Annotated in this window: 46 protein-coding genes, 1 tRNA gene and 1 riboswitch (2 of these 48 cut by a window edge); of the genes, 17 read left to right on the forward strand and 30 right to left on the reverse strand. The window is 43.5% G+C overall.

What is annotated here, in order from left to right:
• Nucleotides 1-332: the 5' portion of an amidase domain-containing protein gene (locus CDO33_RS16275; protein WP_103079697.1), read on the reverse strand. 190 nt of this gene lie to the left of the window's left edge; only the first 332 of its 522 coding nucleotides appear in the window; the start codon lies at nt 330-332; its stop codon lies beyond the left edge, outside the window.
• Between the two features lie 662 nt (nt 333-994).
• Here CDO33_RS16275 and CDO33_RS16280 point away from each other — a divergent pair.
• The 7 genes from CDO33_RS16280 to pnpS all read left to right on the forward strand — a co-directional run bounded on the left by CDO33_RS16280 (nt 995) and on the right by pnpS (nt 8,251).
• Nucleotides 995-1,909, forward strand: a complete 915-nt coding sequence (locus CDO33_RS16280) for a phosphate ABC transporter substrate-binding protein PstS family protein (RefSeq protein ID WP_103079698.1) — start codon at nt 995-997, stop codon at nt 1,907-1,909.
• A gap of 106 nt (nt 1,910-2,015) precedes the next feature.
• Entirely contained in the window at nt 2,016-2,885 is an 870-nt protein-coding gene (gene pstC, locus CDO33_RS16285) for a phosphate ABC transporter permease subunit PstC (RefSeq protein WP_103079699.1), read from the forward strand.
• A gap of 120 nt (nt 2,886-3,005) precedes the next feature.
• The gene (gene pstA, locus CDO33_RS16290) at nt 3,006-3,845 is read left to right on the forward strand and encodes a phosphate ABC transporter permease PstA (RefSeq protein WP_103079700.1); all 840 of its coding nucleotides are present in this window, start codon (nt 3,006-3,008) and stop codon (nt 3,843-3,845) included.
• Between the two features lie 160 nt (nt 3,846-4,005).
• A complete protein-coding gene (pstB, locus tag CDO33_RS16295; RefSeq protein ID WP_333552943.1) occupies nt 4,006-4,767 on the forward strand; it encodes a phosphate ABC transporter ATP-binding protein PstB in 762 nt (253 codons plus the stop codon).
• Nucleotides 4,768-4,846: 79 nt separating this feature from the next.
• The gene (gene phoU, locus CDO33_RS16300; protein WP_103079864.1) at nt 4,847-5,500 is read left to right on the forward strand and encodes a phosphate signaling complex protein PhoU; all 654 of its coding nucleotides are present in this window, start codon (nt 4,847-4,849) and stop codon (nt 5,498-5,500) included.
• A 218-nt stretch (nt 5,501-5,718) separates the two neighbouring features.
• Nucleotides 5,719-6,426: a winged helix-turn-helix domain-containing protein gene (locus CDO33_RS16305; RefSeq protein WP_103079702.1), complete on the forward strand. Its 708-nt coding sequence runs from the start codon at nt 5,719-5,721 to the stop codon at nt 6,424-6,426.
• A gap of 37 nt (nt 6,427-6,463) precedes the next feature.
• Nucleotides 6,464-8,251 carry a two-component system histidine kinase PnpS gene (pnpS, locus tag CDO33_RS16310; RefSeq protein ID WP_103079703.1) on the forward strand — a complete coding sequence of 596 codons (1,788 nt, stop codon included), beginning with the start codon at nt 6,464-6,466 and terminating at the stop codon, nt 8,249-8,251.
• Nucleotides 8,252-8,549: 298 nt separating this feature from the next.
• Here pnpS and CDO33_RS16315 read toward each other — a convergent pair whose 3' ends face one another.
• On the reverse strand, nt 8,550-10,877 hold the full coding sequence (locus tag CDO33_RS16315; protein ID WP_103079704.1) for an ATP-dependent Clp protease ATP-binding subunit: 2,328 nt from the start codon (nt 10,875-10,877) through the stop codon (nt 8,550-8,552).
• Between the two features lie 277 nt (nt 10,878-11,154).
• Nucleotides 11,155-13,989: an excinuclease ABC subunit UvrA gene (gene uvrA / locus CDO33_RS16320; protein WP_103079705.1), complete on the reverse strand. Its 2,835-nt coding sequence runs from the start codon at nt 13,987-13,989 to the stop codon at nt 11,155-11,157.
• 283 nt (nt 13,990-14,272) lie between these two features.
• Between uvrA and CDO33_RS16325 the strand changes: the two genes are divergently transcribed.
• Both CDO33_RS16325 and CDO33_RS16330 read left to right on the forward strand, forming a co-directional pair.
• On the forward strand, nt 14,273-15,988 hold the full coding sequence (locus tag CDO33_RS16325; protein ID WP_103079706.1) for an AMP-dependent synthetase/ligase: 1,716 nt from the start codon (nt 14,273-14,275) through the stop codon (nt 15,986-15,988).
• A gap of 384 nt (nt 15,989-16,372) precedes the next feature.
• Nucleotides 16,373-16,567 carry a zinc-ribbon domain-containing protein gene (locus tag CDO33_RS16330; RefSeq protein ID WP_103079707.1) on the forward strand — a complete coding sequence of 65 codons (195 nt, stop codon included), beginning with the start codon at nt 16,373-16,375 and terminating at the stop codon, nt 16,565-16,567.
• 89 nt (nt 16,568-16,656) lie between these two features.
• Here CDO33_RS16330 and CDO33_RS16335 read toward each other — a convergent pair whose 3' ends face one another.
• The 5 genes from CDO33_RS16335 to CDO33_RS16350 form a co-directional block, all read right to left on the reverse strand.
• Nucleotides 16,657-17,952, reverse strand: coding sequence for a homocysteine synthase (locus tag CDO33_RS16335; RefSeq protein WP_103079708.1), 1,296 nt, complete (start codon nt 17,950-17,952; stop codon nt 16,657-16,659).
• The gene (locus CDO33_RS20965) at nt 17,924-18,082 is read right to left on the reverse strand and encodes a hypothetical protein (protein ID WP_161496725.1); all 159 of its coding nucleotides are present in this window, start codon (nt 18,080-18,082) and stop codon (nt 17,924-17,926) included. Before CDO33_RS20965 ends, CDO33_RS16335 begins: the two co-directional genes overlap by 29 nt.
• Nucleotides 18,083-18,529, reverse strand: coding sequence for an RrF2 family transcriptional regulator (locus tag CDO33_RS16340; RefSeq protein ID WP_103079709.1), 447 nt, complete (start codon nt 18,527-18,529; stop codon nt 18,083-18,085).
• A gap of 128 nt (nt 18,530-18,657) precedes the next feature.
• Entirely contained in the window at nt 18,658-19,386 is a 729-nt protein-coding gene (locus CDO33_RS16345; RefSeq protein ID WP_103079710.1) for a pseudouridine synthase, read from the reverse strand.
• A 67-nt stretch (nt 19,387-19,453) separates the two neighbouring features.
• Entirely contained in the window at nt 19,454-20,866 is a 1,413-nt protein-coding gene (locus tag CDO33_RS16350; protein WP_103079711.1) for an RsmF rRNA methyltransferase first C-terminal domain-containing protein, read from the reverse strand.
• Between the two features lie 408 nt (nt 20,867-21,274).
• Between CDO33_RS16350 and CDO33_RS16355 the strand changes: the two genes are divergently transcribed.
• Nucleotides 21,275-21,350, forward strand: a tRNA-Glu gene (locus CDO33_RS16355).
• A 20-nt stretch (nt 21,351-21,370) separates the two neighbouring features.
• Here CDO33_RS16355 and CDO33_RS16360 read toward each other — a convergent pair.
• From CDO33_RS16360 to CDO33_RS16370, 3 genes are all read right to left on the reverse strand, one after another.
• Nucleotides 21,371-22,054 carry a GntR family transcriptional regulator gene (locus tag CDO33_RS16360; protein WP_103079712.1) on the reverse strand — a complete coding sequence of 228 codons (684 nt, stop codon included), beginning with the start codon at nt 22,052-22,054 and terminating at the stop codon, nt 21,371-21,373.
• A gap of 195 nt (nt 22,055-22,249) precedes the next feature.
• The gene (locus CDO33_RS16365; protein WP_103079713.1) at nt 22,250-24,181 is read right to left on the reverse strand and encodes an aconitate hydratase; all 1,932 of its coding nucleotides are present in this window, start codon (nt 24,179-24,181) and stop codon (nt 22,250-22,252) included.
• Nucleotides 24,182-24,462: 281 nt separating this feature from the next.
• On the reverse strand, nt 24,463-25,842 hold the full coding sequence (locus tag CDO33_RS16370) for a 2-isopropylmalate synthase (protein ID WP_103079714.1): 1,380 nt from the start codon (nt 25,840-25,842) through the stop codon (nt 24,463-24,465).
• Between the two features lie 258 nt (nt 25,843-26,100).
• Here CDO33_RS16370 and CDO33_RS16375 point away from each other — a divergent pair, with 258 nt between their 5' ends.
• The gene (locus CDO33_RS16375; protein WP_242973781.1) at nt 26,101-27,357 is read left to right on the forward strand and encodes a methyl-accepting chemotaxis protein; all 1,257 of its coding nucleotides are present in this window, start codon (nt 26,101-26,103) and stop codon (nt 27,355-27,357) included.
• Between the two features lie 266 nt (nt 27,358-27,623).
• Here the strand turns inward: CDO33_RS16375 and CDO33_RS16380 are convergent, their stop codons facing one another.
• Nucleotides 27,624-28,358 carry an MBL fold metallo-hydrolase gene (locus CDO33_RS16380; protein WP_103079715.1) on the reverse strand — a complete coding sequence of 245 codons (735 nt, stop codon included), beginning with the start codon at nt 28,356-28,358 and terminating at the stop codon, nt 27,624-27,626.
• 216 nt (nt 28,359-28,574) lie between these two features.
• Nucleotides 28,575-29,111: an ECF transporter S component gene (locus CDO33_RS16385; protein ID WP_103079716.1), complete on the reverse strand. Its 537-nt coding sequence runs from the start codon at nt 29,109-29,111 to the stop codon at nt 28,575-28,577.
• Nucleotides 29,112-29,341: 230 nt separating this feature from the next.
• Nucleotides 29,342-29,467: riboswitch (FMN riboswitch) on the forward strand.
• Nucleotides 29,468-29,544: 77 nt separating this feature from the next.
• On the opposite strand from CDO33_RS16385, the gene CDO33_RS16390 reads away from it, so the two are divergent.
• On the forward strand, nt 29,545-30,138 hold the full coding sequence (locus tag CDO33_RS16390; protein ID WP_103079717.1) for an ECF transporter S component: 594 nt from the start codon (nt 29,545-29,547) through the stop codon (nt 30,136-30,138).
• A gap of 798 nt (nt 30,139-30,936) precedes the next feature.
• Nucleotides 30,937-31,929: an L-glyceraldehyde 3-phosphate reductase gene (gene mgrA, locus CDO33_RS16395; protein WP_103079718.1), complete on the forward strand. Its 993-nt coding sequence runs from the start codon at nt 30,937-30,939 to the stop codon at nt 31,927-31,929.
• A gap of 169 nt (nt 31,930-32,098) precedes the next feature.
• Here the strand turns inward: mgrA and CDO33_RS16400 are convergent, their stop codons facing one another.
• Genes CDO33_RS16400 through CDO33_RS16410 form a run of 3 tightly spaced genes read right to left on the reverse strand, consistent with a single transcriptional unit; the run spans nt 32,099 to nt 35,227 of the window.
• Complete coding sequence (locus tag CDO33_RS16400; protein ID WP_103079719.1) at nt 32,099-33,454, reverse strand: aspartate kinase; 1,356 nt, start codon at nt 33,452-33,454, stop codon at nt 32,099-32,101.
• Between the two features lie 56 nt (nt 33,455-33,510).
• A complete protein-coding gene (locus CDO33_RS16405; protein WP_479690734.1) occupies nt 33,511-34,839 on the reverse strand; it encodes a homoserine dehydrogenase in 1,329 nt (442 codons plus the stop codon).
• The gene (locus CDO33_RS16410; protein WP_103079721.1) at nt 34,784-35,227 is read right to left on the reverse strand and encodes an ACT domain-containing protein; all 444 of its coding nucleotides are present in this window, start codon (nt 35,225-35,227) and stop codon (nt 34,784-34,786) included. The genes CDO33_RS16405 and CDO33_RS16410 overlap by 56 nt, the downstream gene beginning before the upstream one ends.
• Nucleotides 35,228-35,614: 387 nt before the next feature.
• Here CDO33_RS16410 and CDO33_RS16415 point away from each other — a divergent pair, with 387 nt between their 5' ends.
• The gene (locus tag CDO33_RS16415) at nt 35,615-35,830 is read left to right on the forward strand and encodes a heavy-metal-associated domain-containing protein (protein WP_103079722.1); all 216 of its coding nucleotides are present in this window, start codon (nt 35,615-35,617) and stop codon (nt 35,828-35,830) included.
• 103 nt (nt 35,831-35,933) lie between these two features.
• Here CDO33_RS16415 and thrC read toward each other — a convergent pair whose 3' ends face one another.
• From thrC to uxaC, 9 genes are all read right to left on the reverse strand, one after another.
• On the reverse strand, nt 35,934-37,433 hold the full coding sequence (gene thrC / locus CDO33_RS16420) for a threonine synthase (protein ID WP_103079723.1): 1,500 nt from the start codon (nt 37,431-37,433) through the stop codon (nt 35,934-35,936).
• Nucleotides 37,434-37,795: 362 nt separating this feature from the next.
• Nucleotides 37,796-38,881, reverse strand: coding sequence for a patatin-like phospholipase family protein (locus tag CDO33_RS16425; RefSeq protein WP_103102805.1), 1,086 nt, complete (start codon nt 38,879-38,881; stop codon nt 37,796-37,798).
• A gap of 128 nt (nt 38,882-39,009) precedes the next feature.
• Nucleotides 39,010-40,155 carry a tetratricopeptide repeat protein gene (locus CDO33_RS16430; protein ID WP_103079725.1) on the reverse strand — a complete coding sequence of 382 codons (1,146 nt, stop codon included), beginning with the start codon at nt 40,153-40,155 and terminating at the stop codon, nt 39,010-39,012.
• 36 nt (nt 40,156-40,191) lie between these two features.
• Nucleotides 40,192-41,475, reverse strand: a complete 1,284-nt coding sequence (locus CDO33_RS16435; RefSeq protein ID WP_103079726.1) for a bifunctional folylpolyglutamate synthase/dihydrofolate synthase — start codon at nt 41,473-41,475, stop codon at nt 40,192-40,194.
• A gap of 567 nt (nt 41,476-42,042) precedes the next feature.
• The gene (gene secA / locus CDO33_RS16440) at nt 42,043-44,775 is read right to left on the reverse strand and encodes a preprotein translocase subunit SecA (protein WP_103079727.1); all 2,733 of its coding nucleotides are present in this window, start codon (nt 44,773-44,775) and stop codon (nt 42,043-42,045) included.
• A complete protein-coding gene (locus CDO33_RS16445) occupies nt 44,776-45,351 on the reverse strand; it encodes a DUF5317 domain-containing protein (RefSeq protein ID WP_103079728.1) in 576 nt (191 codons plus the stop codon). It abuts the gene before it with no gap.
• 57 nt (nt 45,352-45,408) lie between these two features.
• Nucleotides 45,409-45,882: a hypothetical protein gene (locus tag CDO33_RS16450; RefSeq protein ID WP_161496726.1), complete on the reverse strand. Its 474-nt coding sequence runs from the start codon at nt 45,880-45,882 to the stop codon at nt 45,409-45,411.
• Nucleotides 45,842-46,159 (reverse strand): YerC/YecD family TrpR-related protein, encoded by a 318-nt coding sequence (locus tag CDO33_RS16455; RefSeq protein ID WP_103079730.1) that lies wholly within the window; start codon nt 46,157-46,159, stop codon nt 45,842-45,844. Before CDO33_RS16455 ends, CDO33_RS16450 begins: the two co-directional genes overlap by 41 nt.
• Before the next feature lie 1,021 nt (nt 46,160-47,180).
• A complete protein-coding gene (gene uxaC, locus CDO33_RS16460) occupies nt 47,181-48,587 on the reverse strand; it encodes a glucuronate isomerase (protein ID WP_103079731.1) in 1,407 nt (468 codons plus the stop codon).
• A 635-nt stretch (nt 48,588-49,222) separates the two neighbouring features.
• On the opposite strand from uxaC, the gene CDO33_RS16465 reads away from it, so the two are divergent.
• Nucleotides 49,223-49,720, forward strand: coding sequence for a superoxide dismutase family protein (locus CDO33_RS16465; RefSeq protein WP_103079732.1), 498 nt, complete (start codon nt 49,223-49,225; stop codon nt 49,718-49,720).
• Between the two features lie 403 nt (nt 49,721-50,123).
• Here the strand turns inward: CDO33_RS16465 and CDO33_RS16470 are convergent, their stop codons facing one another.
• Complete coding sequence (locus CDO33_RS16470) at nt 50,124-52,262, reverse strand: ADP-ribosylglycohydrolase family protein (RefSeq protein WP_103079733.1); 2,139 nt, start codon at nt 52,260-52,262, stop codon at nt 50,124-50,126.
• A gap of 310 nt (nt 52,263-52,572) precedes the next feature.
• Between CDO33_RS16470 and CDO33_RS16480 the strand changes: the two genes are divergently transcribed.
• On the forward strand, nt 52,573-53,307 hold the full coding sequence (locus tag CDO33_RS16480) for a GntR family transcriptional regulator (protein ID WP_103079735.1): 735 nt from the start codon (nt 52,573-52,575) through the stop codon (nt 53,305-53,307).
• A 51-nt stretch (nt 53,308-53,358) separates the two neighbouring features.
• Here CDO33_RS16480 and CDO33_RS16485 read toward each other — a convergent pair whose 3' ends face one another.
• Complete coding sequence (locus CDO33_RS16485; protein ID WP_151898665.1) at nt 53,359-53,604, reverse strand: hypothetical protein; 246 nt, start codon at nt 53,602-53,604, stop codon at nt 53,359-53,361.
• Between the two features lie 34 nt (nt 53,605-53,638).
• On the opposite strand from CDO33_RS16485, the gene CDO33_RS16490 reads away from it, so the two are divergent.
• The gene (locus CDO33_RS16490) at nt 53,639-54,676 is read left to right on the forward strand and encodes an SIS domain-containing protein (protein ID WP_103079737.1); all 1,038 of its coding nucleotides are present in this window, start codon (nt 53,639-53,641) and stop codon (nt 54,674-54,676) included.
• 137 nt (nt 54,677-54,813) lie between these two features.
• On the opposite strand, the gene CDO33_RS16495 is transcribed toward CDO33_RS16490, so the two are convergent.
• The 3 genes from CDO33_RS16495 to CDO33_RS16505 all read right to left on the reverse strand — a co-directional run.
• Entirely contained in the window at nt 54,814-56,319 is a 1,506-nt protein-coding gene (locus CDO33_RS16495; protein WP_103079738.1) for an ABC transporter substrate-binding protein, read from the reverse strand.
• A 72-nt stretch (nt 56,320-56,391) separates the two neighbouring features.
• Nucleotides 56,392-57,318 carry a carbohydrate ABC transporter permease gene (locus tag CDO33_RS16500; protein WP_242973426.1) on the reverse strand — a complete coding sequence of 309 codons (927 nt, stop codon included), beginning with the start codon at nt 57,316-57,318 and terminating at the stop codon, nt 56,392-56,394.
• 20 nt (nt 57,319-57,338) lie between these two features.
• A protein-coding gene (locus CDO33_RS16505) for an ABC transporter permease (protein WP_242973450.1) crosses the window boundary here: on the reverse strand, nt 57,339-57,671 show its end. The gene runs 567 nt beyond the window's last position; the window shows 333 of its 900 coding nt (coding positions 568-900); its start codon lies beyond the right edge, outside the window — the gene reads right to left on this strand; the stop codon is at nt 57,339-57,341.

Below are 57,671 nucleotides of genomic sequence, written 5' to 3' on the forward strand. Positions count from 1 at the left end.
ATATCGCCGGGCTTTACATCCTTTGCATCCACTACCTCTGCAAAAGGTCCAACGCCTTCGTTGCTGACAAGGAATGTGTACAGGTAGTTCACTCCTGTCCAGGAAGCAGTTCTATTATAGCCGTTTATATAATACCATCCATATACCGGAGTGAAATTCATTACACCGCTACCTGCGTATATTGTCTGGGACGCAAAATTTGTACAATCACCTCCCATGTTTTCAAAATCCAGATATCTTGGATTTCTTTTATACGCCCACTTATGAGCATATCTGACCGCCGCTTCCCTGTCGTACTCATGCACCCGAAGCCTTCCGGCAATGTAATTCATTCCAAATACCCCATAAAACTTTCTGTATATATTATATTCCTTATGATGCTTGAATGTTACACATGGGATAAAATTTCTGATCTTTTTAACTGCACAATCGCTTCTTACTTATACCACTAGTGGTGCTATTACAAAGAAATACAAAAATTATTTGTTTGAATTCAGCTAATTGAAATTGATTATAGTTGTTCCGAAAAGGTTCAAAGCATATAACAATCCATACATCCATTATTAGCTGAATTCATTCCTAAATTAACCTGTTGTGCTAGCTAATTTGAGATAGCGTTGTGGAGAGTTAATAGAGATAGTTAGCGAAGTGGAGGATAAGGCAAATCACCTGAACGAAGTGAATTGCTTGGCCTTTTATCAAGCTTGTAATTCGCTAATTTTAAATTAGCGAATTATATCGATAACTACCTTGATTTACTAAATATATATTGGTGTTATCGATTCTAGCTCTTTAACTCGGAACTTCGCTATCGAGAATGCTAGCACAACAGGTTAAATTATATAGCTCATCTCAAATAAAACTTAACCTCAACTTAACATTCGCTTAATTTATTTATAATACTGCAAGAGTAATATTCAAAATGTAGATTGGTTCTATTTTTGCACAACAAAATTCAATAACTTGAAATGAACACTAAAGGGGGAAATTCTTCATGAAAAAACTGCAAAAATCTTTTATTTTGATGTTTACTCTGATTATCGCAGCATCATTGATATTTGCTGCATGTAACTCTCAGAACAGCAAAGATAATGGCTCCGGTACTACCGCTTCAGATAATATTGGCACAGATTCTGCCACGTCGACCGGCACCGGCGCAAACACCGGGACTAAATCATCCCTCAAAGGCAATATCCTGATAGCTGGTTCCACCTCCGTCGAACCTATAGCCAGGGAGCTGGCAGAAGCATTTATGGACAAGAATCCCGATGTGCAGATTGATATTCAAGGAGGAGGTTCCACAGCCGGAGTACAGGCGGCTATTGAGAAAACTGCCGACATAGGTAACTCATCCCGAAATCTCAAAGAGGAAGAAAAATCCGCAGATCTCACCCAAACCACTATAGCCCTTGACGGCGTGGCTGTTGTAATTAATCCTGCCAACACCGTAACCGACTTGAAAAAAGAAGATATAGTTAAGATATATAAGAAAGAGATAACCAATTGGAAAGAGTTGGGCGGTACGGACAAAGAAATCGTAGTTATAAGCCGGGAAGCCGGTTCCGGAACGAAAGACTGTTTCGATTCCGCATTAGGCCTCAAGGAAGAAGAAGTTAAAGCTGATATTATTGCTAACGGAACCGGGGTAGTGCAGGCAAATGTATCCAGCAATGAAGCTGCAATAGGCTATATGTCCCTCGGCTCCGTAGATGAAACTGTAAAAAAGGTGACTGTCGACGGCGTTGAAGCCAATGCCGAAAATGTCAAAAACGGCACCTATTCCATCAGCAGGCCTTTCCTGATGCTTACCAACGGCCAAATGAAGGATGTCGTTAAAGCTTTCATAGATTTTATCCTCAGCGATGAAGGCCAGGACATCGTTTCAAAAGAGTTTATACCGGTGAAATAGAGCAAAACCAAATAAAAGCTTATAAAAAGCTTTAACAGCAAAATGACTATTTACAATGCAAAGCAGCTTATGAAAGCAATCTAACGCTATCGGGAGGCATTTTTTGATGAAAGGATTTAAAGCAGCTTTTGAAAGAATAATAGAAATAATTTTCCTTATCTGCGCCTGCGCATCCATATTGTCCGTTGCAGTTATAACTGTCTACATGTTTGTAAAAGGATCTCCGGCGATATTTGAAATCGGTTTGGTGCAGTTCCTCACCGGAACCGAATGGCTGCCCAATTCCGGTAAATTCGGCATCTTACCCATGCTGGTCGCTTCCATATATGGAACCTTTGGCGCTGTAGTAATCGGAGTTGTGGTGGGCTTGTTTACCGCCATATTCCTCGCCGAAATCGGGCCTTCCTGGCTGGTAAGGCTCTTCAGACCAGCGATAGAACTGCTCGCCGGTATTCCCTCTGTGGTTTATGGCTTCTTTGGCCTGGTCGCAGTAATTCCCATGATCAGAAATAATATCGGAGGTGTTGGAAACAGCCTTATGGCTGTAATCTTCATCCTGTCGATAATGATACTCCCCACCATCATAAGTGTTTCCGAGACGTCCATAAGGGCAGTCCCGGAATCTTACAAGGAAGGCTCCCTGGCTTTGGGCGCCACAAAGATTCAAACTATATTCAGGGTGACTCTGCCTGCTGCCCGCTCCGGCATTATGGCAGCAATTGTCCTTGGAATCGGGCGAGCCTTGGGTGAAACAATGGCTGTCATCCTGGTGGCAGGAAACTCGGTTGCCTTGCCCGGGTCCCTCCTCGACTCAGTCCGCACCCTTACGGCAAACATTGCCCTCGAAATGAGCTATGCTTCCGGACTCCATCGTGAGGCGCTGTTTGCCACCGGTGTTGTATTGTTCGTTTTTATAATGGTCCTTAACATAGTCCTGAATCTGATAACTCATAAGAGAGTGAGTTTTAAGAAATAAAGGCCGAAGAAGTGGGGTTTGGAGATGATGATATTTAACTCAACTCATCGTGCTGGCCTTTTCGATAGCACAGCAAATAAACTTAAACCCTCTTACAACTAATATGTGAGGTGAGCATCGATGAAAAAAATAAGAATCACGGATAAAATACTTTCATCCCTTATATGGGTTTTCTCATTTTTAACTGTGGCTATACTGGCATGGATTATCATATACATCCTTTGCAAAGGAATAGGACATGTAAGTTGGAATTTCATCAGCACGATTTACAGACCGGGAAAAGGCCTGACCGGCATACTGCCGATGATAATCAGCACCCTGTATCTTATAGTGCTGACTATCGCCATTTCCGCCCCCGTCGGCATATTTTCAGCCATCTACCTGGTGGAATATGCAAAAGAAGGACCGGTGCTAAGGATTATCAGATTTACAACCGAAACATTGGCGGGAATTCCTTCAATTATTTATGGCCTTTTCGGCTTCATATTTTTTGTTACGTCGCTGCATCTAAGGTATTCTTTGATTTCCGGAGCTCTTACCCTCAGCATTATGGTCCTCCCCACCATAATCAGGACTACGGAAGAATCGCTAAAAGCTGTGCCGGAGTCATACAAGGAAGGCAGCCTGGCCTTAGGAGCAACAAAGCTTACTACAATCATCAGGGTAATCCTCCCTTGTGCGATTCCCGGCATTCTGTCGGCTGTTATTCTCAGCATCGGACGTATCGTAGGAGAAAGCGCCGCTGTCATTTTTACCGCAGGAATGTCTACCAATATCCCTGGAAGCATAATGGACTCGGGAAGGACCCTCACCGTCCATCTGTATCAGCTGGCCAATGAAGGCATATCCTTCCAACAGGCCTATGCCACGGCTGCAGTGCTTATAATCATAGTAGCTTTGATAAATATCTCCGCTGGAAAAATTGCATCCCTGGTGAAAAGAATGACCATCGGAGGCTGACTTATAAGCCGATGCCTGCCTACCAATCCAGGCCTGCAAACTATAACTGTAATACTCTTTTTCAAATATTGTGCTTTTTAAGTGAAGGGAATTTTTGATGTAAATTTCATGTTTTAGATAAATGCTAAAAGAACATATTACAAATAGAAAGGTGATACTTGTGAGCAATAATGCGGCAAAAATCAGTGCCAGAAATCTCAACCTGTTCTATGGGAGCTTTCAGGCTTTGAAAAATATAAATATAGATATCAAGGGTAAAAATGTAACCGCCCTCATCGGGCCGTCAGGTTGTGGAAAATCTACCTTTTTGAAGACGCTGAACAGGATGAACGATCTGGTAAAGGACGTCAGAATCAGTGGTGAAGTGCGTCTGGACGGTTTGAACATATATGAGAATTATGATATAGTTGAGTTGCGAAAGCAGGTGGGAATGGTATTTCAAAAGCCCAATCCCTTTCCCATGTCCGTTTATGATAATATCGCATATGGCCCCAGGGTGCATGGCATAAAATCCAGAGCAAGGCTTGATGAAATTGTCGAAAAGAGTTTACGAGCCGCCGCCCTCTGGGATGAGGTAAAGGACAGGCTTAAGAAAAGCGCTTTAGGTCTGTCGGGAGGCCAGCAGCAGAGGCTGTGTATAGCGAGGGTTCTCGCTGTGGAACCGGAAGTTGTTTTGATGGATGAGCCGACATCTGCCCTGGACCCGATATCCACTTTGAGAATTGAGGATCTTATTTCTGAACTTAAAGAAAAATACACCATTGTCATAGTTACCCATAACATGCAGCAAGCAGGCCGAATATCCGACAATACCGCTTTTTTCCTGCACGGTGAAATTGTTGAATATGACTCCACAGAAAAGATTTTCAATATACCATCGGACAAGCGCACCGAGGACTATATTACAGGAAGATTTGGCTAATTTTAGTGTGATTATATGGTTTTTTCATGTTTACAAATTCAAAATGAGTGGTTTATTTTACAGGAGAGGTGTTATTATGGTGACAAGGCATCATTTTGATAAGGAGCTGGAAGAGCTTCATCATGAGTTGATTAGAATGGGCAGCATGGTGGAAGAATCCATAGAAAATGCGATTTACGCCCTTAAAAAGCAGGATATAGAGCTGGCTAAAAAAGTTCTGGACAATGACGACGCTATTGATGCCCAGGAGAAGAAAATTGAAAGGATATGCCTGATGCTTATTGCACGGCAGCAGCCTCTGGCCAAGGATCTGAGAGTCATCAGCACTGCGTTGAAAATCATCACGGACATGGAGAGGATAGCGGACCATTCCTCCGATATATGCGAGATAACCCTGAGGATGGCCAATGAAAGGTATGTCATGCCGCTTATAGACATACCTCTGATGGCGGAAAAAGCTAAGCAAATGGTAAACAAGGCCATAGACGCCTATGTCAAGCGGGATGTTGAGCTGGCCAAAGAAGTATGCGCCAGTGATGACGCCGTAGACGAGCTGTTCTCCAAAATAACCTTTGAGGTTACAAGCATCATGAGGAATAATTCTGAGGCGGTGGAACAGTGCGTAGATTTCATATTGATAGCCAAATACCTTGAAAGGATGGCCGATCACGCCACCAACATCGGCGAATGGGTTATTTTCAGTGTCACAGGCGAGCATATGCATCTGAATTAGCATGACTATAATACTTAAATAACTCATTGTGCTGGCATTTTAGACAGCGGAGTTCCGGGTCAAAGAGCTAGAATCGATAACAAACAATAAATTATATAGTAGAAATAGGAATCACAAGACTGATATCTGAAACCGGCTTTACTCGCCTTTCATAGAATTGGTCAATGAATTTCGGCTATGCTAAAGCCGCCAGCCTTTTAATAGAAGGAGATTGCAATATGTCAAAGGAAATGATATATGCGGTGGAAGATGAAAAGCACATACAGCAGCTAATTAAATATAATCTGGAAACAAGCGGATACAAGGTCTTGGTGTTTGATAATGGCGAGAGCCTCCTTAAGGAATGCCAGAACTCTGTTCCCGACCTGTTTCTGCTGGATATAATGCTTCCGGGGATAGACGGATTTCAAATTTGCCGCATGCTCCGCGAAAATCCCCGCACCAAAAGCATCCCAATTATAATGCTCACAGCAAAGGGGGATGAGTTTGATAAAGTCCTGGGCCTTGAGCTGGGAGCTGATGATTATATAACAAAGCCATTCAGCACGAGAGAACTGGTTGCCAGGATCAAAGCCATGTTCAGAAGACTGAACGTGCCTGCTCCTGAAAGCCAGGAAGTCATAACCCAGGGGGATATTACCCTGGATTGCACGAGGCGTGAGGTATATAAATCCGGTGAGCTTATTGAGTTGCCCTACAAGGAGTTCGAGCTGCTTAAAATGCTGATGCAGAATAAGGGAAAGGTTTTGTCCCGGGAACTGCTTCTCGAAAAAATATGGGGCTATGATTATTATGGAGAGACCCGGACCGTCGATGTCCATGTAAGGCACCTAAGGCAAAAAATCGAAGATGACGGCAACAACCCCGTATACATCGAAACTGTGCGAGGAATAGGCTACCGGTTTAATGATAAAAATCCACAGTGATTTTAATATCGGGAAGGGGATGAAATTGCATCGGACTATGAGGAAAAAGTTCTTTTCATATTATGTTATACTGGTGGTCTCAGCAATGGCCGTCACAGGTTTTTTTGTGACGCGTCTGGCACAATCCCTTTATAAAAGGAATGTCGAGGAAAAGCTGGCAAGCGTGGCAAAAGTGATCCAGAATGAAATATCGGAAGATATAAAAGAAGGCGTTGAAATCGACTATAATGCCATTGCCGCCAAGTATTCCGAAATACTGGAAGGATCTCCCCAGGATAATGCGACTCCAAACATGTCGGACCTCAGGGTGACAATAATTGACTTGAACGGAAAGGTCCTGGGTGAGTCGGAAACCGACTTCAGATCCATGGAAAACCATCTGAGCCGCAGTGAAGTGCAGCAAGCTCTCAAAGGCTCCATAGGCAAAGATATCCGGCATAGCCGGACCCTTGATACCGACTTTACTTATGTGGCTGTTAAAGCATCAGAGGTGATAATAAGGCTTTCCCTTCCCCTCACTGAGCTTAGGGATATCCGGTGGATTATATTGCGTCACATCACTCTGGGAATACTGGTAAGCCTTTTATTTACGGTCTTTCTTGCGCTTAAGTTCTCCGCATCGGTCACCCGGCCGGTAAATGAGCTGATAAACGCATCCAGGGAGATAGCTTCCGGCAATTATTCCAAACGTGTCAAATCCAGCGCTGATTATGAATTCAGTCAATTGGCAGATACCTTTAATGAGATGGCGTATCAGCTGGAACGTACCGTAGCTGATCTGACCGATAAAAACATCAAGGTTGAAACCATCATCAACAGCATGATGGATGGTATTATAGCTGTGGACGATAATTATAACATAGTGCTGATAAACGATATGGCCAAGGAAATGTTCGGCATGGATAGAAAAGACGATGTAATAGGAATCAATATTATAGAGGCAGTGCGCAACAACCAGCTGAACTCCTTTATAAGCAAATCGGTGGAAGAGGGAACATCTTCCATAAAAGAAATTCTCATCGCCGGTGCAGGTAAGGATGGTAAAACCTACAGGATACACACGAATCCCGTAAAGCCTGTGGACAATACCAAAAAGAAATCCGGTGCGATAGTCCTCATACAGGACATAACCAATATTAAGAAGCTGGAGCAGATAAGGACCGATTTCGTATCCAACGTCACCCATGAGCTTAAGACTCCTCTCACTTCCATCCGGGGTTTTATAGAAACATTGAGATCCGGTGCCATGAACGACCCCGAGGTGGCAGAAAGCTTTCTGGAAATCATCGACATAGAATCAGAGAGGTTATATAACCTCATAAATGATATACTGCAGCTTTCAGAGATAGAGACCCGGCAAAAGGACTCCAATATACTGCCCCACAGCCTGAATTCCAGCATAACTGAGGTGATATCCATTCTCCAGGGTCCGGCAGAAAAGAAGAATGTAAGGCTGATAGATGAGACCAGCGAAGAATTAACCATATCCGCCAACAAGGACAGGATAAAACAAATGCTGATAAATCTGATAGATAACGGAATAAAATATAATGTGGAAGGCGGCAGCGTATTTGTCAAGGCCTACAGGCATGGAGGAAATATAGTAATATCTGTGAAAGATACAGGCATAGGCATAGCCCAAGAGCATCTTCCAAGGATTTTCGAACGGTTTTACAGGGTTGACAAAGGAAGATCGCGGGAAGCAGGAGGTACCGGTCTTGGGCTTTCCATAGTAAAGCATATAGCGAGCCTGTATAACGGCGATGTGAGGGTTTCCAGCCAGCCAGGCATCGGCACGGAATTTACGGTCAGGCTCCCTCTCTAATCATGAATAATCATGTATTAAAATCTCTTGACTGGAGGCTATCCATTGCCCATTCTTCCACTAATCATGAGTAACCATGCATTTAAAACAATCATTTATGTGAATCCAAGGCTCATGACAGCAATAGAGGGTGATTGAGCATAGCTTAGAGCATGCCTTCCGTATTCCGGACACATGCATAATACGGAAGCTCCTTGGTCGCCATCTGCGGCAGAAAGAGCAGGCTAAAGCTATATGCAAAAATGGGCTAATGAAAGCATACGCATCATTAACCCATTTATATCTGTCCGGAAAGATTTTATGCTACTAAAAACTTCATCTCACCATTTTCATAATCCACAGTCACACTGCATCCCTCGAAGATTTCCTTTTTCAGATATTTCTCTGCCAGGACATCCTCAATATACCTCTGAATAGTGCGCCTTAGCGGTCTTGCTCCGTATTTCGGATCATAGCCCTTATCCAGTATGAAATCTTTAACCGCTTCCGTCAGCTCAAGCTTCATGCCCTTTGAGGCCATCTCATCTTTTACCTCTTTCAGCATAATTTCAATAATCTGCTTAAGTTCTTCCCTATTAAGCTCGGTAAACACTATTATTTCGTCTATCCTGTTTAAAAATTCGGGCTTGAAATATTCCTTCAGAGCTTCGGAGACCTTGTCTTTCAACGCCCTGTAGCCGTCATTTCCAAAGCCGATTCCATTGGATTTCATGGTGGTACCGGCATTGGAGGTCATTATTATCACCGTGTTTTCAAAGTTCACCGTTCTTCCATGGCTGTCGGTAAGCCTTCCGTCTTCCAGTATCTGCAGAAGCATGTTAAATACATCGGGATGGGCCTTTTCTATCTCATCCATCAATATTACGGAATACGGCTTTCTTCTTATCTTTTCAGTGAGCTGGCCGCCATCGTCATACCCGACATAGCCCGGAGGTGATCCGATCAGTTTTGATACCGTGTGCTTTTCCATATATTCGGACATATCAAGCCTTATGAGCGCATCCTCGCTCTCAAAAAGCTCGGCGGCAAGAGCTCTTACCAGCTCCGTCTTACCCACTCCTGTGGGTCCTATGAAAATGAAGGAGGAAGGCTTCTTTCTCTTTCTGAAGCCTGACCTGTTGCGCCTGATTGCTCTTGCTACGCTTTCAACAGCTTCATTCTGTCCTATAACCCTTCTATGGAGCCTTTCTTCAAGGTTAATCAGCTTTTCAGCCTCAATCTCTGTAAGCCTCTGAACCGGTATCTTGGTCCATGATTCTATAACACTGGCCACATCATCTACTGTAAGCTCCACATCCTTGTCCCTATCCTCTATATCCTTTATCTTCTGCAGCAGCTTGCATTCCCTGACCTTCAAATCCGCTGCCTTCTGATAATCCTCTATGGAATCTGCAGAAATGGCATTCTCCTTTTCTTCCTGGACTTTCTTCAGCTCTTCCTTCAGTGCTTCCAGCTCCACCAATCCTACATTTTTCAGGTTAGCTCTGGAGCCGGCTTCATCTATTACATCAATTGCCTTGTCCGGAAGGAACCTGTCGGTTATATACCTTTCTGAAAATACAACAGCGGCTTCTATTACTTTATCGGATATTTTTACCCTGTGATAGTTTTCGTAATAATCTTTTATGCCCTTCAATATCTCTATGGTATCCTCCACAGAAGGCTCATCCACCAATACCGGCTGGAACCTCCTCTCAAGGGCTGAATCCTTTTCTATATGCTTCCTGTACTCGTTAAGGGTCGTAGCTCCTATGACCTGGATTTCTCCCTTTGATAAGGCCGGCTTGAGTATATTTGCAGCATTCATAGCCCCTTCGGCTTCCCCTGCGCCCATAATATTGTGCAGCTCATCTATTACAAGGATTATGTTGCCCAAGGATTTTGCTTCTTCAATAATCCCCTTCATGCGGCTCTCAAATTGTCCCCTGAACTGGGTACCGGCCACTACCGCGGTGAGATCCAGCAGATACACTTCAGCATTATACAGCTTTGCCGGTACCTGCTTGTTGGCGATTCTTACGGCAAGTCCTTCAGCTATGGCAGTTTTTCCCACTCCTGGCTCACCTATGAGAACAGGGTTGTTCTTGGTCCTCCTGTTCAGTATCTGTATAACCCTGTCAATTTCCCTGTTGCGGCCTATAACTCTGTCAATCTTGTCTTCTCTGGCTTTGTCCGTAAGGTTTGTCCCGTACATATCCAGATACTTCTTTTTTCTGGTACTTTTCTTATCCTGCTGTGTTTTTGTCCGGGTATTATTTTTTCCTTCTTTATCATCTGCCATATTTTTATGCTGTTCATCCTGGGCGTCAGCTCCGTTGTTACCTTTAAAAAATGCTTTATTTATGAAATTAAAAAACGGGTTGCCGGGATTCGGCTGCGCCGGATTAGGAGCAAAAGCCTCAAGGTTGTCCGTATCCATATTTTCAAAAATACCATTTACCTGCCTGTTCAAGTTATCAATGTCTTCATCAGTCATGCCTGACTGCTCAATTAGCTGGTTGATAGGTTGTATGCCTTGTTTCTTAGCGCAGGACAGGCATAGTCCTTCCTGTTCCTGGCGGCCGTTTATAATCTTTGTCACAAATACTACTGCGAGATTCTCTTTACAAATTGAACACATCATCATTATCATCATCTCCTGTCTAATGATGCATACCAACATCCTTAAAATATATTTACCCATCCAGCACATTATTCATAGTATCAAATTTCAAATAACACACGAATATAATAGCATACAAATATATTCGTATATTACCTTAGTATAGCACACATGACTGTTTACGTCTAATCCCAGGCAATATTGATATGAATCGCATACGAAAATTTATGCAAATTAACTATGCCATGATAACGCTACCGGTCCCATAGTTGCGAATCCTGTAATTATTTCTTAAGATCCGTCAAATGTCCTTCTTCAGCACTTTTTTAAGGAACTGGCCTGTATAGGATTCCACAACCTCCGCAATTTTCTCCGGAGTTCCCTCTGCAACGATAAAACCGCCCCGGTCTCCCCCTTCCGGACCTAAATCGATGATATAATCCGCCGTCTTGATTACATCAAGATTATGCTCTATTACCACCACTGAATTTCCTGAGTCCACCAGCTTCTGCAAAATATCTATAAGCCTGTGTACGTCAGCAATATGAAGTCCTGTGGTAGGCTCATCCAATATATACATGGTTCTGCCGGTGCTCTTTCTGGACAGCTCGGTGGCAAGCTTAATCCTCTGCGCTTCTCCTCCCGACAGTGTGGTAGACGGCTGACCCACTTTTATATAGCCTAATCCCACATCATATAATGTCTGAAGCTTTCTCTGTATCCTCGGTATGTTTTTGAAAAATTCAAGGGCATCCTCCACGGTCATATCCAGGATGTCCGCAATGCTTTTTCCCTTATATTTGACCTCCAGGGTTTCCCTGTTATACCGTTTCCCTTTGCACACCTCACAAGGCACAAAGATATCGGGGAGAAAATGCATTTCGATTTTTATTATCCCATCGCCGTTGCATGCCTCACAGCGGCCTCCTTTTATATTAAAGCTGAAACGGCCTGCTTTATACCCTTTCATCTTGGCTTCCGTAGTTTCAGCAAAAACTTCCCTTATTAAGTCAAACACACCGGTATAGGTTGCGGGATTTGACCTGGGAGTCCTTCCTATAGGCGATTGATCTATATTGATAACCTTATCCAGGTATTCAACTCCCTTTATGCCATCATGCTCCCCGGGCCTTGTCCTCGCTCTGTTCAGCTCTGCTGCAAGGTGTTTGTATAGTATCTCATTTATCAGCGAGCTTTTGCCCGATCCGGACACCCCGGTGACACAGGTGAATACCCCCAGGGGTATCCTGGCGTTTATGTTTTTCAGATTGTTTTCTCTGGCCCCGGTAATCTCAAGCCATTTGCCGTTTGGGCTGCGGCGCTTTTCAGGCACCTCAATCTTTCTCTTTCCGCTTAAATACTGACCGGTAAGGGACTCATCGCACTTTTTTATTTCTTCCACAGTACCCTGGGCTACCACCTTGCCTCCGTGCACACCGGCTCCCGGTCCTATATCAATTATATGGTCGGCCGCATACATTGTGTCTTCATCATGTTCAACTACTATGAGAGTATTCCCAAGATCCCTCAACCTTTTAAGCGTAGCAAGAAGCTTGTCGTTATCCCTTTGATGCAAACCTATGCTGGGTTCATCAAGAATATACAAAACTCCCATCAGACCGGACCCAATCTGGGTTGCAAGCCTTATTCTCTGAGCCTCTCCTCCGGACAAGGTTCCGGCAGACCTGGACAATGTCAGGTAATCCAGGCCAACGTCCACTAAAAATCCCAGCCTTGCGTTTATTTCCTTTAATATTTGCCGGGAGATCATTTGCTGCCTTTCAGTCAGTTCCAGCTTACTGAAAAATTCCTTCAGATTGGCTACCGGCATAGATGAAATCTCAGCTATATTCTTGCCTCCCACGGTGACGGCAAGGCTTTCCTTTTTCAGCCTTGCCCCCTTGCATTCGGGACAGGGGCTGGAAGTCATAAATTCCTCATAATATTGCTTCATCCCTTCCGACTGGGTTTCATGGTAACGCCTTTCCATCACATTGATTACTCCATCAAAAGCAGCCATATATGTACCACTTCCATAATCGCGCACATATTCCATCTGAATCTTCTCGCCCTTTGTGCCGTAAAGTATTATGTCGACAATATGGTCCGGCAGCTTCTCTATGGGAGTGCTCAGCTTAAATTTATAGTGCTTGGCCAGCCCATTAAAAATCATCCTCGCATACGCGTCTTCGCTTTCTACATTCCATCCGGATGCGACTATTGCCCCCTCCAGCAAGGATTTGGAACGGTCAGGGATCACCAGATCCGGATCGATCTTGAGAAATGTTCCCAGACCGCTGCAAACCGGACATGCTCCATAGGGGTTGTTAAAAGAAAACATTCTGGGCGCAAGCTCTTCTATGCTCACTCCGCATTCACTGCATGCGAAATTCTGGCTAAACAGGAGCTCTTCCTTGCCTATCACATCTATTACAACCAATCCTCCGCTCAGCTGGAGCACCGTTTCTATGGAATCCGCCAGCCGCCTTTGGATATCCGGCCTCACCACAAGCCTGTCCACCACAATTTCAATCGTGTGCTTCTTATTTTTATCCAGACGTATTTCATCATTTATATCCATTACCTGGCCATCAATCCTCAACCGGACATATCCGGCCTTTTTTGTATCCTCAATCAGCTTGTGATACTCACCTTTTCTTCCCCTGACCACAGGAGCCAGAACCTGTATCTTTGTCCCCTCTTCCAGGGATAATACCTGATCCACCATCTGATCCACGGTCTGCTGGGTTATTTCCCTGCCGCAGTTGGGGCAGTGGGGTATACCGATTCGCGCATAAAGAAGCCTCAAATAGTCATATATTTCCGTAACCGTACCCACTGTGGAGCGTGGGTTTCTGCTGGTAGTTTTCTGATCAATGGATATTGCCGGAGACAAGCCGTCTATATAGTCCAGATCCGGCTTTTCCATCTGGCCTAAGAACTGCCTGGCATAAGAAGATAGGGATTCCACATATCTCCTCTGCCCTTCCGCATAGATTGTGTCAAAGGCGAGGGAGGACTTTCCCGAACCGCTAAGCCCTGTTATGACAACAAATTTATTCCTCGGAATCTCTATATCAATATTTTTAAGATTGTGCTCTCTTGCACCTTTTATAAGTATACTGCTCTTTAACATAAATAACACCTGCCTGCTATGATATTTGACACTGCCCGCGCCAAAGTGCAGGGATCATAAAACCTGCCGCTTTAAGTTATGGACATCTTACCGTTCCTATTATTGACAAATTATCCTTTGATTAGGAAGCTTGTCCTGCAATAAATACTCTAATTATTATAACAGATTAGTATAAAAAAACAAACACTAGTTCGCATCTGAAAAATAATTTTTATAATTTCTTTAAACTATTTATACATTCGTATATAATGAAAATAATAATAACTGGACGAGGTGCATTTGAATGAAAAATACGCCACTTTATGAGGTTAGACCCATAAACAACCTCAAAGAGATGCTAAATTCGAGTGTGGAGCTTTATGGAAACAAGCCTGCTTTTCTGGCAAAGCCTAAGGAAGGAGGCGAATATAAGCCCATACTGTTCAAGGAGTACAAAGCCGATGTGGACGCTTTCGGAACCGCACTGATAAGCCTTGGACTCAAGGGTAAAAGAATAGCCTTAATAGGGGAAAACCGATATGAATGGAGCATATCGTATCTCGCCGTTTTGAACGGTACCGGCATCATCGTGCCGTTGGACAAGGAACTCCCGAAAAATGAAATAGCGAACCTGCTCACTCGTTCGAAGGCAAATGCAATAATTTTCACAGGAAGCAAGAGGGACGATATAAAAGACATTGCCCGGGAACTTAACACTGTAGATTTTTATATTGACATGGATGCCGTCGAAGATGATGAAACTGTGATGTCTTTCGGAAAGCTTCTGAAAAAAGGCCATGAGCTCGTTAAAAACGGCGACAGGAGCTTCATTGATGCTGAAATAGACAACGAAGCAATGAACATATTGCTGTTTACTTCCGGAACCACCGATACGTCAAAAGCGGTGATGCTTTCCCATAAAAACATATGCGCAAATCTCATGGCCATGTGCCAGATGGTTTATATAGACGATAAGGACATATTCCTTTCAGTGCTGCCCATTCACCATACCTATGAGTGTACCTGCGGTTTTCTGTGCCAGCTGTACAGAGGCTGTACCGTCGCCTATTGCGAAGGTTTGAGGCATATACCCAAAAATCTTGCGGAATCAAAGGCTACGATGATGTTGGGTGTGCCCCTGATTTTCGAAGCCATGTACAAGCGCATATGGGATCAGGCATCCAAATCCGGTTTGGACAAGAAGCTCAGAACAGGAATAAAGATAAGCAATCTGCTTAGAAAATTCGGAATCGATATTACAAAAAAACTGTTCGCACAAGTGCACAACAGCCTGGGAGGTCATGTACGGCTTTTCATAAGCGGTGCCGCAGGAATAGATCCTCTGGTTTCCAAAGGTTTCAGAGATCTCGGCATACCCCTCATTCAAGGTTATGGGCTCACCGAATGCGCTCCTATTGTCGCGCTTAACCGTGACATATACTATAAGGATGATGCGGCAGGACTCCCTCTCCCCGGAGTGGAAGTCAAGATAGACCATCCCGATGCCGACGGTGTGGGGGAAATCATAGCAAAGGGCCCAAATGTAATGCTGGGGTATTATGAGGACGAAAAGGCCACTTCAAAAGCTCTGAAAAACGGCTGGTTCCATACAGGAGACTTGGGTTATATAGACAGTGACGGTTTCGTTCATATCACAGGAAGGGAAAAGGATGTCATAGTTACTAAAAACGGTAAAAACATCTACCCGGAAGAGATCGAAACCCTCCTCAACAGGTCTGATTATATAAAAGAATCGCTGGTTTACGGCAAGATGGAAGAAGGCAGCGATGAAGTAACAGTAGCAGCCGAGATCATACCCGATATGGAAAAAATACAGGCTGAGTTCAATATAAGCTCCATTGAGGATAAAAGAGTACGGGAAATAATACAAAACGAAGTCAAAGCTGTAAACAAAAAGCTGGTAACTTATAAATATGTGAAGGAGTTCCAGCTGCGGGAAAAGGAATTTGCCAAAACTACGACCAAGAAAATCAAGAGATATCTGGAAAGGAAGCAATAAGCCCTAAAAATACATGACGGCCTGGCGGGTAATATTATAGTAGGTACTTGTGCCTTCTTTGCGGAATTTATGATATCAAAAGAGGTTGCAAATAACCGTAACATGCCGTTTATAGCAGAATGATACTTCTATGCTTCATGCTTGAAATGAACAGGTGTCCTCCACCTGCAAAGGTGGAGGATTTAATTTTACCCGGCTGTGCATCAAAAAATTTATACTATAATCTGGGTTAATTTTATACATCAGTATTGTGAAAAATCTTTATTTATGGTATAATTATCCTAGTTAAAAATAAGATTTAATTAGTTTAGACCCTTGCCTCCTTATATTATGGAGAAAGTGTCCGAAACCAGTTAAATCCATAATTTCAAGGAGGTAATTAGTATGGCTGACAAAACTCTAGTATGCAAAGACTGCGGAAACCAGTTCATATTCTCTGAAGGAGAACAGGCTTTCTACAAAGAAAAAGGATTCGAAAATGAGCCTCAGAGATGTCCTGAGTGCAGAAGAGCTAGAAAAGCTCAGAGAAGGAACAACAATTTCTCAGGTGGAAGCAGGCCTTCCGATGGCAGATGGTAACAAAAATTTAAGGAGAGTTGAAAAACTCTCCTTTTATAATGCTTTTATATAATGTTTCTATTACAGTTTTCTCACTGCCGGACGAGGCATTACTCTTCCACTGCTTTTTTCAGCGCCTGATCCAGGTCATAGATCAAATCGTCCGGATCTTCAATGCCTATAGAAAGCCTTATCATGTCCGGAGTCACCCCTGCCGCTTTTAAATCCTCCTCAGACAACTGCTGATGAGTCGTGCTGGCAGGATGGATTACAAGGGACTTGGCATCGGCTACATTGGCCAGGAGAGAGAAAATCTCCAGACTGTCGATAAACTTCTTGCCTGCTTTCAGGCCTCCTTTTATTCCAAAAGTGAATATTGAACCAACACCCTTCGGGAAATATTTACGAGCCAGCTCATTATATTTGTTTCCTTCCAGGGAGGGATAATTCACCCAGCTTACCAGAGGATGTTTTGAAAGGAAATCCACTATTTTTTTAGTGTTGGAAACATGCTTTTCCACCCTCAGGGACAGAGTCTCAAGGCCCTGCAAAAACAAGAAGGCATTAAACGGGCTCATTGCTGCGCCAGTGTCCCTCAAAAGCTGAACTCTCGCTTTGGTTATATAAGCTGCGGCACCTACATCCTGAGCATACCTTATGCCGTGATAGCTCGGATCAGGTTCTGTCAGTCCGGGGAACTTGCCGCTTCCTATCCAGTCAAATTTGCCGGAATCCACAATCACACCGCCAATGGATGTGCCATGCCCTCCTATGAACTTTGTTGCCGAATGAACGACTATGTCCGCACCGAACTCTATAGGCCTTATGAGGTAAGGAGTTCCGAAAGTATTGTCCACTATCAGCGGAATCTTGTTTTCATGGGCAATGGCAGCAACCGCCTCTATGTCCACAAGATTGATGCCCGGATTGCCTATCGTTTCAAAATACAGGGCTTTTGTCCTTTCGGTTATTGCCTTGCGGAAATTCTCCGGATCATCCGGGTCGACGAAAATTGTCTTGATGCCAAACTTCGGCAGTGTATTGGCAAACAGATTATATGTACCTCCATAGAGGGTGCTGGCTGAAACAATCTCATCCCCCTGTTCGGCGATGTTCATTATGGCATATGTGATGGCAGCGGAACCGGATGCCGTAGCAAGGGCTGCTATACCACCCTCAAGGGCAGCTATTCGCTTTTCAAAAACATCCGTGGTAGGATTCATAATGCGGGTATAAATATTCCCCGATTCCTTAAGGCTAAACAAGTTTGCAGCATGGTCCGAATCATTGAATACATAGGAAGTAGTCTGGTAAATAGGCACTGCCCTTGATCCAGTGGTAGGATCAGCTACCTGTCCTGCGTGAACCTGTAGTGTGTCAAACTTTAATTTCCGTTCTTCCGTCATAAAGTAAAACCTCCTTTGGATTGTTATTTTTGATTTTTCTTGATATTATCACATGGTTATTTGTCCATGACTGCTGCTTTCCGGTTGCTACTCCGGCAGTTCCCTGCTTGCTGGCTGCCGGGTGTTTCAATCAAATATAGTACATGTATCCCTGATCTGAGTTTCTTTTTTTATATTCATCCACAAGATCCTGGAGGGTGATGGAAAATACAACTTCGTTTATGCATGAATTGATTTTATCCCATACCTGAGATGCAATGACAGTCTCCACAAGGCTATTTCCTTTTTGGAATTCATCACCGGTTTCTACCACCTCAAGGTTTCCTTCCATAACCTCAAGGACATCTCCAACCCGGATTTTAGATGGTTCTTGAGCCAGAATGTACCCACCCTGGGCGCCTTTAATACTCTTTACCAGGCCTGTTTTCCTCAGCACGGAGAAAACCTGCTCAAGATAATTTTCCGATATCTGCTGCCTTTCAGCAATGCTCTTGATAGAAACAGCATCAGCCGATGAATGCACGGCAAGATCAACCATAGCTCTCAGCCCATATCTGCCTTTGGTAGACAGCTTCATTTTGCCACACCACCATTTCCTAGTAATCCTATATGAATATTTATATTATAATACTCCCTATCAAATTCATTGTCAATAGAAACCTGCATAATTTAAACTGTTGTTTGCATGTTAAGTCGAAGAATTTATTATGTGCCGAAGCTTTTCAGGAGGTTGACCTCATCCTCTGTAAGTTCCCTGCATTCACCGGGCTGGAGGCTTTTATCGAGTTCTAGGCTTCCCATGGCTATGCGCCTTAGGTATTTCACCTTCTTGCCGACGGCCTCAAACATCCTCTTTACCTGGTGAAATTTGCCCTCATATATTACAAGCTCTATCTCAGACCGGTCTCCTGACACAATGATATCCAGATGAGCCGGCAAGGTTTTGTAGCCGTCATCAAGAACCACTCCCTCTTTGAATATGGCAGCATCTTGGTCGGTAACGGTTCCGGCCACCAGCACATAATACCTTTTCGGGACATGCTTTTTAGGAGACAGCAGTTCATGGGCCAGCTGCCCGTCATTTGTCATTATGAGCAGCCCTTCGGTATCTATATCGAGTCTTCCCACCGGAAACAAATCAAAGCACTTATATTCATCCGGCAGTATATCCACCACCGTCCTGAGCCTGTTGTCATATGTGGCCGATATCACTCCCTCAGGCTTGTTCATCATGAGATATATGTACTTTCTATAGCAAAGCACTTCGTCCCCTATCTCTATGACGTCATTGACAGGGTCGACATGCATGCCGCTGTCCTTTGCGGTAATTCCGTTTACCTTAATGACACCGCTCTTTACCAGCTGCTTAACCTCCTTGCGGGTACCATAACCAAAGTTGGACAGAATTTTATCCAATCGTTCCGTTTCCCTCAAAATGCCACCTTCTTTCTTCTGCCTTCGTAAAAAATTAGAATTACCTGTCGTACATTTTCAGCAGCCGTCATGCCATTTTCCTCCACCCCTTGGGATAGAGGTTCTTTAGCATATCTCCCGTCTGCTTTGCCCATCCCAGAGAATAGCCGTCCACACAAACAGCCCTGCATCCTTTTTTCCCTTCGGCGATCAGAGTCTCACCTTTGAGATATCGTATGACATCAGCCGATTCAGAGCTCAAATCAAATACGTTCTTAAAGTCAGCCTTATTTAGTGCAATGGCCATGGAATGCGACGGTTCAAACCTTCCTCCGGAAAATTCCCCTAAGTACCAGCCGAATTTCGCCACCTTTATTCCCGAAAGGTCCGGATATTCCACAGGCAGGCAATAGATATTATTTCCCTTTACAGCAAAATGCCCGTTTATGTCAACTTGCAGATTGTCCCTGCAAAAAGCTTTCAATGCTTCAATATGACCTTCCATGCCCTTGCCGGAGATTTTTGAAATATTCGCTCTTCCCTCTGCATACCTGCTGCTGGTGTCATTTTGACCACCATCTTTTTCTTCCCTCGCAGCCTTTTTCATTCTGGCAACAAAATGCCCTTCTCCTTTCAGCTTATGAGGCCACAAACGCGCTGTCTTTGCCAGTTCTTTGCTGTTGTCCGCCCATTCGGGCCTTCCGTCTTGTATTCCTGCGACTTTAGGGATGTCCAGCAGCTCATAATTGCCATACTGTTCCAGGAACATGCTGATCATCCTCTCGTTCTCTTCGGGAGAAAACGTGCATGTGGAGTATACAACCACTCCTCCCGGTTTGAGAAGTTTATCGACATTCTTTAGTATGTCCCACTGCATGCCGGCACATTTTTCGCATTTGAAGCTTTCCCAGCTGCGCGCCGCATCTTCGTCCTTTCTGAACATACCTTCGCCGGAACAGGGGGCATCCACCAGCACTTTGTCAAAGTATCCCTCAAAATTCCGTGCCAGCTTGTCCGGCGACTCATTCGTCACTATCGCATTTCTCACTCCGCATAATTCTATATTCTTAACCAATGCCTTTACACGATCCGAGTTTATATCATTTGCCACCAGAAGGCCTTGCCCTTGCATTCCCGCAGCTATCTGCACCGTTTTTCCGCCCGGAGCCGCACACAGGTCAAGAATCCTTTCTCCCGGCTTTGCATCTATAACAGCTCCCGGCAGCATGGCACTAGGCTCTTGAATATAATATAAGCCGGCATAATAATAAGGGTGCCTTCCCGGGCTTTCTCCTTCAGCATAATAAAAACCATCCTTTGTCCAAGGTATGGGTTCCAACTGGAAGGGTGATATTTTAAGGAACTCCTCCACGCTGATCTTGAGAGTATTCACTCTTAACCCATAATATCTGGGCATTTCATAAGATCTCATGAATTCTTCAAATTCTTCCTTGCCCAGCAAACTTTCCATTTTATTCAAAAATTCCAATGGCAGCTTCATATATATCTCCTGCATATAATAATTTTTTCTATAATTAAATTAATAAATAATTTATATAGACCATAAGCATTAAAATATAGTCCATAAGCAGCAAATTAAAACGTACTGCCGGAGAAAGACTTGCGGTACAGGCGCCAGACGCTCGGTCTGTCCGCACAGCAAATACAGTCGCATTGCCAGTAGAATACCGGGACAGCTCCAAACATGGAATACCGGAACATCTCCATACATACCCGCCGGTCTCCTACACCCCCGCAGCAGGTCTTTATTGCTCATATCATATATATAGTTTATATTTAATCCAGGGCCTATTATAGCACATAATGGAAGCCCAATATATAACAGAATTTTTTTAATTTTATATGTTGTATTTTGAGTAAATCCATGTTATAATAATCCTTGCGATAAGGCCCATTGGTCAAGCGGCCTAAGACACCGCCCTCTCACGGCGGTAACAGGGGTTCGAATCCCCTATGGGTCACCATAATAAAAAAGAAGAAGATATCAGTTATCTTCTTCTTTTTTTACATTATTCAGGAGATTAAGGCTTGCATTATACACATGCTCGGTCGTCAATTTTTCCGCCCTTTCCGCATCCCCAGCCGCAATTGCATTATAAATGTTCCTGTGCTCCTCGAGGGCTTTCAATGCTCTCCCCGGGGTTTCGAAGGATGCATTTCTGGCTCTCTGAACATAATGGTGAAAAGTGCTGAGGGTATGCATCAGAGGTTTGCTTTTGCTGGCTTTAAATATGATGTCGTGAAATTTGAAATCATATTTACCCAGATGAGCCACATCATTTTTCATCGTATAAAACTCTTCAAATTCAAGAGCTTCCCTTAATTCCTTCAGTTCCTCGGGCGTAATCTTTTCAGCAGCCCACCGGGCAGCCAGCCCTTCTATCATCATCCTTATAGTGTAAATATCCTTGATGTCCTGGGGAGAAATGCCTTTTACAATAGCTCCCTTGTTGGGTATCGTCTGCACGAGATCTTCCAGCTCCAGCTGTCTTATAGCTTCCCGTATTGGAGTCCTGCTTACCCCAAGCTCTTCCGACAAACGGGTCTCAATGAGGCTGTCACCGGGTTGGTATTTGCCGTTTAAGATATCATTCTGTATATGGTCGAAAACTCTTTTTCTAAGAGAAACTGAATATCCGGCATCCTCATCATTAAGATTTTTAGACACTACTGTCCTCCTCTCTCAAAAAAATAGCAGTCGAGAGCCCAAGTCCTGCTACATTGCAGAAAATCAGCAAAAAAGCATTGCTTTTTTTCTCTCGACCGCTTCATAATAACCTCCGAATTAAAATCTATTATATTATTTGTTGCTTTTATACTAAAATCCTGCCGCATAAGCGACCCTTTACAAAGAAATTTTCCTTTACTGATTGCTCTGACGGCGGGTGTAATTGATAAGGCCGCCGGCCAGTATCATTTCTGCCTGCCTCTCCGATAATGCAACTTTAACCTTTATATCCTTATTCTTTGTGATATTGCGCAGCAAAAGCTCTCCGCCGTTTTTTATCCGGTTCCTTGCATCCTCTATCACCAGCTCGTCTCCGCAATCAATGCTGTCGTAATCAGCCTCATCCACAAAAGTCATCGGCAAAATTCCGGAATTTATAAGGTTTGCCATGTGGATTCTCGCAAAGGATTTTGCAATCACTCCTTTTACCCCCAGCTGCAAGGGAGCAAGAGCCGCATGTTCACGGCTTGAACCCTGTCCATAGTTGGAACCGCCCACAATAAATCCTCCACCGTTTTCCTTGGCTCTCTTCGGAAAATCAGGATCACATGGAGTCAGGCAGAATTCCGCCAGATAAGGTATATTTGAACGGAAGGGTAGAAGCTTTGCATTGGAAGGCATGATATGATCGGTAGTTATGTTATCTCCCACCTTTATCAATGCTTTCCCGCACACCTTTTCCGGCAGCTCGCTATTCAACGGGAAGGGCTTGATATTCGGTCCCCTCACCACTTCAACCTTTTCTCCATCCTCTGCAGGAGGCACAATCATATTGTCATTCACGAGGAATTCCTCAGGCATTGATACTACAGGTGCCTCTCCCAGCTCCCTCGGATCTGTGAGTACTCCGGTTATCGCGCTGGCAGCAGCAACCTCAGGGCTTACCAGGTAAACCTTGGCAGAAGCCGTACCACTGCGGCCTTCAAAGTTTCTATTGAAGGTTCTGAGGGAAACCGCATTGGAAGCCGGAGCCTGCCCCATGCCTATGCATGGCCCGCATGCCGACTCAAGGATTCTCGCTCCTGCTGCCACCATATCCGCCAATGCACCGTTTTGAGCCAGCATTGTCAGCACCTGTTTTGAACCGGGAGCGATTACCAGGCTCACATCAGGATGAACTGTCTTTCCTTTCAGCATCATTGCCACCTTCATCATGTCTACGTAGGATGAGTTGGTGCAGCTGCCTATAGCCACCTGATCAACCTTGATTTTTCCCACCTCGCTGATTTTTACAACATTGTCGGGACTGTGGGGCAAAGCTACCAAAGGTTCCAATTTATCAAGATCTATTACTATCTCCTCGTCATATACTGCGTCATCATCCGGTTTTAATTCCACCCAGTCTGACTCTCTTCCCTGAGCCTTCAGGAAAGCTCTGGTAACTTCATCGCTGGGGAATATGGAGGTGGTTGCTCCGAGCTCGGCACCCATATTTGTTATGGTCGCCCTTTCAGGAACTGTAAGGGTTTTCACACCCTCTCCCGCATATTCGATGATCTTGCCGACACCACCCTTTACAGTGAGCAGCCTTAGCACTTCCAGGATTATGTCCTTTGCTGCAATCCAAGGATTAAGCCTGCCCTTCAGGATTACTCTGCATACCTTCGGCATAGTCAAATAATATGGTCCTCCGCCCATTGCCACAGCAACATCCAGTCCACCTGCGCCGATGGCCAGCATTCCCAGACCGCCTCCGGTCGGTGTATGGCTGTCGGAGCCCAGCAATGTCATCCCTGGCACACCGAATCTTTCCAAATGCACCTGGTGGCAAATTCCATTGCCCGGACGGGAAAAATAAATGCCGTGCTTTGCTGCGACAGTCTGTATATATTTGTGGTCATCGGCATTCTCAAAACCCGCCTGAAGCGTATTATGGTCTATATATGCCACCGACTTTTTGGTCTTTACCCTGGGTATTCCCATGGCCTCAAACTGCAGATATGCCATGGTGCCGGTCGAGTCCTGGGTCAAAGTCTGATCTATTTTTATTGAGATTTCCTTTCCGGCTATCATCTCGCCGCTTACAAGATGAGCCTTTATTATCTTCTGTGCTAAATTAAGTCCCAACGTACATTCCCCCCGTTTTTTATATCCTGTCCGAATATCTTTAGGCCTTACTTAAACCTATTCGGATCAAAACCAATAAAATAATACCACAATAACAATTATTATGAAATGTCCTTAAGAAACAATAAATCAAGGTAATATTGCAGACTCTCCGGCATTTCACAGCAGTGGCTTTCCATATAGGCGGTGTAGGAAGAATATCCTTCCTACACAAACAAATCAACCGCTGCTTTGGATTTAACAGCCTGAATACCGGTATCCCCGCCTTTTTGTCTGCAGAATCAGAGGGCCAGGTCGAAAATGTCCGGCGCCAGCATTTTTACCGCTTCCATCATCTCATCGTCGCTTATTGATGTCGTTCTTCCCGACTGGTACTGCTGATCCACCCAATCCTTTATCTTTGCGATTCTTTCATCTTTTTTATCAAGCTTCTTGCTTCCTTCCAGTCCAAAATTATTATTAACCCACAAGGCTATGCCTGCAAGGCCTGAAGTTTGAGTTATTGCCACTCCTATTGGCCTTTTCAGAAGCTTCGATGTGTTGAAAATATTGTAAATTTCCTCGTCCTTCAATATTCCATCTGCATGAATACCTGCCTGGGTTACGTTAAAATGCTTGCCTACAAAAGGAGTCCTAGGTGGTATTGCATATCCCAGTTCCTTTTCATAATATTCTGCAATCTCTGTAATCACCGTAGTATCCATGCCGTCAGTTGTACCCCTTAACTGGGCGTATTCAATGACCATCGCCTCAAGAGGAGTGTTACCCGTCCTTTCACCTATTCCCAGCAAGGAGCAGTTAACACTGGATGCGCCGTACATCCATGCTGTGGAAGAATTAGCAACGGCTTTGTAAAAATCATTGTGGCCATGCCATTCTATCAACTCGCTGGGGAAGCCGGCGTAATGCCTCAATCCGTATATAATACCCGGAACACTTCTGGGCAAAGCCGCTCCAGGGAAGAACACTCCATAACCCAAGGTATCGCATGCCCTTATTTTTATCGGCACTCCGCTTTCCTCCATGAGCTTCCTGAGCTCTATGGCAAAAGGCACGACAAATCCATAAAAATCCGCTCTGGTAATATCTTCAAAATGACAGCGGGGTTTTATTCCCACATCAATTGCTTCCTTTATAATGCTCATATAGTGATCAAGGGCCTGCTTCCTTGTCATGTGCAGCTTTTTGAAAATGTGGTAGTCGGAACAGCTCACAAGGAAACCGCTTTCTTTCATGCCCATTTCCTTTGCCAGCAGAAAATCTTTCTTTGTCGCTCTGATCCAGCTGGTAACCTCCGGAAATTCATAGCCTCTCTCCATACACTTATATACGGCTTCCTTATCTTTGTCGCTGTAGAGGAAAAATTCGCTCTGACGGATTTTGCCCTTTGGTCCTCCCAGCCTATGAAGAAAATCAAACAATGTCACGATCTGTTCCACCGTATACGGTGCTCTGGACTGCTGCCCATCACGAAAGGTAGTATCCGTTATCCATATTTCATCCGGTGGTGCCATGGGAACCCGTCTATGATTAAACGCGCACTTAGGTATTTCGTCATAGTTGTATATATCCCTGTACAGGTTTGGTTCCGATACGTCCTGCAGGGAATATTTATACTGGTTTTGCTCCAGCGTATTGGTTCTCTTGTTAAATTCAAGCATTTCAAACCCTCCTATTAGACTTATTTATATGTATCTTATATATAATATGCACGTATAACTGTATAATTGTATACAATTATACAGTTATACAAAATTGATGTCAATTTATTTTCTCGAGTCGCACAAGCCTTTTTCATGAATTTGAAACATGTGGAAATATAAGAAGGATTTTAGGAAAATATGACGAAATATATTAGAAAAGACGAAATATATTAAAAGAATTAAATTTTATTATCATCAAAGTTAGGAGGATATGCTATGCAGGAGAAAGATGCAAAGAAATTTAATGCATTTAATGCGGCAATGTTGTTTTCAGTCGTGACCGGTGCCCTATGGGGTATACTTACAGGTGTTATTACTGGGGAATGGCTGCCCTTGCTGTTTTTCATTCTGTCGGGAGTTATTACCACCATTATTGCGAAAATAGTGATAGAATCATCAATAAAAAAGGTTTCAAACCGGCTTGCCAATGAGATGGTACATATCAGAAACGGTGACTTTACATATCTGATAGATTCAAGAAGCTTCGGAGCTTTAGGAAATGTATCCATACAAGTGCATAGCATTATAAGCAACATTAAAAAGCTGATAGAAAGTTTCTTCTCCCTTTCCCTCTCTATTGTCAGGGCATCAAAGCAGGTAAAGTCAACATCCGATGAAGCTGCGTCAGCTATGGTAGAGATTTCCCGAACAATCGACGAGATTGCCAAAGGCGCCTCAGAGCAGGCTCAGGAAGCACAGCAGGGCGTTCAGTTGATGGAGAAGCTTTCAGAGCAGATCGACCTTGTATCCAGGATTTATTCCCAGGTAACGGATGAGACGAAAAAAATAAGCGAACTTAATAACGTAGGTTTGGAATCAGTTAATATACTGCATCAGAAATCTGACGAAAACTATAGTACCTCTGAAAAGATTTTCTCCGTTGTCGAAAAATTAACCACCACTACAAAGAATATAAGCCTTTTTGTTGAAACCATTGAAGATATAGCAGAGCAAACCAATCTTCTTGCGCTGAATGCCGCAATAGAAGCTGCAAGAGCCGGTGAAGCCGGCAAAGGTTTTGCGGTTGTTGCCGAAGAAGTAAGGGCTTTAGCCGACCAGAGCCGGAAAGCGGCCGAGGAGATCACCGGCATGATGGAAAGCATACAGGAAGAATCCCAACAGGCAATTAAGTCCATGGAGGACATGAGAAAATCCAGCAAAGAGCAAAATGAAGCAGTTGCTAAAACAAACAGCGCTTTTGGTGATATCGCCAATGCTATCACGTTGATCATTGAAAAAATAGACGGAGTAAACAGCGCTATAGAAAAAATGCAGGAGGATAAGGATCATGTTATTGCCGCCATTGAGAACATATCCTCCGTTTCCGAAGAAACTGCCGCTTCCAGCCAGCAGGTCGCTGCCACTACCGAACAGCAGCTATCAGCTTTCGAAGCTATGAAATCTGCTTCCGAAGAGCTCGACAACCTTGTCAAGGAGCTGGATAAGAATCTCAAAGCCTACAAGGTGAAGTAATCACCGTATACCAAGAAGATGGACCCCCCAGCCAGTAAGGCCGTCCGACTGAATAATTATAGAAATACTGCAGTAAACTGTATAAATAAGATAAAAAGCATCAAAGCGCATATAGTGTTTAGGAGAAAAGCATATAAAGAGTACAAAAGCTCGTAAGCATATAAAGCAAATGCATACCAGTGTACAAATGCATATGCGTAAATGCATGAAAATGATAAAACGTAAAGTGCACAAAAGCCGGATTAAATCAAATCCGGCTTTTTATTTTAAACATCATATTCCGCAAGCAATTTGGCGATCTCAGCTTTAGGGTACTCTTCCGCGGCTTCCGCCAAGAGTTCATTTGTGTCATAATCAGGCCAAAAATGGGTGAGAAGAAGCCTTTTAGCTCCTGATTTCATAGCAACAATACCACATTCCCGGGCTGTAAGGTGAGGCACATTTTCATCCTTCTTGTCCCGGGAAAGCAGTCCTGCATCAAGCATGAGGAGGTCGGCATTTTCCGCAAACCTCACAATATTCTCGGTCCATGACGTATCTCCGGAAAAGACAAATCGTTTTCCTTTGGACTCTATTGATACCGCAAAGCACTTCACAGGGTGCTTCATTTCCGCGAAGGATAGCCTCATACCACCTATGTTCAACACGGTATTGCTGTCTATCGAAGCAAGATCAAATACGTTCTTTATGTTGAGGCGTTCGTATTCATCCATCGGCTGATCCGGAGCATATACTTTTATGGGCTTTGACATCAACCCCCTCTTCATCTTGATGTCCACAGCATATCTCAGCACCATCATATCCGACATGTGGTCGCTGTGGAGATGCGTCAGTATTATGGCATCCAGATCCTCAAACCTTGTGTATTTCTGCAAGTTGCTCAAAACTCCATTTCCGCAGTCAATCAAAAGCTTATGCTCGCCTTCGGTAATCAAATACCCGGAGCAGGCTCCTCCTGCTGCAGGAAAAGGTCCGTTGTTTCCCAGTATCGTGAGTTTCATAGGCTTTTACCTCTCTTATATTTTAATTTATAAGCCGGGATACCTTCATCCCTATGAGTAAAATTACCGGCTTTGGTCTTAGCTGTTTGCCATCTCTCGCACTGCACCGTCAAATTGAAGATGGCATTGGCAAGTCCATCCATACAAATTGCCGGCACACCGGTTGACATGTATTATTTTACCCAAAAAAAGCCATTGAAACAACGTATCTTTTTATTAATTCAATACTTTTCTTACTCCTACCCTGTCCAGCAGCGATACTAAAACATATGCAGCCACAGCACTTACTCCTCCCTGCACCAAGTTGGGCACCAGCTCCGCTATTGCCGCCGTATATCCGAAAGTTTTGTCCACAAAAGGAAGCAATAGCCATTCTGCAATAAAATAACCGGCTACCATTACCGCAGCTGAAATCACCACAGCCGCTAACCGACGCGCTTCACCATGGGCATTTTTTTCGGCAGAATCGGCGATAACTCCGGCTATATATCCTTCCAATCCTTTTACAACAAAGGTGATGGGGGCAAATATCATTCCTCCTGCAGCAATATCAGCGATGGCTGAACCTATTGCCCCGGAAGCCAGCCCGGTTCCCCTTCCCAAAAGGATGGCCGCCACCATTATGACAATGTCGCCGAAATTGATATAACCAGGATAAATAGGCCCCGGTATGCGTGTAAAGTATGTTGCCAGAAATACGATGGCAATCATCAGCCCATTTAAAACTAACTTTTTAGTAGAAACACTATTCATTTTGCTTCCCCCTCATATCACAACTGTATCGATACGCTTTGAATCCGTATCGAAGTGTTATAGCTATTTTATAGATACAGTTTTAAATTGTCAATATGGAAATTTACCATTGAGAAAAACTTTTTATGCACGGTCATTAATCCCTGGTAATTAATGACTTGAATCCATTATGAAAAACTATTGACACAAGGATATATTTGTGCAAGAATAGATTTGATAAAAAATGAATATGAAATCTTCAGGGCAGGGTGCAAGTCCCTACCGGCGGTAATATGCTTTAGCATTAGCCCGCGAGCGCAAGCCGACACGGTGAGATTCCGTGGCCGACAGTATAGTCTGGATGGGAGAAGATTGTATTGAATAACATTGCTATATTGCAAGGTTTCCCTGGAGTTCATATTCCAGGGATTTTTAATTTTTGGGGGGTATTTTAATGAAGGTATCATTAAACTCAATGGTTAAAGTTGCAATAATGTCGGCTCTATCACTGATAATTATGTTTTTTGAACTGCCGTTACCGTTATTCCCGGCTTTTCTGAAAATAGACTTCAGTGATATACCCGCACTCCTAGTAACATTTTCTTTAGGCCCTCTTTATGGCGCTTTGGTAGAGCTGATAAAAAACCTGCTGCACCTTTTCAGAACTTCCACTGTAGGAATTGGTGAGCTGGCGAATTTCCTGGTAGGAGTGTCTTACGTCGTTCCTGCAGGTATTGTCTACAAGTATAATAAAAGCAAAAAAGGCGCATTTCTGGGGCTTGCTGTAGGAACCGCCTCAATGGTTGTCTTTGCCTCACTGTTCAATTACTTCTTCCTCATACCAATGTACGCAAAAGTACTTAACTTCCCTACTGAAGCGGTAGTTGCCATGGGCACCGAAGTAAACAAGCACATTGTTGACGTAAGGTCATTGATATCCTATGCCATAGCTCCGTTTAACGCTATCAAAGGAATTGTTGTTTCCTTAGTTGTAGTCCTTATTTATAAAAGGCTGTCCCCTATTCTGCACAAAGGGTTGGGTAAATAGTGTGGGGCCATCAGGGCGCAAGGGACTTCACATGAAGATGAAGCCCCTTTCCCTTGATAAATGTTTTCCCGCTTTATATTCTTGTTGTTTTCCTTGGGCTGTCACCTTAAGTTCACTTGTTTTTTGTTTAGCGAAGCGTCTTTTTCACTTTGATGACAACCTCTGCTACTGCAATATTCTTTTGATTCGCAACTTTTCTTGTACCTTTTGCCCTGTTATCTTTTTTAATCAGCATTTGCAACAACTGCATTTGCTATAACCATCGCCTGCATTGAAAAATATTACTTTTCTAAGCCATCCCTCCTTTCCTAACTCTACATAATATTTCTTCGCATCTTATTTAATTTTTCCGGGGTGATTTCTTTCTTTTCTAAAATTATTTCCCGGCAGTGCAGTTTGTCAGCTTCGCATATGGGGTAATAAATATATTAAACGAGGCCCAAATAAAATGTCTTCAGCCACGTTGAAACAGAGTGCTGCAACTTAATGCAACCGCTACAACTGTTTTTGAATTGTAGATTATAGTTTGTCTGCATATAATATAAATTAATGCTGAATTGTTATACTGGAAAACAACAGCTTTCAAGGCTCGTTCAACTTTTCCTGGCGACGCTTAAATCCACATGTTTAAGCCGCAGGGACACAGAAGGCATATTAAAAACGCCCTTTGTGTTAACAAGCCTTCCGAGCAACTGTTTTCGCGGGATAATCATCTACAAAACAGGATGTGCTGCACATTAACAAAATAGATTTAAGCAAACATCACAAGGCAGAAGCTAGATAAATAAGGAGGTTGTTATGGATTACACACCAAGTAAAGAAAGATACGACCGCATGATTTATAATCGCTGCGGAAGAAGCGGATTGAAGCTTCCTGCCATATCCCTTGGGCTATGGCACAATTTCGGAGGGATCAATGTTTTTGAAAACGGCAGGGCCATCATACGCAAAGCCTTTGATCTGGGAATAACCCATTTTGACATTGCAAATAATTATGGACCGCCTCCGGGATCAGCGGAAGAAAACTTCGGAAGAATACTTAAGCTTGATTTTGCAGGACATAGGGATGAAATGATAATATCCACCAAAGCCGGTTTTGGCATGTGGCCTGGACCATACGGTGACTGGGGCTCCAGAAAATATCTTATAGCCAGCCTGGATCAGAGCCTTAAGCGTCTTGGTCTGGATTATGTGGATATATTCTACTCCCACAGGCCGGACCCAGAAACTCCGCTGGAAGAAACCATGGGTGCCCTGGACCATGTGGTCAGGCAGGGGAAGGCTTTATATGTAGGTCTGTCCAACTATAATGCCGACCAGACCAGGGAAGCTGTGGCAATCCTTAAAAAGCTGGGTACTCCATGCTTGATTCACCAGCCTTCCTACTCCATGTTTGACCGCTGGATAGAAAAGGGTCTTCAGGATGTGCTTAAGGAGGAGGGTATTGGCACCATAGCCTATGTTCCCTTGGCACAGGGACTGCTCACCGACAAGTATCTCAATGGTATACCTGCAGACTCAAGAGCTGCCGGCCCTTCGGTTTTTCTTAAAAGTGAAAACATTACGGAAGATAAACTCAGCAAAGTCCGCCGGCTGAATGAATTAGCCAAAGAGAGGGGGCAGAGCCTCGCTCAGATGGCCCTGGCCTGGGTTCTTCGGGAAGGCCGGGTGACATCGGCATTAATAGGAGCCAGCAAGGTAAGCCAGATTGAAGAAAATGTGGGCGCTTTGAAAAATCTTAACTTCAGCGGTGAAGAATTGGCCAGAATAGAAGAAATTCTAAATTCGTAGCTTTTTCCAAGGATCAGAATACCGTCAAAATAACCTGACTCAAAAAGGTTCGGCGGGGATTACAACCCCCGCCGAATAGAGTGATTTATATAGCTTTTATACAGTTTGTGTCAGATCAGTCTCCGTAATTGTGCCAATCCGTTTCCCGCTAATGGATTAAGGCACTGTTTTATTCCCCGCCAAAAAACTCTTCGTAAAGCGCGCGTACAGACTTGTCGGCATCTTCTGCCCTGACGCCAAACATCATGCTGACCTCGGATGAACCCTGATTAATCACCTCAATGTTTACTCCTGCCTTGGCAAATGCTCCTGTCGCCCTTGACGCGATGCCCACGGTGCGCATCATGCTTTCACCCACCAGCATGACCAGGGACAGACCCCGTTCAATGCTTACATCATCAACTTCCAGTTCATTCTTTATCCTTTTCAAAATGCGTTCTTCAATTTCAGCATTCAACTGCTTCTCCTTCAGTATTACCGATATGCTGTCAATGCCTGACGGAACATGCTCATATGACAGTTTTTCATCCTCCAGAATCTGAAGCAGCCTGCGTCCGAACCCTATCTCCCTGTTCATCATATACTTGCTCACAAAAATGGTACAGAATCCATTATCACAGGAAATTCCCACTACCGGTCCGTTTTTTGATTTCCTTTCAGGTACTATCATTGTACCGGGAGCGGACGGGTTGTTGGTGTTTTTGATGCATACAGGTATACCTCTGCGGTATACGGGCTCTAACGTCTCTTCATGCAGCACGGAAAAACCCGAATAGGATAACTCCCTCATTTCTCTGTATGTAACTACAGATATAGGCTTAGGATTCCTGACTATATTCGGGTTGGCAACAAAGACCGAATCCACATCGGTGAAATTCTCATACATATCTGCCCCGATTGCCGCAGCAAGTATTGACCCGGTTATATCGGAACCGCCTCTCGGGAATGTAACCACATCCCCCTGCAAAGAATATCCGAAAAATCCCGGGAAAATGAGAATGCCGTCCATATCCTTAAGAGCTTTCAGGTTTTCATAGGACTGAGGCAAAACCCTGGCATTTCCAAATTCATCACTCAAAAACAGCCCCGCATCCTTAGGGTTTATATATCGGGCTTCTACCCCGATGCTTTTTAAATATTGTGCCACCAGCTTCGCCGAATTGTCTTCCCCGGCCGCCTTCAGCAAATCCATGAACTTTGCTTTATTGGAAATGTCGCCGCTAAGCCGCTCGCACAAATCTTTTTTAATGATGTCAACAATTTCATCGCCAATATTCATTTCTTTAGCTATCTCCGCGTACCTTGCAACAACTGCCTCCATTTCCTCATCGGCCTTGCCGCATTCAATATATTTCTCAGCACATTTTATAAGAAGGTCGGTAACCTTTATATCATCCTTAAAGCGTTTACCGGGAGCAGAAACCACTACAAGTCTGCGCTCCGGATCTGCAGTTATTATGCTGCAAACCTTCCTTATCTGTTCCGCATTAGCCAGTGACGTACCTCCAAATTTTGCTACTTTCATCTATTAAGCCTCCATTTCTCTGTTCAATAGGTTGCTATGATTCATAGCATATGTATCTAACCTTCCAGAACCCTGATTTTGTTCACCACTTCATCCACCTTGCCTGACTTCTTCAATCTCTCAACGGACAGCGCAAACTGCCTTTCCGGCATTTTCCCGCATACAAATCCGAACTCATCCTCAGTCTCACTGTCAGGCAACCTCAGGTATTTTACATCTTCACCGAACTCAGCTAATACTGCCCTTTTGGCTTCCTTTTGATCGGTGGATTTTACCCTTACAAAGTACTTCGCTGCAATTCCGGATGGATCAGTCAATTCTAAGGTATTGCCGTTATGATCCTGCCAGTTATTCTTAAAACCGTCCTCCGGATGGCTCACTATATCAATAATATCAGCCACAACGGCACTGGCGGTAGGGAATTTACCGGCTCCAGGTCCATAAAACATGGCTTCGCCTATTGCATCGCCATACACAACAATTGCATTAAAAACATCATTCACTCCTGCCAGGGGCATATCCTTGCCAACCATAGCCGGACTTACCCAGGCATATATCCCATCCTTTGTTTTTCTGCTATGGCCGATGAGTTTTATTGTGCAATTCAACGCATCGGCATATTTCATGTCAGTAAGGCTTATATTTTTAATGCCCTCTGTAGGTATATTTTTATAGTTTACAAATTCATTATACGCTATTGATGATAAAATTGCTATTTTTCTGCAAGCATCATGCCCTTCGATATCAGCCGTAGGATCAGCTTCTGCGTAGCCGTTTTTCTGCGCCCCTTTAAGAGCTTCGTCAAAATCCATTCCATCTTTTTTCATGCGGGTGAGGATATAATTGGTAGTACCGTTCAATATGCCGGTAATTCCCGTTATCATGTTTGCAGCAAGGCATTGCCTGAGGGGCCGGATTATCGGAATCCCTCCTCCTACGCTGGCTTCAAAAAGGTACCGTACATTATTCTCCTGAGCGATTTTAAGAAGCTCCGGGCCATGGGTAGCCACCAGTTCCTTATTTGATGTTACTACATGCCTTCCGGATTTCAAAGCTCTTTTGGTGTATTCATAGGCTATTCCAATTCCGCCTATCGTCTCCACAACTATTTTTATTGATTCATCATTAAAGACGTCATCGGCGTTTTTAGTAAAAAGCTCCTTGTATTCGCTTTCCGGGAAATCCCGTATGTCGAGAATCCTCTTTACTTTTATATCTTCACCGGCTCTGGTCTTTATGCTTTTTCCGTTTTTCTTTAATATATCAACAACTCCTGACCCTACCACTCCATAGCCTAAAACGCTGACATTAACCATTATTACCACCCCACTATTCTCTAGAAAGGATCTCCTGTCTTCGAACCCCTTCAACTTTGCTGATTTCATTCATCAATTCATTCAAGTCCATGGTCATTTCCTCTGTCTCTATTGATATTGTCACATCGGCAAGGCCATTTATCGGTATATTTTGGTTTATTGTGAGTATGTTTGCCTTAGCTTGTGCAATCTTGTTTATTATGCTGGACAAAATGCCCGAAAAGTCCTCCACAACAAAAAACAGCGTTATGACCTTTCCCCTTGATGTCTCGTAAAAAGGAAACACATAATCCTTGTATTTATAGTAGGCACTTCTGCTCAGGCCAACCGCTTTTACCGCTTCATTTACCGTTTTATAGGTTCCTTTGCTGAGAAGCTTTTTCACTTCCACCACCTTGCTGAAAACTTCCGGAAGTACGGAACCGTCAACAAGGAGATATGTATATTTATTGCTCATATCGCCTCCGTGTCCTTGTATGGCGCACACATGTTTTTATATTGAGTAATAGTAACACATTTGGAAATGCAATTCAATACCTTATGTATAATTTTTATGAAAAACTATAGAGAGACTGAAAGATGTTCCCTTTCTATAGATGGCAGGCAACGACTATTTACTGCGGGCTTCGGGCACATATCCCACCTCATTGAGGCGTGCGGTACAATTGCCGGCAGTGTACCATATTTTTAATAAAATATTATGAAATTCAAAATAAACGCCTTCAATAATGCAAATACTAAAATTAACTCATTATGCTGGCATTTTCTAAGCATAACTTCCGAGTTAAAGAGATATCGTAAATTTATGAAAAAGTAACTTGACAATATAAAAGGAGGAACATCGATGAAGGCTAATAAGTTTGTCGTGGCAGGCCTGACCGACGCGGCAATGATCCCTGATATAAAACAGTCCATCAGCAATCATGTCGGCATCAACGCTGTCAGGGTTGATATGCATGAAGGCACAGTAACCGTGGATTATGATGAGGGACGGTATGAGGAAGGCGATATAAAGAGATTTGTCAGCGAAGCAGGCTTAAGCGTAAGGGAAGTAAAATGAGCAAAATAAGAATGGGAATAGCAGAATTCCCATTCTTATTTTTAACCTGCAGTCTTTGTCGAATTGGCCTTGCTTCCGGAACAAGGCATTGTCAAAGCCATAGTTATATGGACAGTATGCTTTTTACCTGATCCTTCATCTCGGATTTCCTGCATACCTTATTATGCCTGATTTCTTTCCTGTCCAGTCCCTGCAAACCGTTGGGTATCGGAATCCCGCATTTCTGGGACAGGATATCCAAAAGCTCAAACTCACTTTTGCCTTTAACCTCTTCCTCTCCAAACAAGGCCCGTACAACGCTGTGGTTGAATTTAAACGGACTTGCCGTAGAAACTATTACAGTCTTGGTAAAATCCCCCGTCGATATCACATACTTGTCGTAAACATCAATTCCTACGGCAGTATGAGTATCTATGACATAATTGTTTTCATTGTAAATGCACTCTATAGTCTTTAAAGTCTCCGAATCGTTTGAGTAGTCCGCCCAGAAAATCTTGGATATCTTTTTCTTTGTATCCTCATCTACGGTATATTCCCCGGTACGGCTTAGTTTTTCCATCCAGCCTGCCACCATTTTGGAATTATGTCCGGTAACTTCATACAAAAGCCTTTCCAGGTTGCTGGATATAAGTATGTCCATGGAAGGAGAAAGAGTTTTCTTAAAATCCCTTTTTCTATTATAGGTGCCGGTATTTATAAAGTCGGTAAGCACATTGTTTTCATTGGAAGCGCATATGAGCCTGTTTACCGGTAAGCCCATCTCCATTGCATAGTATGCTGCGAGAATATTCCCGAAGTTACCTGTAGGCACAACAAAATTGACTTTGTCCCCCAGCTTTATCTCACCCCTGCCTACCAAATCCGCATAGGCTGAAAAATAATAAACGATTTGAGGCACAAGTCTTCCCCAGTTTATCGAATTTGCGGAGGAGAATTTAAAACCGTTCTTTTCCATCTCTTCGGAAAGCTCCCTGTCGGTAAATATCTCCTTAACTCCGGTCTGGGCATCGTCAAAATTTCCCTCCACCGCTATGGAGTTTACATTTCTGCCTTCCTGGGTAATCATCTGCAGCTTTTGAACCTCGCTCACCCCATCTTGAGGAAAAAAGACAATTATGCGAGTTCCGTCAACATCTCTGAAGCCTTCCAAAGCAGCTTTTCCGGTATCCCCGGATGTTGCGGCGAGTATCACCATTTCACCGGTCTCTCCTGTTTTCTTGACAGCCTTGACCAGCAGGTGGGGAAGTATCTGGAGCGCCATGTCTTTGAAAGCACAGGTTGGCCCATGCCACAACTCCAGAATGGAAATATTGTCATTTAACCTGTATACAGGAGCTATCTCCCTGCATCCAAACTTTTTTTCACTATATGCACTGTTTATCGATTCCTTAATCTCTTCTTCCGTATAGTCATCAATATAATGCTTAAGTATGGCTTCCGCCCTTTCCTGGTAGCTCATATTTACCAATTGCTCTATTTGGGCCGGAGTTAACCTCACCCGGGTTTCAGGCACAAACAAACCTCCGTCCGGCGCTATGCCTCTCATGATAGCCTCGGCAGAAGTTATTGACCCAAGCCCCCCTCTAGTACTCTCATAAAACATAATATGCCTCCCTAAAACAAAAAACTGTATAACCGCATGCCTCATAGCATTCCTTCGGCATTACGGCAGCACATAATTGCCCTGATAGCAAGAATTAGCCGTACAGTTTAAAAATAAACAGGCAAGCAGCCTTTAATATCTATTTATATAATAATAATACAAATAAAATAAAAAGAAAAGAATAAAAATTAGGCTTTAAGCCTAAGTTTTATGTAAAATTTATGGGAATAAGAAACGCTTTAATTCCCCATCGGCCAGCGCTTTTTTAGTTCAATAAAGCTTCAAATAAAATGCTCATTTACCTTAAAATATTTTTAGTTCTATAAAAATTAGTTCAATAAAAAAAGGCATTTAAAGACTTGCTAAAGTCCTGTAAATGCCATATCATACTCAACTTTGTCAAACAGCTTCCTGGCTGCAATCTTTCCGGCTGAATAGAGGTACTCCTTCTGCTCACCGTCCAGATGGAAGTCCAGGAAGTCCACCTTGGAAGCGTCAATGTCAACAGTATACTTTGTTTTGTATGCATCCTTCGGAACACCGATGTCATGCACTGCAGAAACCAGCGCTTTAAGTACGTCCACGGATGTATCGATACTGAAAGGCTTTTTCTTTATCCCTCCGCCAAGAGTGAAGCCAACAGCAGGAATTGATGAAGAGTTATCCACTCCCCAGAAAGGAAAGCCATCCAGCATACCGCCATCCACAAAGTAATGCACCTTCCAGGAGCTTCCTTCCATTTTTTTAATTTCTACAGGCTTGAAAACAAAAGGTACACAAGTGCTCATCCTGACAGCCTTCGCCACAGAGAACCTGTCCGGGTCGATACCATAATATATCATATCGTCGGGAAGTATGACGATTCTCGCCCTGTTCACGTCTACTGCCGTCATCCTTACTTTATAACCTCTGGGGTTTACTCTGTCCGGCACCCCGCCTCTTAAGTCTGCGAAGGTAAATATCCCTTTTTCGGCAAGAACTCTTGCCACCCACTCCTCAAGGTAGTCACCGTCAAAAAGGCATCCTTCCTTGTCCAAAGTGGCAATGCTCTTCAAAATATCGGCAAGAGTACCTCTTTCCTGGTCAGGCAAATCTTCCATACTAATGTTATCCGTGAATTCAAGATTTAAGAATCGGTATATTCCTTCCATTCCGGTATAGCGGTTATCCTTGCAAAACTGCATATACTTTGCCACTGCCGGAACTTTTTTCTCAACGTTTGTTATATCTATCTTTTCCATGTCAAAAGCATCGATGACGGACCTTAGATGGGAAGAAGAATAACCTGCTCCTAAAAAGCTTCCTGCCACTGCACCGGCAGAAACACCAACTATGCTTCCCCATCTGATATTTCTGGCTTCCGCCTCTTCAAACACTCCGACATAGGCTAACCCTTTTACTCCGCCGCCTCCAAGAATCAGATTAAACGGGCTTTTATTCCAAATCATATGCCATATAACGCCTCAACAAGTTACTAATACATTATATGAAATATGACTTGGGAAGGTAATAAACACAGATAAAGCTTTTCAATTAAAAAGCTATTTTAGTCTATTATCAGCCTCAACCTTATAGTTTATTGCTTGCTCTCAATAAACGCTATCCAGTTTCTTGAATAATTGGCATAGCTGCTGCCGGGAAATTCTTCAATTACACTGTTAAAGGTGGATATGGCATTGGTGTAGTCCTCCAGCTCCATATAGCTCTTGGCCAGATTATACAAAATCCCATCCATGTTGACACCGGTAAATCCTGTGCCATAAATTTTAGCTTTGGACAGTATATCCTTCGCTTCCTGGAATTTCTCCTGCTTAAACAGCTTTACTCCCTGGTTATAAGCTTCTCGCGCAGCCTTTGGCATGATATCCTGAAAGAGCGCATCAAATTTTTCCTTCTCTGCTCCCTGAAAAGCTACAGGCTTAAGCAAAATAAGCATGTCCGCAGCCTTCTCATATTCTTTTGAGGAAGCAAGCTTTTCTATTTCAAACAGGTTAGTCAGATTTTTATAATATTCAATGCTGTGGTTTGCTTTATCGAGGTTATCCTCCAGAAGTGCACTCTTTTCTTCCAGATCATTGAGCTTGTCTTCGTATTCTTTTTTGACGGCATCAACAGCATTTTGAATCTGGGCTTGAATTTCTTCATCAGAGCTTGATACGGAGATGGAGCCTTGAGATTTATCGAAAATCAGGGGATTAATTATTGCCATAATAACAATGCCAGCTAAAAAAACAGCAGCATACTTCAAAATTTCAATTTTTCGGTCCGTCTTATTGCTGGCAGCTTTGGGGCGATTTTGCAGCATTTCCGAAGGTCTTATGTCCTGACTTTTTTTCTTTTTTCTAAAAGCTGCTTTGTTCTTTCCGGAGGCCTCCGGCGTATCCTTTCCCTCCAAAAAATTGATATATTCCATCGCCTTTATGGCGTTATTTTCCGCACTTATCACCCTTCTGAACATCTCTTCCGCTTTCCCATATTCTTTTGTAGAAATGTAGCAAAGTCCCAGAAGGTTGATTGCTTCATGAAAATCAGGATTGATGGAAACTGCTTTCTTTAACTCGATGATTGCTATATCCTCGCTGCCCGAACGCATACTTTCCAAAGCTTTATTGTAAAGCACAACAGAGCTTTTGATATTATCTGGCAAGTCCGGACGGCTTTTCTCCAGATTTTCAATGTCAATCGAAGGGTAATTCTGCAATTCCTGTTTTAGATCAATCAAGGAACTCACCTCCAAAAACTGAGGAATATTGACGGATCACATATTATTCTTTAAAAGCCTGCGCACTTCACCAATATAGTACAAAGACCCAAATGCGCAGATCATGGAATCTGGCGAGCAAATCTTCATACTTGTGCATACTGCTTCTTTTATTGTATCACTAATTGTCACATTCTTACAATAACTTTTTATAAATCCTCCCAACTCCGCCGCAGGAAGAGCTCTGTCGCTGTTCGGAGTAACGGTTATAAAATGGGATGCTATGGGTACCACTGTTTCAATGACCGCTTTATAATCCTTATCCCTTAATACGCCGATAATAAAAATTTTCTTTTTATCCGGGAAATATCTGTTCAAAGCATCTCTTAATGCCCTTGCTCCTTCGATGTTATGAGCGCCGTCGATTAAAAATAAGGGGTCTCTTTTCAAAACCTCAAGCCTGCCCGGCCAATGGGTATTTAAAAGGCCTTTTCGTATCGCGTTTTCACTGATTTTATATCCTTTATCTTTTAACAGTTCTATAGTCTCCAGCACTACAGCCGCGTTATTTACCTGATGATCCCCCAGCATCGAAATCTTTAGATTCTTATATGATTTATAACTGAAGGTCTGACCGCTTATATCGAAGCTTTCCGGCTTTAAAGCAGAAAAATCCGCTCTGTGCAGTCTTGCTCCCCTTTCCAAGCACACATCCTGAAACACCTTCTCAACCTCTGCTGTCTGAGGATATAGGACCACATCACCGTCATGCTTGATTATCCCGGCTTTTTCAAAAGCTATCTTGGGAAGGGTATCCCCCAGGCGGTCCATATGATCGTAGCTTATTGTAGTGATAACCGAAACCAGGGGCGTGTCTATAACATTGGTAGAATCGAACCTTCCTCCCAAGCCCACCTCCAGTACCACAATATCACAGTCATTTTCATAAAAATATTGGAAAGCTATGGCCGTAACTATTTCAAACTCTGTGGGGTGGTTTTCCCCCCGAGCAAGCATTATATCAACTTTTTCCTTGACAAACTGGGTTATGCGGGACAGCTCCTCCTCAGAGATCTCTTCATCGTTGATTTTCATTCTTTCCGTAAACCTCTCTATATAGGGAGAAGTGTACATACCTGTCTTATACCCTGCTTCCATCAGTACCCTGCTGATAAATGCCACAGTGGAGCCTTTGCCGTTTGTCCCCGCTACATGGACAAATTTGAGCTTTTTATGGGGATTTCCCATAAGCTCCAAAAGGGACGTTATATTATTAAGTCCCAGCTTTACTCCGAATTTCAAGGTATTATGAATATAGCTAAGTGCTTCATTATACTCCATATTACTACCTCTTTAAGCGTGAAATTCATGATTTAATCTCGGTGTATGAAACGCAGCATAAAGTTCAAAATTTTATTTCTATGCGTAAATTGCAGCATAAAATTCATGACTCTATTTCTTGCGTAAATACAGCACAAAATTCACGATTTTATTCCAGTGCGTAAATTGCAGCACAAAACTCAAAATTTTATTCCAATACGTAAATTACTGCATAAAACTCATCATTTTACTCCGATGCGCAAATTGCTGCACAAAACTCATCATTTTACTCCAATGTGCAAATTGCTGCATAAAACTCATCATTTTATTTCAATGTGTAAATTTCAGCATAAAACTCATCATTTTATTTTGATGCCCAAGTTGCTGTATAAAACTCACCTTTTTGATCCAATACACAAGCTACTGCAAAAATACAAGATTCTATTCCGGTGCACAAATTAACGGAACTTCCGAAAAGCCCCGAATAAGTTTATGCACCGGAATAGGCTATAATACCATGTTCAGTTCAGCAGTCCGTTTGCCCGGACTTAAATCAATCTCAAATTGCAAAGCGCTATCGGGCCTACACTATAGATTTGCCCCGCAGCATTTCTTGTACTTTTTGCCGCTTCCGCAAGGGCATGGGTCGTTGCGTCCCACCTTTTGGTCGCTCCGGTTTGCAGGCTTTTTGGGTTCATCGCCATGGGATGCGGTAACCGGCTCTGCCACCTTTTCCCGTTGTACACTTTGCTCACGGTCGACACGGGCATTGAGTATCAGCTTGAGAGAATCCTCCCGGATGTTTCTGATCATTTCCTCAAACATTTCAAAGCCTTCAAACTTGTACTCTATAACAGGATCCCTCTGTCCATATGCCCTCAGGCCTATTCCATGCCGGAGCTGATCCATGGCATCTATATGGTCCATCCACTTCTGGTCCACCACTCGAAGCAAAATAACCCTTTCCAGCTCTCGCATCAGTTCTGAGCCCAGTTCCTGTTCCTTTTCCTCATACCTTTTCAATGTCGCTTCCAGAAGCGCCTCTTTGAAATCCTCCTTGGTGAGGTTTTCCATATTCTGCTTCTGAGCATCCAGTATGCCCTGGGGCAGAATGCTGCCTTCCGCAATGGTGCTCATTCCTTCCCAGTCCCAATAATCCGGATGCGGGCTCTCGCCGCAATAAATGTTTACCAGATTATCAATGTATCCTTCTATCATCTTTATAAAGTAATCCTTAAGGCTTTCCCCGTCGAGAACCTTTCTTCTCTGCCCGTAAATTACCTCTCTTTGCTTGTTCATTACGTCATCATACTGGAGCACGTGCTTTCTTATATCAAAGTTTTTGCCTTCAACCTTCCTCTGAGCATTTTCAATGGCATTGGAAAGCATTTTGTGATCTATCGGCTGGTCTTCCTCCAGGCCCAGCGCATCCACAATTTTCATCAGACGCTCTGATCCGAACAGCCTCATAAGGTCATCCTCAAGGGAGATATAAAACCTGGAGGAACCAGGGTCACCCTGACGGCCTGAACGTCCTCTCAGCTGATTGTCTATACGCCTCGATTCATGCCTTTCGGTACCGATTATATGAAGTCCTCCTACCGCTACCACCTTTTCCCGTTCTGCGTCGGTCTGCTGCTTGAATTTCTTATATAGCTCCCTGTATGTCTTTCTGGCTTCCAGAACCAACTCATCGGAAGTTTCATTAAACCCTGTTGACTGTATAATCAGGTCCTCCGTATAACCTCTTTTTCTCATCTCCTGTTTCGCCATGAATTCTGCGTTTCCACCCAGAACTATATCCGTACCACGGCCGGCCATGTTTGTAGCTATGGTTACTGCGCCGAGCTTTCCGGCCTGGGCGATTATCTCAGCTTCCTTTTCATGGTATTTGGCATTCAGCACCTGATGGTTTATACCCTGCTTTTTCAGCATTGAGCTTAAAAGCTCGGATTTTTCTATGGAAATAGTACCGATAAGAACCGGCTGGCCTCTCTTGTGGCATTCCACTATCTCCTTGATGACGGCATTGAATTTTCCTGCCTCAGTCTTATACAAGCTGTCGGGATAATCTTTTCTTATCATCGGCCTGTTGGTGGGTATCACCACCACATCCAGGTTGTATATCGCCCTGAATTCCTGTTCTTCCGTCTGGGCCGTACCGGTCATGCCGGCAAGCTTTTTATACATCCTGAAGTAGTTCTGAAAGGTTATAGTGGCCAGAGTTTTGCTTTCTCTCTCGACCTTTACCCCTTCCTTTGCCTCAATAGCCTGGTGCAAACCGTCGCTGTACCTTCTGCCGTACATCAGACGTCCGGTGAATTCATCTACTATTATTACCTCTCCGTCTTTCACTACATAGTCCCTGTCCCTCTTCATCAAGCCGTGGGCTTTTATCGCCTGGTTAACATGATGAAGAATAGTCATATTTTCAGGGTCCGAAAGGTTTTCAATTCCAAAAAACTGCTCTGCCTTTTTAACACCCTTTGCTGTCAGGGTAGCTGTGTGAGCCTTTTCATCAACTATATAATCCTCATCCAGTTCGTCATCCAGTTCCTTATCGTCGGACTGGGTGTATACCTTGGCCTTCAACCTGCTGGCAAAGCTGTTTGCCTGCTTGTACAGATCGGTGGACTTATTGCCGGCTCCTGAAATTATGAGAGGCGTCCTGGCTTCATCTATCAATATGCTGTCCACCTCATCCACAATGGCATAGTGCAAATCCCGCTGCACCATGTCTTCCTTGTAGATAACCATGTTATCCCTGAGATAGTCGAAGCCCAGTTCATTGTTTGTTCCATACACAATATCACAGTTATATGCCTTCTTTCGCTCGGCATTGCTCAAACCATGCACTATAAGCCCTACCGAGAGGCCCAGAAAATTATATATCTTGCCCATCCACTCACTGTCACGCTTTGCCAGGTAGTCGTTAACAGTTACGACATGGACGCCTTTTCCTTCCAGGGCATTCAGATATACCGGCAGCGTAGCCACCAGGGTTTTACCTTCTCCGGTCTTCATTTCAGCTATTCTTCCCTGATGAAGAACAATGCCGCCTATCAGCTGGACTTTGAAATGCCTCATCCCCAAAACTCTGGAGGACGCTTCCCTCACCACTGCAAAAGCCTCCGGCAGTATATCGTCCAGTGTCTCACCTTTTGCCAGCCTCTCCTTAAACTCAGCAGTTTTACCTCTTAATTGCTCATCGCTGAGCTTTTTCATATCCGGCTCAAGGCTTTCTATTTTATCCACTATGGGTTCGATTTTCTTTAATTCCCTACTGCTGTAAGTTCCAAATATTTTTTCTAATATTTTCATCTATTCAACCTCCGAAATTGTTTTGTCAAAAAATTTCCTCCCCGATACTATCTGAAGGAAAAGTAGAAAGAGTCCTGCTACTACCATCAAATCTCCTATGCTTACCACCTGCATCATATATCCCAAAAATCCCGGCGGAGCTATTATATCCGACAAAAAAGCCAGTCTGGTCCCATCCCCGGGAGAGGTAATATAATGCTTTATATCCGATTCTAAAAGCTCAATGGGCAGGCCTGCGTTTATTACGGTATCCCTGTCAACAGGCATACGTCCGCCATTGACCATCATGACTATCATATTTAGCAATGAGCCGACAGCTATAACCCACATGCCGACATATTGCCTGTTCAGCCAGAGCCATGCAAAAACCATACAGAATATTATTCCATTAATCAGGAATTCATATCCGGACAGGAAATCAAAACGGTCGGATAATGTCTGGGAAGCTACCAGTAATACGGCAGTGCTTATAATCAGCCAAACCTTGTTAAATCTGATTTCCACCAGATTGGAAATCCTGCCTTTCATGGCCAATCCCGCAATAATCCCAACAATTATCGCCAATAAATACAGCATAACTTCACCTCATATTAAATTTTCACAACAGGAAAATAAGAGTTAGCACCTTATGTCCTAAGCGGCAACCGGAGGAGAAAGATCCGAGCGGGATGTAATAATATCTTCATCCTTGTAGAAAGGAAATATTGTTAGCAATTTGACAAAGCAAAAAACAAAAGTTAAGACAACCAGCGCAAAAACTGCAGGAATAGTCCCTGAACGTGCTTCGTCATCTTCCAGCCGCATTTTATGGCTGCCGGATTCAAACATTCCGGCGCTGCCATTTGATAGGACAAACCTGCCTGATGAATCCTTGGAGGAAGGCATGGCAAAAGAAGGCGAATGCCCCTCACCAATGTCTTGCGGTTTCGTGAGGATTTCACCATCTGCTTCCTGCATTAAACGCGCATCATTCAAATCCAGGTATAATTGAAAGATGCTTTCAGATAAATTTATAATTCCGTCCGATGTCAAGGTCGATAATATAATCAAGCTGATAAACAGCTGTTTAAGCATTTGAACCTTCCTCTCCGGCCTTTTTCTTTTCAAGCTTTTCAAAAATCATTTTATATCCATCCGCCCCATAATTCAGGCATCGGTTTACCCTGCTTATTGTGGCGGTGCTGGCACCGGTTTTCTCACAAATCTCCGTATACGTCTTCTTCTGCTCCAGCATCTTGGCCACCTCAAGCCTTTGCGCAAGAGCCTTTATTTCAGAAATAGTGCCTATATCCTCAAAAAAGCGGTAACACTCTTCTATATTTTCTAACAACAGAATCGCTTCAAAAAGCTTATCTACGGATTCATCCCTTATCTTAGAATTCATATACACACCATCCCTATTAATTACAATTTTAAATTAAAGCGTACTCAATGTCAAAGTATTTTAGTGGCACTAAGACATATAAGGGAAATAAGTTCCGACAGCCTTATACTCCATCAATGCGTCTTTTTCTAACGGAGGCACGATCCATATTAAAGATGCCACTGAGCACAAGAAGTCAACGGCTGTCGCGCAGAAAAATTACTCATGGAGCCAATTTAAGCTGATAAATTGGAGTTTGGCTTATAGAGCATCGTGTTTGGTTTATAGAGCATCAGGTTTGGCTTACGGGACTTTGCCTTAAAAAAGTGGAGAAGGTCTTGTTCCTACTGTTAATGCTATGTTGCTAAAGAAAGGGATGGGATAGCTTTAAATCAGATATGGGGAAGTGATATCACAACCACCTATGTTTGAAAACGAAACAAATTAATGAAGAAACAAATAATGAAAATGATATTCTTACTTTCACGTTAACATATCCAGGCTCACTGCCATCAACTGCATTGCCTCCTGGGCCATTGCTTTTAATAATCTGTGTCCTTTATTCTGACGACACCTTTTAAAAATTTTTGCGTTATGGGATGAAGCATTATGATGAAGCATTATATTATAATAAACCTGCCAAATTGCCTTCATCTATACTCATTCGCAGCAGTATACATATCTGAACCACAACCATAAAATCCACGAGCAAATCCTGTACAAAATAAACACCTGCCATGCTTATTAAAGTGTGAACCCCCGGCACTTTAAAGCCGGGGGCTCCTTTAGGGGGTCAAAATGTATTTTGTGAGGTCATTAATAAGTATTGGCACTAATGCGTTAATATATACATGGATATGAAAATTTTTATGAAAAAATAAAACGGTGAAGATTTCCCTTCAGGTTATAATCTTCACCGTTCATTAACTTAATTTACTGTGCTACCTAATTTGAGACAGCATGTGGTAAGTTTAGAGATGGCTAATACTCTGTTTCATTAATCTTTCCATCATGATTTACCGCATCGATGAGAAGGCTTATATCACACCTCTATGCCGAAATAATTTGCCGCATTGTTATAGCAGATATCCTGCACCATCTTTCCAAGAAGGTTCATATCATCCGGGGCTTCTCCGTTTTCCACCCAGTTTCCGATGATGTTGCAGAGGATTCTGCGGAAATACTCATGTCTTGTGTATGAAAGGAAGCTTCTTGAATCGGTGAGCATTCCCACGAACCTGCTCAAAAGGCCGATATTTGCCAGAGTTATCATCTGTCTTTCCATGCCGTCCTTCTGGTCATTAAACCACCAGGCGGAACCCCATTGTATTTTACCCGGTATTCCACCACCCTGGAAACATCCTGCAATGGCTGCCAGCACCTCATTATCCTTCGGGTTGATGGAATATAATATGGTCTTTGGCAGCTCTTCTGTCTGCTCGAGCTTATCTAAAAACCTTGAGAGAGGCTCAGCCGGATTCCAGTCCCCTATTGAGTCGAATCCTGTATCCGGGCCTATCAGCTTCATCATTCGGGTGTTGTTGTTCCTCAATACGCCCATATGCAGCTGCATCGCCCATCCCAGCCTTGCATACTGCCTTCCCAGGAACAGCAAAACCTGAGTCTTATACTTGTCGATCTCCGAGGCTGAAAGCTCTTTTCCTGCCAATGCTGATTTAAGAGCTTCTGAAGCTTCCTCTTCCGTGCCTTCCGCATAAACAAACGGCTCCATGCCATGGTCGGAAATCCTGCATCCTGCTGCGTGGAAGAACTCAAGCCGGGATATCAGGGCTTTCTTAAGATCATCGAAATTTCCGATGCTGCAGCCTGTAACTTCTTCCAGCTTTCTTATCCATTCAACAAAGCCGTCTTTTTCTATTTTGATGCACTTATCGGGTCTAAAGGCAGGCAGCACCTTGACATCAAAGTCCTTATCCTCTGCTATGGCCTTGTGGTATTCCAGTGAATCCACCGGATCGTCAGTCGTGCATATCACTTTTACATTGGACCGTTTGATAAGTCCTCTCGCAGTGAAATCATCCCCCTGCAGCATTTCATTGCACCTTTTCCAGATGCTCTCCGCCGTCTCAGGAGAAAGAAGGTCGTCTATGGCGAAATACCTTTTTAGCTCAAGGTGGGTCCAATGGTATAAAGGATTTCCAATACAGGCAGGTATCGTTTTGGCCCATGCCAAGAATTTCTCCTTATCATCGGCATCCCCTGTTATGTATTTTTCATCTATGCCATTGCCCCTTATGGCCCTCCACTTGTAATGGTCGCCCCCCAGCCATATTTCAGTGATATTCCGGTACTTTTTGTTTTCAGCTATTTCCTTTGGGCTGAGATGGCAGTGATAATCGAATATGGGCATATTCTTGGCATATTCATGATATAGCTTCACCGCCGTCTGAGTTTGAAGCAAAAAGTTTTCATCCATAAACTTTTTCATTATATTTTCCCTCCCATATTTCAATTGCTCCTTTACACCGTTTTATGGTTTTCCCAGGCTATTTTTTGGTTTTCTCAGGTTATTTTATCCATGCCCGTCCTGCCATGGTGTCAAGCAATCATTCCTTTATTAACAATCGACCTCAACATGTTGCCATAGCTGTAATAAACGCAATATATCGACTCTATCATTATAACCTTCGCACCCGATCAAATTCTTTGCTTTTATTGCCGGTATTGTTGCAGAAGTTGCTGTAACCGGCAAGGAAAATTGCATTCGTCATATGCAATACTTACTCCTGGCTGTTAGAATCTTTTTTGCAAAGCTTTTCTTTATTTTATAAATATAACCAAAAGAATCTTTTAACAAGCATCTTATAAATGGCATAATTCAGGTCATCCACATCTTTGACAACCATTCGGTATCACTTTCAAAGAAAACATTTGCTTCAATATTTATTCCAGGCTTCCAAAATGCTCTGCATTCAAAATTTCCTGAATGCAGGGGCTATACAGTTTTTGTCATTCAGTCCCCTATCTTTACCCATGGCATCGCTTGCCATCTCTCTTACCGTCACAATTTCAAGCTAATTTACATAATATAGAACGGTAAAATGATTTACGGAGTGATTTAGCATGTATTACCCCAAACCGGTTTCATATGAAAATAAAGGCACAAAAATTGCATCAGCTGTTATACGTGGTGGTCCTCTGGCGCCTAATATTTACGGAAGAGTGATATTTATGGATGTTCCCGGTGGCACCCAGGTATATGTCGATGTTTACGGGCTTCCTGAATATAAGCCGGCAGAAGGAGAGAACCCACCCATAGGGCCTCATGGATTCCATATACACCAATATGGCAACTGCACTGTAGGCGACCCCGAGAACCCCTTCCAGGCAGCAGGCGACCACTGGAACCCTACCAACCAGCCCCATGGCAATCACGCCGGTGACTTACCGGTACTGTTTTCCAACCATGGCAGGGCTTTTATGTGCTTTTTTACCGACAAGTTCAAGGTTGCTGATGTCGTAGGCAAATCCGTAATTATACATCAAAATCCTGATGATTACCGTACACAGCCTGCCGGTGCATCTGGCAAACGCCTCGCCTGTGGGGTTATAATAAGATAATATATAGGCGCAAGCTGACGGTTATGGAAAAATCCTCTATGGTTGTTTCAGTTATAGTCAAATAATAGATGGACGTAAGCTGCATCAATGAAAGCCGAGCTCATCAGATATTGATTCTGCCCGCACCGAGAATATCTCCTTACCACTCGCATCCCCTTTTGGGCAGCTTAGTCGGTACTGCAGTATCATTGCAGAAAAATCCTATATGAACGGTAATGAAGGTTCATATAGGATTTCTATATTTTAAAGCTCATCTATATTGCAATCCACACTGTAAATTCCTCAGCACAATTATCTTTCCCCGGCAGAATCATCCCATGTTCCAAAAGCAATTTATGAACAGCTAAATCTTTGCATTCTCTTGTATATGAGTACACTGCCAAATGAGAACACTGCCGGCTCTTTATCCCTGGGAAGCGATTTTTCCTATCTTGAAATCCTTATAATGGCAGTGACTTCCCTTCCACAACGAAGCCCCTATCTGTCCGCGGAGATATGGATTTTGGCCGTCGGTGTAATCCATGAGAAGCCTGCCGCTTTCGAAAACTTTAATATTCGCTCCCCTCAACTCTACTTTAAAGGTATATTCGCCCTTTAAGCTCCATTCGCAGGGTACCTCCTGGAGAATCCTGTAGCCGTTTTCATTTTTGTAGAGCACCAGTTTCCCGCCGGAAGCCAACCCCAGAGCATATGAACGGATTGCTCCCTGCACACGGAAATTTATATTGTGGAATTCTCCCAGCCGGGGGATCATTGTGGCTTCAAAGCTGTAGTCCTTCCAACAGAAGTTTCCGGTATAAGCCTCGCCATAATCGCTGCAGCTTCCGCTCAACTCTCCGTCTTCCAGCTTCCATATTCCTTTAAGGTATGTGAACTGGCTGACTTCTTTCTTCTGAGCATTCCAAGCTTCCATCCGTTCCCTCGTAAAATCTATGGAATAATCAGGCTCGCCGGTAAAGTCAAAATCATCCAGATACGCTATGAACGTAGAACTCTCTCCACCGGCAGGCATAAATTTTACTCCCCCTTCGCTTATGCAAACACCGTCCAGCTTAGGAATATCATATGCCAACTCCGCCCATTCGCCTTTTTTCAGCAGAGTTTTCCCGGATTCATAGACTTTTCCGCTGTTTAAATCCTTTACATACAGCCAGGCCTTCACTTCCATCCTGGAGTCTTCAGGGACCATCACACTGCCTTTTATTGTCTGGCCTGGATAGAGGACCGGCGAGAAAGATGGTTCATAGCGGCTGTCACTGAAATCCCCATGTCTGTAATAGGTTTGGTAATATACGCTGACTTCACCGGTGCCGGGCATCCACCTTGCGGCCACTTTCAATGCCCCCTTACCGCTGTGGGCATGTTCGTTCGTATGGGCCAGCATCAAGTCCGGATTCCCTCCCATATTGGACGATATCCGGAAGCTGTGGGTGGAGCCGGGCAGTTCAAAATTGAACCTGGCTGCTTTTCCTGCAATAATATCCTTAACTTCAGCCGGCGGCTCCTCCCCGGCTATCTTGTATCCGAAACCTGCCAGGTAAACCGCAAACTGAGGTATGTCCAGTATATTAAGGCTTCCAATTACGCTGGAGCAGATGAGCAGATCGTTGACAGGTTTTCTCCATTTGAAGTCAATGCCTGAAAGCCCGTTTCTTACACCCATGATTGTTCCCACATTGGCAACATTGCAGTCGGTGTCCCAGCCGCACATATTGCATATGTTGATGGCTTTTGAGAAATCCCCTTCACTATACAGCAATGAAATTATTATCACGGCGGAATTGGGGATGATATGGCACGCCCCTGGGTATTTGTCGTATCCGTAATTCTCTTTGACAAATCGGAAGCAGTCCCTCCAATTGCAGGGATATCTGTCATAGAATCTTATGACATCCCTGGCCATGCGTACATATTCGCAATCCTCCGGTATCACGGACAGACCTGCTTCAATGATCTTCCTTATGTCCTGCTCCACAAAGGCAGCGCTTATGCACGCCGCTATGAACATTCCCCCGTATTTGCCGTTTCCGTCATGGGACACGCTGGCCGCCTTCTCGGCATATTCGGCTGCAAGCTTGTAATCGCCGGGCACCACCAGTCCCCATGTATCAATAAATATCTGACCGCCGATCTGTTCCGCCACATCCTCTCCATTCTGCTCTATGGAACCGGAACGGGGCGCCATGATTCCGTTCCTCAGATTCAGGTATGCCGTGTGCTCTGTTGATATGCCATAGCCACCCCACCATAAGAAGCTATGCTCATAAGGCACATAATTCAGCCAGGTAAGCCCTATCTGTTCAGCTGTCAAATCCCTTGTGTGAGTATAGTCTTCAAGGGCTCTTATGAAAAACATCGACCCATTGGTATCATCATCGGCAGCAAAGTTCTTGAATGTAAAAAGATAATCTTCGATTTCACCATAGACCTTTTTTATGTCTTCATACGTCCATCCTTCAATATTTGAGCCATGGCGGACCCCAATAACCTTCCCCAGCAGCCCGGCATATACCTTTTCCAGATAATCCTGTGGAACCTTCATAATAGACAACACTCCTTTGCAGTGCTTAAAGCACTTGAATTTAGATGATTTACCCCTATAATACGGAAATAAGCACTAGAACCCATGTCATGTCCAATCAGATCAGCAGCTTCAAAGCATATAGTTCTCTGCCGCATATATTCCCTATATATGCTTCGGAAAGAGTTTATGCTTTTCCCATCCCTTTGTCAAGTACCCATACAGGATATAACGCTTCAAAAACAGAGCATGGCCTTTATTTGGGAAGGTTGACTTTTAGCAGGGTGTAAATTAAAATTATTGTAAACATCACAACAAAAAGGTGGATTTAATGTATATAGACAAAAAGAGCCCTATACCTGCTTATTATCAATTAAAGAAGATCCTTCTGGAAAAAATAAAAAGCGGCGAATATGCCGCTGGAAGTCTCATTCCATCAGAGCGCGAGCTTTGCGAAACCTTGGGGATCAGCCGCATGACCGTGCGCCAGGCTTTAAACCAGCTTGTTTCAGAGGGTATCCTGTACCGGGAAAAAGGCAGGGGAACTTTTGTCTCCAAAGCAAAACTTGAGCAGAGAAATCTGATGAGCTTCTCAGAAATGGCCCGGGAAAAGGGTCTTGAGCCTATTACAAAGGTTCTTCACTTCAGCATGGGAAATATCATACAAGATATATGTGATGTGCTGGATTTGGGTGAAAATGAAACCGTGTACCATATAAAAAGATTAAGGCTCGTCGGCAGCGTTCCCGTCGGCATAGAAGAGAGCTACATACCACAGAAGTATTGCCCTGGGCTGGACAGGTATGATCTTACCACATCCCTTTACCGCTTGATGAAAGATGAGTATCAGCATGCCATAAGCTATGCCGATAATGTTATTGAAGCGGCAAAAGCGACAAAGGAAGAAAAGGAGCTGCTGGAAATCACCGAAAGCAAACCTGTTTTGAAAATTGTAAGCGTGAATTTCACAGAATCGGGATTAAAGCTGCTGTACGAAAGATCCGTATACCGCTCCGATGAGTACAAGTATAGCGTCCGGGTGTATGGCAACAGGGATACTGACTAGCATAAGCCTTGATATACACACACCGGCATGGTTTTATAATATTTAATCCCTTTAATAATTGTTTATATTTGTTGACTTTAGAATGCTCTTGGCATAGAATATAATATAGGTGGTATATACATCTATACATATATATAGCGGTCTGTCTATACCAACTGGCATGGAAGCACACAAAAGAGACACTGCCAGAGCAATTTTCTCCTTCCAGGCCGGACTGTCCCCCTGCATCATGGCTAAACAGTCTGATGAACAGGCAAGCCTGAAGAGAATTTGCTTCTTTACTGTATAATCTTTCATCTCTGTATAAAAAATAACTTAGGAGGTATTAATTATGGTTAAAATGTGGGAAGAAATTTGCGAACAACCGGCAGCATTGAAAAGATGCCTTGAGACCAACAGAGAAGTGATAAATATGCTTGTGGAAGCTTTGGACTCCCATGATATCAGCTCTGTGGTTATCGCAGCCAGAGGTACTTCGGACCACGCCGGCATATATGGCAAATATGTTATTGAAAGCACTCTCGGAATACCTGTGGCACTGGCAGCACCTTCAGTAGTCACTGTATACGGAAAAAGCCTTAAGCTCAAAAACAGCCTCGTCATCGGGATTTCCCAGTCAGGCAAGGCAGCCGATGTTCTGGAGATAATAAGGGAAGGCAACAAACAAGGTGCAATAACTGTAGCCATAACCAACTTTAACGATTCTCCTCTGGCTAATGAAGCAAGCTATCATCTGTATACCGATGCAGGCCTGGAAAAGAGCGTTGCCGCCACCAAGACCTTTACCACCCAGATGTATCTTTTAGCCAATCTGGCAGCCGTATGGGCAAAGGATGCCGATATGCAGCAGCAGCTCTCAAAAGTGCCTGATTTGGTATCAAAGACTCTGGAGCTTTCAGATGTTATCAAGGAAAAAGTACAAAGATACCGCTATATGAATGAGTGTTTTGTCCTGGCAAGGGGTATGAACTATTCCATAGCAATGGAGACTGCATTAAAAATACAGGAAACCTGCTATATAAGGGCAAGGGCATACGCTGTATCCGATTTTCACCACGGTCCCTTTGCTATGATCGATAAGGATATGCCTGTAATTTTACTGGCTCCCGAAGGACCTTCCTTGAAAGACAATGAGGAAATGATCCATAAATTGAAGGATGCAGGAGCGGAACTCGTGATATTCTCCGATAAAGATGAGATCCTGGAGCTGGGAACGACCTCTTTTAGAATACCAAAAGCCGGCAGCGATCTGTTGTCGCCGTTCTGCAACGCAGTTGTGGCGCAGATGTTTGCCTGCAACCTGTCCCTCGCCAGAGGACTTAATCCTGACAGCCCAAGGGGATTAAGCAAGGTTACGATAACAAAATAGATCCCATCCCGTCGATGATATGCTGTCCTTTTAACAGCATGAGCGAAAACAAAAAGTGGCAATCAAAATTGCCACTTTTTGCATGAGTAAAATACTCATCACCCGCTATACGCTATTTATTGTCCGTCCATTATTTATTATTTTGCGTTTTTAAGAAATTCGTCAAACTGCCTCTGAGCTTCTTTCTGTATTTCACGTATACCGGCAGCTTCCAGCTCTGACATCATTTTCGGCACTTCTACTTCCGGGTCAATGGTACCGGTAATTAATCCGGTCCAATACTTATCCTTGATAACTTTACATGCTGCGACCTGTGTTTCAACCGGTGTGATATCAAAGGAGAATCCTATGGTATTTGTGGCTTTGAGATTTTCATAGCCTTTGAAAATAACTTCCCACATTTTAGGATCTACATCGACCCCGTCTGCTGCTTCAACAGAGCTCAAGGAGTAGGAGCCTTGTGAGAATGCCCACGGTCCGTAATTGTTTTTCCCTTTTTCAGTACGTTTGACCAGTCCGTCTTCAGTATAGTTGAAGTGTATACCCTCAACTCCATAACGCAGTATATCGCGGTATTGCTTGTTGGTATTTACCAGCTCCTGATATTTCAAAGCAAGATCTATGTGCTTCGAATTGGCGTTGATGGCATTCATAGAGCCACGGATTGATGCAGTAGAAAGATAAGGTCCGCTGTATTTGGATATCAACTGAGTATAACCATCACCGGAGCTCCAGATTGCGTCGGCTCCATAGAATCCTTGTCCGTTTTTAACTGCAGAGTAAATGAAAGATTCTTCAGTGGTAGCGGCATCAGGATTTATATAACCAGCCTTATACCATTTGCGCAGTAAAACAAAACGGTTATAGAGGTCAGGATGTTCAGCGGTTATCACGATCTTGTTCTGATCTGCGGTTCCCACTGCCGAATATGGAATACCAAGCATCACATCGCGGTTTATCATGTCATAGTCGGAATCCACTCCGGAAAATCCGCCCTTGTTCAGCTTTAATGGATACTGAGCGTCCTTTGCTTCCGGAACGCCATCTTCATAAGCCTTCTTGGCAGCTTCCAGGTACTTTTCCACATCTGCAAATTTCATCGTATCAGGTACCTGCATGCCCAGTGTATCAACAAACAGTTTCTTGTCAAAACGCCAGAATATTTCAGCTGCGTAGTCTTTCTTTACCGGTATGGCCATTATCTTGCCGTTAACCTTTGCACCTTCCCAGACTATTTCAGGCATGGTGGCATACAAATCCGGAGTCAAAGTCTTGACCTTTTCAGTAATGTCTGCAAAATAACCGGCCTGAGCCTGAACAGCGAAATTGTTGAACCACTCGCAGGTGAAAACCATATCCCATTTTTCACCGGAAGAAAGGGCCAACATGGTTTTGTCATTGTCATAATACAACGTCTTTACCTTGACATTTAGTTTCTCAACAGAAATTTCATTGAGTTTCTCTTCTACTATCGCTTGATCTACCGGAACCTGGCCAGGATCCCCCATTATCCAGATCAGTTCCACCGGTTTGTCGGAAGTGTTCTTATTATCGCCCGTTGGCGTTTTTGAACCGGAGCATCCGAATAAAGCGGATATGGCTATAATCGTAACCAGCAGCAATGCAAAAGGCTTTCTCTTCATGATAATCCTCCTTAATATTTTTATTTATCCATCGGCTGAAAGCCGTATTGAATACTATAATTAACCGCTCTGTCAACCTTTGACTGATCCGATGGTGAGGCCGCTGATGAAATATTTCTGGAAGAACGGGTAAGACATCGTGATGGGCAGCACTACCACCACCACTATTGCCATTCTTACGGTTTCCGACGGTATATTTGCAAGGGATTCACCCGCCATCATATATTGTGCATTGCGAATCAGGTTTTGAATATTTTGCTCAATATCGACCAAAATATACTGCAGAGTGTACATATGGGCATGGTCGGACTGAATGTACAACATGGGAGTAAACCAGTCATTCCAGTATGCAAAGGATAAAAACAGTCCTATGGTTGCCAGACCGGGCAACGAAATCGGCAGGACAATTTTAAAGTATATTAGGAGCTGGGATGCACCGTCCATTTTTGCCGATTCTATGATGGAATCGTGTATGGTCGTCTGGAAAAACGTCCTGAGCACTATAATATAAAACGATGACACACACAATGGCAATATCAGAGCCCAGTAAGTGTTACCTATCCTCAAAAATTGCGTATTTACCAAGTAAGAGGAAACCAAACCTCCACTGAAAAGCATGGGAATGAAAATCAATATGGTAAAAAAGTTGCGCAATTTATAGTTCCTGCGGGAAAGCACATAGCCCATGGTAGAGTTCATAAATAATCCCAACAATGTGCCGACAGTAGTTACTCCAATGGAGACCAGGAAGGCCCTCCCGATATATGAGCGCATTTTCCATATATAGCTGTAAGCACTGATAGACCACTCTTTGGGAAAAAAGCTGTAACCTATCTGCCTTATGGATTCATTGGATGAAATCGAGATAATTACGACAAACAAAACGGGTATGATGCAGGACAAAGCAATTACCGTAAATATCAAATTAAACAGGATATTAACCGGTTGGGAAATACGGTTGTAATACTCCACTCCGCCTGTCGGATGATGCTTTTTCATAGATTTTCTCCTTTCTGCCATTATAATAATCCGCTTTCCGGATCGATCTTTTTAACGATAAAGTTGGCCGTTAAAATGGTGATAAAGCCTAGAACTGACTGAAGAAAAGCGGCCGCCGATGAGAAACCTATGTTGTTCATGCCCATGAGCGCTTTATACACATAAACATCGATGGTTTGTGTCACATCCACCAGAGGTCCGGAATTTCTAGGAACTTGATAAAACAGTCCGAAATCCGAAGAGAATATCCTTCCCACCGACAGTATGAACATTATAATGATCATGTTTTTCAGCATGGGCAGCGTTATATATTTAACCTGCTGCCATCGGGAGGCTCCGTCTATTATAGCAGC

Origin of the sequence: Clostridium thermosuccinogenes, assembly GCF_002896855.1 — a bacterium.
In the GTDB taxonomy this organism is placed as follows: domain Bacteria; phylum Bacillota; class Clostridia; order Acetivibrionales; family DSM-5807; genus Pseudoclostridium; species Pseudoclostridium thermosuccinogenes.

Coding starts and splice junctions, on each gene's coding strand:
- CDO33_RS16280 (WP_103079698.1), top strand. CDS start 995: ATGAAAAAACTGCAAAAATCTTTTATTTTGATGTTTACTCTGATTATC.
- pstC (WP_103079699.1), top strand. CDS start 2,016: ATGAAAGGATTTAAAGCAGCTTTTGAAAGAATAATAGAAATAATTTTC.
- pstA (WP_103079700.1), top strand. CDS start 3,006: ATGAAAAAAATAAGAATCACGGATAAAATACTTTCATCCCTTATATGG.
- CDO33_RS16305 (WP_103079702.1), top strand. CDS start 5,719: ATGTCAAAGGAAATGATATATGCGGTGGAAGATGAAAAGCACATACAG.
- pnpS (WP_103079703.1), top strand. CDS start 6,464: ATGAGGAAAAAGTTCTTTTCATATTATGTTATACTGGTGGTCTCAGCA.
- CDO33_RS16315 (WP_103079704.1), bottom strand. CDS start 10,877: ATGATGATGTGTTCAATTTGTAAAGAGAATCTCGCAGTAGTATTTGTG.
- uvrA (WP_103079705.1), bottom strand. CDS start 13,989: ATGTTAAAGAGCAGTATACTTATAAAAGGTGCAAGAGAGCACAATCTT.
- CDO33_RS16325 (WP_103079706.1), top strand. CDS start 14,273: ATGAAAAATACGCCACTTTATGAGGTTAGACCCATAAACAACCTCAAA.
- CDO33_RS16330 (WP_103079707.1), top strand. CDS start 16,373: ATGGCTGACAAAACTCTAGTATGCAAAGACTGCGGAAACCAGTTCATA.
- CDO33_RS16335 (WP_103079708.1), bottom strand. CDS start 17,952: ATGACGGAAGAACGGAAATTAAAGTTTGACACACTACAGGTTCACGCA.
- CDO33_RS16340 (WP_103079709.1), bottom strand. CDS start 18,529: ATGAAGCTGTCTACCAAAGGCAGATATGGGCTGAGAGCTATGGTTGAT.
- CDO33_RS16350 (WP_103079711.1), bottom strand. CDS start 20,866: ATGAAGCTGCCATTGGAATTTTTGAATAAAATGGAAAGTTTGCTGGGC.
- CDO33_RS16370 (WP_103079714.1), bottom strand. CDS start 25,842: ATGCTTGAATTTAACAAGAGAACCAATACGCTGGAGCAAAACCAGTAT.
- CDO33_RS16375 (WP_242973781.1), top strand. CDS start 26,101: ATGCAGGAGAAAGATGCAAAGAAATTTAATGCATTTAATGCGGCAATG.
- CDO33_RS16380 (WP_103079715.1), bottom strand. CDS start 28,358: ATGAAACTCACGATACTGGGAAACAACGGACCTTTTCCTGCAGCAGGA.
- CDO33_RS16385 (WP_103079716.1), bottom strand. CDS start 29,111: ATGAATAGTGTTTCTACTAAAAAGTTAGTTTTAAATGGGCTGATGATT.
- CDO33_RS16390 (WP_103079717.1), top strand. CDS start 29,545: ATGAAGGTATCATTAAACTCAATGGTTAAAGTTGCAATAATGTCGGCT.
- mgrA (WP_103079718.1), top strand. CDS start 30,937: ATGGATTACACACCAAGTAAAGAAAGATACGACCGCATGATTTATAAT.
- CDO33_RS16400 (WP_103079719.1), bottom strand. CDS start 33,454: ATGAAAGTAGCAAAATTTGGAGGTACGTCACTGGCTAATGCGGAACAG.
- CDO33_RS16405 (WP_479690734.1), bottom strand. CDS start 34,839: ATGAAATCAGCAAAGTTGAAGGGGTTCGAAGACAGGAGATCCTTTCTA.
- CDO33_RS16410 (WP_103079721.1), bottom strand. CDS start 35,227: ATGAGCAATAAATATACATATCTCCTTGTTGACGGTTCCGTACTTCCG.
- CDO33_RS16415 (WP_103079722.1), top strand. CDS start 35,615: ATGAAGGCTAATAAGTTTGTCGTGGCAGGCCTGACCGACGCGGCAATG.
- thrC (WP_103079723.1), bottom strand. CDS start 37,433: ATGTTTTATGAGAGTACTAGAGGGGGGCTTGGGTCAATAACTTCTGCC.
- CDO33_RS16425 (WP_103102805.1), bottom strand. CDS start 38,881: ATGATTTGGAATAAAAGCCCGTTTAATCTGATTCTTGGAGGCGGCGGA.
- CDO33_RS16435 (WP_103079726.1), bottom strand. CDS start 41,475: ATGGAGTATAATGAAGCACTTAGCTATATTCATAATACCTTGAAATTC.
- secA (WP_103079727.1), bottom strand. CDS start 44,775: ATGAAAATATTAGAAAAAATATTTGGAACTTACAGCAGTAGGGAATTA.
- CDO33_RS16445 (WP_103079728.1), bottom strand. CDS start 45,351: ATGCTGTATTTATTGGCGATAATTGTTGGGATTATTGCGGGATTGGCC.
- CDO33_RS16455 (WP_103079730.1), bottom strand. CDS start 46,159: ATGAATTCTAAGATAAGGGATGAATCCGTAGATAAGCTTTTTGAAGCG.
- uxaC (WP_103079731.1), bottom strand. CDS start 48,587: ATGAAAAAGTTTATGGATGAAAACTTTTTGCTTCAAACTCAGACGGCG.
- CDO33_RS16465 (WP_103079732.1), top strand. CDS start 49,223: ATGTATTACCCCAAACCGGTTTCATATGAAAATAAAGGCACAAAAATT.
- CDO33_RS16470 (WP_103079733.1), bottom strand. CDS start 52,262: ATGAAGGTTCCACAGGATTATCTGGAAAAGGTATATGCCGGGCTGCTG.
- CDO33_RS16480 (WP_103079735.1), top strand. CDS start 52,573: ATGTATATAGACAAAAAGAGCCCTATACCTGCTTATTATCAATTAAAG.
- CDO33_RS16485 (WP_151898665.1), bottom strand. CDS start 53,604: ATGAAAGATTATACAGTAAAGAAGCAAATTCTCTTCAGGCTTGCCTGT.
- CDO33_RS16490 (WP_103079737.1), top strand. CDS start 53,639: ATGGTTAAAATGTGGGAAGAAATTTGCGAACAACCGGCAGCATTGAAA.
- CDO33_RS16495 (WP_103079738.1), bottom strand. CDS start 56,319: ATGAAGAGAAAGCCTTTTGCATTGCTGCTGGTTACGATTATAGCCATA.
- CDO33_RS16500 (WP_242973426.1), bottom strand. CDS start 57,318: ATGAAAAAGCATCATCCGACAGGCGGAGTGGAGTATTACAACCGTATT.